General features: G+C 58.9%; 59 protein-coding genes (2 of these 59 only partly in view). 28 read left to right on the forward strand and 31 right to left on the reverse strand.

The genetic code is table 11. From position 1 onward, the window contains the following. Both TU84_RS06970 and TU84_RS06975 read right to left on the reverse strand, forming a co-directional pair. Positions 1-1,534 carry the 5' portion of an FUSC family protein gene (locus tag TU84_RS06970; RefSeq protein WP_048368259.1) on the reverse strand. The gene continues 653 nt to the left of window position 1, outside the view, so only the first 1,534 of its 2,187 coding nucleotides appear in the window; the start codon lies at positions 1,532-1,534; its stop codon lies beyond the left edge, outside the window. A gap of 110 nt (positions 1,535-1,644) precedes the next feature. Beyond that, positions 1,645-3,156 (reverse strand): efflux transporter outer membrane subunit, encoded by a 1,512-nt coding sequence (locus TU84_RS06975; protein ID WP_048368261.1) that lies wholly within the window; start codon positions 3,154-3,156, stop codon positions 1,645-1,647. 218 nt (positions 3,157-3,374) lie between these two features. Between TU84_RS06975 and TU84_RS06980 the strand changes: the two genes are divergently transcribed. Both TU84_RS06980 and TU84_RS06985 read left to right on the forward strand, forming a co-directional pair. Next, positions 3,375-4,307: a LysR family transcriptional regulator gene (locus TU84_RS06980; protein WP_048368263.1), complete on the forward strand. Its 933-nt coding sequence runs from the start codon at positions 3,375-3,377 to the stop codon at positions 4,305-4,307. A 172-nt stretch (positions 4,308-4,479) separates the two neighbouring features. Continuing rightward, on the forward strand, positions 4,480-5,469 hold the full coding sequence (locus tag TU84_RS06985) for a 2-hydroxyacid dehydrogenase (protein ID WP_048368265.1): 990 nt from the start codon (positions 4,480-4,482) through the stop codon (positions 5,467-5,469). A 100-nt stretch (positions 5,470-5,569) separates the two neighbouring features. On the opposite strand, the gene TU84_RS06990 is transcribed toward TU84_RS06985, so the two are convergent. Then, positions 5,570-6,466, reverse strand: a complete 897-nt coding sequence (locus TU84_RS06990; RefSeq protein WP_048368266.1) for a DMT family transporter — start codon at positions 6,464-6,466, stop codon at positions 5,570-5,572. A gap of 134 nt (positions 6,467-6,600) precedes the next feature. Between TU84_RS06990 and TU84_RS06995 the strand changes: the two genes are divergently transcribed. Beyond that, entirely contained in the window at positions 6,601-7,476 is an 876-nt protein-coding gene (locus tag TU84_RS06995) for a helix-turn-helix domain-containing protein (protein ID WP_048368473.1), read from the forward strand. A gap of 102 nt (positions 7,477-7,578) precedes the next feature. On the opposite strand, the gene TU84_RS07000 is transcribed toward TU84_RS06995, so the two are convergent. The 4 genes from TU84_RS07000 to TU84_RS07015 all read right to left on the reverse strand — a co-directional run bounded on the left by TU84_RS07000 (position 7,579) and on the right by TU84_RS07015 (position 12,035). Beyond that, entirely contained in the window at positions 7,579-10,011 is a 2,433-nt protein-coding gene (locus TU84_RS07000; protein WP_048368267.1) for a TonB-dependent siderophore receptor, read from the reverse strand. A 117-nt stretch (positions 10,012-10,128) separates the two neighbouring features. Further along, complete coding sequence (gene relB, locus TU84_RS07005; RefSeq protein ID WP_048368269.1) at positions 10,129-10,335, reverse strand: type II toxin-antitoxin system RelB family antitoxin; 207 nt, start codon at positions 10,333-10,335, stop codon at positions 10,129-10,131. 162 nt (positions 10,336-10,497) lie between these two features. Then, the gene (locus TU84_RS07010) at positions 10,498-11,487 is read right to left on the reverse strand and encodes a FecR family protein (RefSeq protein WP_048368271.1); all 990 of its coding nucleotides are present in this window, start codon (positions 11,485-11,487) and stop codon (positions 10,498-10,500) included. Further along, positions 11,484-12,035, reverse strand: a complete 552-nt coding sequence (locus TU84_RS07015; protein WP_048368273.1) for an RNA polymerase sigma factor — start codon at positions 12,033-12,035, stop codon at positions 11,484-11,486. The genes TU84_RS07010 and TU84_RS07015 overlap by 4 nt, the downstream gene beginning before the upstream one ends. A 184-nt stretch (positions 12,036-12,219) precedes the next feature. Between TU84_RS07015 and TU84_RS07020 the strand changes: the two genes are divergently transcribed. From TU84_RS07020 to TU84_RS07035, 4 genes are all read left to right on the forward strand, one after another. After that, positions 12,220-12,708: a sigma-70 family RNA polymerase sigma factor gene (locus TU84_RS07020; protein ID WP_048368275.1), complete on the forward strand. Its 489-nt coding sequence runs from the start codon at positions 12,220-12,222 to the stop codon at positions 12,706-12,708. Next, on the forward strand, positions 12,705-13,670 hold the full coding sequence (locus TU84_RS07025; protein WP_048368276.1) for a FecR domain-containing protein: 966 nt from the start codon (positions 12,705-12,707) through the stop codon (positions 13,668-13,670). Before TU84_RS07020 ends, TU84_RS07025 begins: the two co-directional genes overlap by 4 nt. Before the next feature lie 159 nt (positions 13,671-13,829). Continuing rightward, positions 13,830-16,160, forward strand: a complete 2,331-nt coding sequence (gene fecA, locus TU84_RS07030; protein WP_048368277.1) for a TonB-dependent Fe(3+) dicitrate receptor FecA — start codon at positions 13,830-13,832, stop codon at positions 16,158-16,160. Positions 16,161-16,360: 200 nt separating this feature from the next. Beyond that, the gene (locus TU84_RS07035) at positions 16,361-16,786 is read left to right on the forward strand and encodes an HPF/RaiA family ribosome-associated protein (RefSeq protein ID WP_048368279.1); all 426 of its coding nucleotides are present in this window, start codon (positions 16,361-16,363) and stop codon (positions 16,784-16,786) included. 79 nt (positions 16,787-16,865) lie between these two features. On the opposite strand, the gene TU84_RS07040 is transcribed toward TU84_RS07035, so the two are convergent. After that, positions 16,866-17,366: a phosphate-starvation-inducible protein PsiE gene (locus TU84_RS07040; RefSeq protein ID WP_019410844.1), complete on the reverse strand. Its 501-nt coding sequence runs from the start codon at positions 17,364-17,366 to the stop codon at positions 16,866-16,868. Between the two features lie 244 nt (positions 17,367-17,610). On the opposite strand from TU84_RS07040, the gene TU84_RS07045 reads away from it, so the two are divergent. The 3 genes from TU84_RS07045 (at position 17,611) to TU84_RS07055 (ending at position 18,932) form a co-directional block, all read left to right on the forward strand. Beyond that, complete coding sequence (locus TU84_RS07045; protein ID WP_048368282.1) at positions 17,611-17,868, forward strand: YebG family protein; 258 nt, start codon at positions 17,611-17,613, stop codon at positions 17,866-17,868. Positions 17,869-17,945: 77 nt separating this feature from the next. After that, positions 17,946-18,521 carry an NAD(P)H-dependent oxidoreductase gene (locus TU84_RS07050; RefSeq protein ID WP_048368284.1) on the forward strand — a complete coding sequence of 192 codons (576 nt, stop codon included), beginning with the start codon at positions 17,946-17,948 and terminating at the stop codon, positions 18,519-18,521. Between the two features lie 36 nt (positions 18,522-18,557). Beyond that, on the forward strand, positions 18,558-18,932 hold the full coding sequence (locus TU84_RS07055) for a MerR family transcriptional regulator (RefSeq protein ID WP_048368286.1): 375 nt from the start codon (positions 18,558-18,560) through the stop codon (positions 18,930-18,932). A 22-nt stretch (positions 18,933-18,954) separates the two neighbouring features. Here the strand turns inward: TU84_RS07055 and TU84_RS07060 are convergent, their stop codons facing one another. From TU84_RS07060 to hmgA, 4 genes are all read right to left on the reverse strand, one after another. Next, on the reverse strand, positions 18,955-19,980 hold the full coding sequence (locus tag TU84_RS07060) for a Leu/Phe/Val dehydrogenase (protein ID WP_048368288.1): 1,026 nt from the start codon (positions 19,978-19,980) through the stop codon (positions 18,955-18,957). A 383-nt stretch (positions 19,981-20,363) separates the two neighbouring features. Continuing rightward, positions 20,364-20,993: a maleylacetoacetate isomerase gene (gene maiA / locus TU84_RS07065; RefSeq protein WP_048368289.1), complete on the reverse strand. Its 630-nt coding sequence runs from the start codon at positions 20,991-20,993 to the stop codon at positions 20,364-20,366. A gap of 10 nt (positions 20,994-21,003) precedes the next feature. Continuing rightward, positions 21,004-22,308, reverse strand: coding sequence for a fumarylacetoacetase (fahA, locus tag TU84_RS07070; protein WP_048368292.1), 1,305 nt, complete (start codon positions 22,306-22,308; stop codon positions 21,004-21,006). 2 nt (positions 22,309-22,310) lie between these two features. Continuing rightward, on the reverse strand, positions 22,311-23,615 hold the full coding sequence (gene hmgA, locus TU84_RS07075; RefSeq protein WP_048368294.1) for a homogentisate 1,2-dioxygenase: 1,305 nt from the start codon (positions 23,613-23,615) through the stop codon (positions 22,311-22,313). Between the two features lie 160 nt (positions 23,616-23,775). Here hmgA and TU84_RS07080 point away from each other — a divergent pair, with 160 nt between their 5' ends. Continuing rightward, the gene (locus tag TU84_RS07080) at positions 23,776-24,570 is read left to right on the forward strand and encodes an IclR family transcriptional regulator (RefSeq protein ID WP_048368296.1); all 795 of its coding nucleotides are present in this window, start codon (positions 23,776-23,778) and stop codon (positions 24,568-24,570) included. Between the two features lie 274 nt (positions 24,571-24,844). Here the strand turns inward: TU84_RS07080 and TU84_RS07085 are convergent, their stop codons facing one another. Both TU84_RS07085 and TU84_RS07090 read right to left on the reverse strand, forming a co-directional pair. Beyond that, positions 24,845-25,531: an LrgB family protein gene (locus TU84_RS07085; RefSeq protein ID WP_048368298.1), complete on the reverse strand. Its 687-nt coding sequence runs from the start codon at positions 25,529-25,531 to the stop codon at positions 24,845-24,847. Further along, a complete protein-coding gene (locus TU84_RS07090; protein WP_048368300.1) occupies positions 25,521-25,907 on the reverse strand; it encodes a CidA/LrgA family protein in 387 nt (128 codons plus the stop codon). Before TU84_RS07090 ends, TU84_RS07085 begins: the two co-directional genes overlap by 11 nt. Positions 25,908-26,005: 98 nt before the next feature. Between TU84_RS07090 and TU84_RS07095 the strand changes: the two genes are divergently transcribed. Beyond that, positions 26,006-26,905 (forward strand): LysR family transcriptional regulator, encoded by a 900-nt coding sequence (locus tag TU84_RS07095; RefSeq protein ID WP_048368302.1) that lies wholly within the window; start codon positions 26,006-26,008, stop codon positions 26,903-26,905. Here the strand turns inward: TU84_RS07095 and TU84_RS07100 are convergent. Then, a complete protein-coding gene (locus TU84_RS07100; RefSeq protein ID WP_048368304.1) occupies positions 26,886-27,341 on the reverse strand; it encodes a flavodoxin in 456 nt (151 codons plus the stop codon). The two genes, TU84_RS07095 and TU84_RS07100, sit on opposite strands and share 20 nt — an antisense overlap. A gap of 134 nt (positions 27,342-27,475) precedes the next feature. Between TU84_RS07100 and TU84_RS07105 the strand changes: the two genes are divergently transcribed. Continuing rightward, positions 27,476-27,952 carry a PAS domain S-box protein gene (locus TU84_RS07105; RefSeq protein ID WP_048368306.1) on the forward strand — a complete coding sequence of 159 codons (477 nt, stop codon included), beginning with the start codon at positions 27,476-27,478 and terminating at the stop codon, positions 27,950-27,952. Here the strand turns inward: TU84_RS07105 and TU84_RS07110 are convergent. Beyond that, on the reverse strand, positions 27,930-28,877 hold the full coding sequence (locus TU84_RS07110; RefSeq protein ID WP_048368307.1) for a MerR family transcriptional regulator: 948 nt from the start codon (positions 28,875-28,877) through the stop codon (positions 27,930-27,932). The genes TU84_RS07105 and TU84_RS07110 overlap by 23 nt on opposite strands. 182 nt (positions 28,878-29,059) lie before the next feature. On the opposite strand from TU84_RS07110, the gene TU84_RS07115 reads away from it, so the two are divergent. From TU84_RS07115 to TU84_RS07140, 6 genes are all read left to right on the forward strand, one after another. Beyond that, positions 29,060-29,629, forward strand: a complete 570-nt coding sequence (locus tag TU84_RS07115; RefSeq protein ID WP_048368308.1) for an antibiotic biosynthesis monooxygenase — start codon at positions 29,060-29,062, stop codon at positions 29,627-29,629. A 95-nt stretch (positions 29,630-29,724) separates the two neighbouring features. Beyond that, the gene (folM, locus tag TU84_RS07120; RefSeq protein WP_048368309.1) at positions 29,725-30,435 is read left to right on the forward strand and encodes a dihydromonapterin reductase; all 711 of its coding nucleotides are present in this window, start codon (positions 29,725-29,727) and stop codon (positions 30,433-30,435) included. 22 nt (positions 30,436-30,457) lie between these two features. After that, positions 30,458-31,021, forward strand: coding sequence for a GTP cyclohydrolase I FolE (gene folE, locus TU84_RS07125; RefSeq protein ID WP_048368311.1), 564 nt, complete (start codon positions 30,458-30,460; stop codon positions 31,019-31,021). Further along, a complete protein-coding gene (gene folX, locus TU84_RS07130; RefSeq protein ID WP_048368312.1) occupies positions 31,021-31,392 on the forward strand; it encodes a dihydroneopterin triphosphate 2'-epimerase in 372 nt (123 codons plus the stop codon). The genes folE and folX overlap by 1 nt, the downstream gene beginning before the upstream one ends. Before the next feature lie 30 nt (positions 31,393-31,422). After that, on the forward strand, positions 31,423-31,716 hold the full coding sequence (locus TU84_RS07135; protein WP_048368313.1) for a DUF1244 domain-containing protein: 294 nt from the start codon (positions 31,423-31,425) through the stop codon (positions 31,714-31,716). Then, on the forward strand, positions 31,713-32,054 hold the full coding sequence (locus tag TU84_RS07140) for a HopJ type III effector protein (RefSeq protein WP_048368314.1): 342 nt from the start codon (positions 31,713-31,715) through the stop codon (positions 32,052-32,054). The genes TU84_RS07135 and TU84_RS07140 overlap by 4 nt, the downstream gene beginning before the upstream one ends. Positions 32,055-32,182: 128 nt before the next feature. Here TU84_RS07140 and trxB read toward each other — a convergent pair whose 3' ends face one another. Next, positions 32,183-33,148: a thioredoxin-disulfide reductase gene (gene trxB / locus TU84_RS07145; protein ID WP_048368315.1), complete on the reverse strand. Its 966-nt coding sequence runs from the start codon at positions 33,146-33,148 to the stop codon at positions 32,183-32,185. Positions 33,149-33,459: 311 nt separating this feature from the next. Between trxB and cysZ the strand changes: the two genes are divergently transcribed. Together cysZ and TU84_RS07155 are read left to right on the forward strand one after the other, a co-directional pair. Continuing rightward, positions 33,460-34,215, forward strand: coding sequence for a sulfate transporter CysZ (gene cysZ, locus TU84_RS07150; RefSeq protein ID WP_048368316.1), 756 nt, complete (start codon positions 33,460-33,462; stop codon positions 34,213-34,215). Positions 34,216-34,366: 151 nt separating this feature from the next. Further along, a complete protein-coding gene (locus TU84_RS07155; RefSeq protein ID WP_048368317.1) occupies positions 34,367-35,536 on the forward strand; it encodes a glycosyltransferase family 4 protein in 1,170 nt (389 codons plus the stop codon). Positions 35,537-35,671: 135 nt separating this feature from the next. Here the strand turns inward: TU84_RS07155 and TU84_RS07160 are convergent, their stop codons facing one another. Next, positions 35,672-36,157, reverse strand: a complete 486-nt coding sequence (locus TU84_RS07160) for an FKBP-type peptidyl-prolyl cis-trans isomerase (RefSeq protein ID WP_048368319.1) — start codon at positions 36,155-36,157, stop codon at positions 35,672-35,674. On the opposite strand from TU84_RS07160, the gene TU84_RS07165 reads away from it, so the two are divergent. Genes TU84_RS07165 through TU84_RS07175 form a run of 3 tightly spaced genes read left to right on the forward strand, consistent with a single transcriptional unit; the run spans position 36,126 to position 39,530 of the window. Beyond that, a complete protein-coding gene (locus TU84_RS07165; protein ID WP_048368474.1) occupies positions 36,126-36,464 on the forward strand; it encodes a DUF3565 domain-containing protein in 339 nt (112 codons plus the stop codon). The genes TU84_RS07160 and TU84_RS07165 overlap by 32 nt on opposite strands. A 60-nt stretch (positions 36,465-36,524) precedes the next feature. Next, complete coding sequence (gene pta, locus TU84_RS07170) at positions 36,525-38,624, forward strand: phosphate acetyltransferase (protein WP_048368321.1); 2,100 nt, start codon at positions 36,525-36,527, stop codon at positions 38,622-38,624. Continuing rightward, entirely contained in the window at positions 38,625-39,530 is a 906-nt protein-coding gene (locus TU84_RS07175; RefSeq protein ID WP_048368323.1) for an acyltransferase, read from the forward strand. A gap of 187 nt (positions 39,531-39,717) precedes the next feature. On the opposite strand, the gene cysN is transcribed toward TU84_RS07175, so the two are convergent. The 3 genes from cysN to TU84_RS07190 form a co-directional block, all read right to left on the reverse strand. Continuing rightward, positions 39,718-41,616 carry a sulfate adenylyltransferase subunit CysN gene (gene cysN, locus TU84_RS07180; RefSeq protein WP_048368325.1) on the reverse strand — a complete coding sequence of 633 codons (1,899 nt, stop codon included), beginning with the start codon at positions 41,614-41,616 and terminating at the stop codon, positions 39,718-39,720. 9 nt (positions 41,617-41,625) lie between these two features. Continuing rightward, a complete protein-coding gene (gene cysD / locus TU84_RS07185) occupies positions 41,626-42,543 on the reverse strand; it encodes a sulfate adenylyltransferase subunit CysD (RefSeq protein WP_048368327.1) in 918 nt (305 codons plus the stop codon). Between the two features lie 157 nt (positions 42,544-42,700). After that, positions 42,701-43,459 carry a Nif3-like dinuclear metal center hexameric protein gene (locus TU84_RS07190; RefSeq protein ID WP_048368329.1) on the reverse strand — a complete coding sequence of 253 codons (759 nt, stop codon included), beginning with the start codon at positions 43,457-43,459 and terminating at the stop codon, positions 42,701-42,703. Between the two features lie 102 nt (positions 43,460-43,561). Between TU84_RS07190 and algW the strand changes: the two genes are divergently transcribed. Continuing rightward, positions 43,562-44,719 carry a Do family serine endopeptidase AlgW gene (gene algW, locus TU84_RS07195; RefSeq protein WP_048368331.1) on the forward strand — a complete coding sequence of 386 codons (1,158 nt, stop codon included), beginning with the start codon at positions 43,562-43,564 and terminating at the stop codon, positions 44,717-44,719. 90 nt (positions 44,720-44,809) lie between these two features. Here the strand turns inward: algW and hisC are convergent, their stop codons facing one another. The 10 genes from hisC to TU84_RS07245 all read right to left on the reverse strand — a co-directional run bounded on the left by hisC (position 44,810) and on the right by TU84_RS07245 (position 52,854). Next, positions 44,810-45,862 (reverse strand): histidinol-phosphate transaminase, encoded by a 1,053-nt coding sequence (gene hisC, locus TU84_RS07200; RefSeq protein WP_048368333.1) that lies wholly within the window; start codon positions 45,860-45,862, stop codon positions 44,810-44,812. A 2-nt stretch (positions 45,863-45,864) separates the two neighbouring features. Further along, a complete protein-coding gene (gene hisD, locus TU84_RS07205) occupies positions 45,865-47,193 on the reverse strand; it encodes a histidinol dehydrogenase (RefSeq protein ID WP_048368335.1) in 1,329 nt (442 codons plus the stop codon). Positions 47,194-47,355: 162 nt separating this feature from the next. Beyond that, positions 47,356-47,991, reverse strand: a complete 636-nt coding sequence (gene hisG, locus TU84_RS07210) for an ATP phosphoribosyltransferase (RefSeq protein WP_048368336.1) — start codon at positions 47,989-47,991, stop codon at positions 47,356-47,358. A 179-nt stretch (positions 47,992-48,170) separates the two neighbouring features. Then, the gene (gene murA / locus TU84_RS07215) at positions 48,171-49,436 is read right to left on the reverse strand and encodes a UDP-N-acetylglucosamine 1-carboxyvinyltransferase (protein WP_048368338.1); all 1,266 of its coding nucleotides are present in this window, start codon (positions 49,434-49,436) and stop codon (positions 48,171-48,173) included. Between the two features lie 23 nt (positions 49,437-49,459). Then, positions 49,460-49,699 (reverse strand): BolA family protein, encoded by a 240-nt coding sequence (locus TU84_RS07220; RefSeq protein ID WP_048368340.1) that lies wholly within the window; start codon positions 49,697-49,699, stop codon positions 49,460-49,462. Positions 49,700-49,813: 114 nt separating this feature from the next. Continuing rightward, positions 49,814-50,119 (reverse strand): STAS domain-containing protein, encoded by a 306-nt coding sequence (locus tag TU84_RS07225; RefSeq protein WP_048368342.1) that lies wholly within the window; start codon positions 50,117-50,119, stop codon positions 49,814-49,816. Continuing rightward, on the reverse strand, positions 50,116-50,769 hold the full coding sequence (locus TU84_RS07230) for an MlaC/ttg2D family ABC transporter substrate-binding protein (RefSeq protein WP_048368343.1): 654 nt from the start codon (positions 50,767-50,769) through the stop codon (positions 50,116-50,118). Before TU84_RS07230 ends, TU84_RS07225 begins: the two co-directional genes overlap by 4 nt. Positions 50,770-50,780: 11 nt before the next feature. Further along, positions 50,781-51,248, reverse strand: coding sequence for an outer membrane lipid asymmetry maintenance protein MlaD (mlaD, locus tag TU84_RS07235; protein WP_048368345.1), 468 nt, complete (start codon positions 51,246-51,248; stop codon positions 50,781-50,783). Beyond that, complete coding sequence (mlaE, locus tag TU84_RS07240) at positions 51,248-52,045, reverse strand: lipid asymmetry maintenance ABC transporter permease subunit MlaE (protein ID WP_048368347.1); 798 nt, start codon at positions 52,043-52,045, stop codon at positions 51,248-51,250. The genes mlaD and mlaE overlap by 1 nt, the downstream gene beginning before the upstream one ends. Then, entirely contained in the window at positions 52,045-52,854 is an 810-nt protein-coding gene (locus TU84_RS07245; RefSeq protein WP_048368349.1) for an ATP-binding cassette domain-containing protein, read from the reverse strand. The genes mlaE and TU84_RS07245 overlap by 1 nt, the downstream gene beginning before the upstream one ends. 292 nt (positions 52,855-53,146) lie before the next feature. Between TU84_RS07245 and TU84_RS07250 the strand changes: the two genes are divergently transcribed. The 3 genes in view from TU84_RS07250 to lptC are tightly spaced (at most 8 nt apart) and all read left to right on the forward strand, a layout consistent with a single transcriptional unit that may run on beyond the window. Then, positions 53,147-54,121, forward strand: coding sequence for a KpsF/GutQ family sugar-phosphate isomerase (locus TU84_RS07250; RefSeq protein WP_048368351.1), 975 nt, complete (start codon positions 53,147-53,149; stop codon positions 54,119-54,121). Further along, positions 54,121-54,645 carry a KdsC family phosphatase gene (locus tag TU84_RS07255; RefSeq protein WP_048368353.1) on the forward strand — a complete coding sequence of 175 codons (525 nt, stop codon included), beginning with the start codon at positions 54,121-54,123 and terminating at the stop codon, positions 54,643-54,645. The genes TU84_RS07250 and TU84_RS07255 overlap by 1 nt, the downstream gene beginning before the upstream one ends. Before the next feature lie 8 nt (positions 54,646-54,653). Next, positions 54,654-54,993, forward strand: partial view of an LPS export ABC transporter periplasmic protein LptC gene (lptC, locus tag TU84_RS07260; protein ID WP_048368356.1) — the 5' portion only. The gene runs 233 nt beyond the window's last position; only the first 340 of its 573 coding nucleotides appear in the window; it begins with the start codon at positions 54,654-54,656; the stop codon falls past the right edge of the window.

Below are 54,993 nucleotides of genomic sequence, written 5' to 3' on the forward strand. Positions count from 1 at the left end.
CCGAACCGGTGCTGAAAAAGATCAGTAAGCCAAGCCCGACGCCCACGTAGTTGGCCCGCGAGGTGAGGAACGAGCCGAACACAATCACCGGGGTCAAGACCAGGCACAGCAGCGGGAAACCGTCGATGTGCGGCAGCACAAAGAACATTTCGACAAAGCCCACTATCGCGCCGATAAAAGTCCCGCAGGCCATTTGAAAGGCCATGCGTTTGGGGTTGGGCGTGGCCGCTGACAAGCCGACCGTGGCGGCGGCAATCAGGGTCATCATCGCCCCGCTCGGCCAGGCCGTCAGCACCCAGTAAGTGCCCAGCACCACCAGGATAAAGGCCGCGCGGATCCCTGAAGCGGCCGCCGACCACCAGTTGGTTTGCGAGATAAAGGGTTGGTCCCAACGCTCACGTTCGTGGGTGTGGTCGGCCAGCGACGCATGGGTCAGCGCGTAGTTGTGTAAATCATCGACAAAACGGAACAGCAGTTCGAAGGCGGTGTTGAAGTCGAGAAACTCGGTGTCGCTGGGCTGGTTTTCCAGAAAGCTCACCCGCAGTGCGCGGACCTGGGCCGGCAAGCGAGTCTTGAACTCGGCCAATTGTTCGGCCAGCACCACGGCGTCTTTGTCGGTCAAGGAACGGCCCGAATAGGCCTCCAGCAACTGCGCGAGCAACTCCATCTCAGGCTCGACCACCGAAATCACCGAGCCCACGCCCCGCGAGCGTAACCGCGCCAGCAGTTGATGCAAGGCGTTGAAGCGCGTGGTCACAGCCATGAACTCACTGTTGAGGCGGCTCAAACGGCCGCTGCGCCGACGCATGTGCGGGTCTTCGAAAACCGTCACGCTGCGCATGCCTTCCAGGCCCACGCTCTCGCCGATAAAGCGCACGTTGCTGGCTTCATAGGCTTCTTGGGTCGACTGGCCGCGCAGGCCTTCGGCGACAAACCCGGCAAACACGCCAAAGCGCTTGTACAGCGCGTCATGCATCGCTGCCCCGGCGGTTTTCGGCAGGATCGCGGCGCTGACCACGGTTGAGCACAAAATGCCCAGCGAGATTTCCAGCACTCGCCATACGGCGGCCATAAACGCCCCGTCCGGGTGCGCCAGGGCCGGCAGGCCCACCATGGCGGCGGTGTAACCGGCCAGGACGAAACCATAGGCGCGGAAGTTACGGCAACGCGCCGCACCGGCCGAGCAGATACCCACCCAAATTGCCAGCGAACCGAGGAACAGCACGGTGTTTTGCGCAAACAAGGCGATCAACGCCACCATCACTGCCGAACCGGTCAGGGTGCCTAGAAACCGGTAAAAGCTTTTGGCGAACACTTGGCCGCTTTGCGGCTGCATCACGATAAACACGGTGATCATCGCGGTGCGCGGTTGTGGCAATTCCAGACGCATGGCCAACCACAGGGTCAGAAATGCGGCAATCAACACTTTGAAAATATGCACCCAGGTCACGCCATCGCTGCGTGCCCAGTCAAAAAAGCCTCGGCGCCATTCCAGCGAATACAGCCAGCGTACCGGGGCGGGCAAGTGGTTCATCTACAGGCTCTCAAAAGTGTGAAACCGGAACTCGTCGCAGGAGCTGCCGAAGGCTGCGATCTTTAAAAGATCGCGAGGCAAGCTCGCTCCTACAGGGTGGGGGCGCTGCGTCATTTATTGAACAAGGCCATAACCGCCCCAGGTTTGTTCGGCGCATAACGGTCGTCTTTGGGGACGTCGCTGCCTGCTTCCAGGCCCCCGCCCAATGCCGTCACCAATTCTGCGTGAGCACTCAAGCGCGCCGCCTCGACTTGCTGCTGGACTTCTTGCTGATGGAACAGCAGGGTCTGCGCGTTGAGCACATTGAGGTAGTCGGTGAGGCCGCGCTGGTAGGCGATCATGGCGATGTCATAGGTTTTCTGCGCCGCTGCCACCGACTCGGCCGCGAACACTTGCTGCTTGTCCATGGACTCGCGTTTGATCAACTGGTCAGAGATGCCTTTGAGCGCGTTGACCAGGGTCTGGTTGTACCGGGCCACCGCCAGGTCATAACCGCCCGATGCCGCGCCCAACTCTGAGCGCAAGCGGCCGCCATCAAAGATCGGCAAGGAGATCGCCGGGCCGACGTTGTAGCTCATTTTCTGCGCCGTCAAAAAACCCAGCGCGGTGCCGCCTGTGGCCATAAAACCAAGGCTGCCGACCAAGTCCACGTTCGGGTAGAAATTGGCGTGGGCAACGTCGATGCCCCGGGCTTGCGCGGCCACTTCCCAACGGCTGGCAACCACGTCCGGGCGCTGGCCGAGCAATTGCGCAGGTAACGTCGATGGCAGTTTGAGCACTGTGTTCAACGCCAGGGTCGGGCGTTTGAGGCGTGCGCCCTCGCCCGGGCCTTTACCGGCCAGCGCGGCCAGTTGGTTACGCGTCAGGGCGATTTCTTCTTCCAGTGCGTCGATCTGGCGATGGGTTTCGGGCAGCGGCGCTTCAGCTTGACTGACTTCAAAATGGGTGCCGATGCCGCCGTCCAGGCGTCGCTGCGCCAGGTCGCGGATCTGCTCTTGCTGGTGCAGGGTCGATTCAACAATGTCGAGTTGCGCGTAGTGCAGCGACAACTGGATGTAGGTGCGGATCACATTGTTCTGCAACTCCAGTTGCGCCTGGCGCGCCTCGGCCACGCTCATGTGGGCCATGTCCACCGCTTGCTCGGTGGTATTGCTCTCACGGCCCCACAAATCCAGCGCATAACTGAAGCCTAACTGGGCGTTGTTGTCCCACGTATTGGCACTGTCCAGACCACCGGGACCATAGAACTGGTCCGACGGCCAGCCATGTCGTTTGAGCGCCGCTGTGCCATTGACTTGCAGGGACTCGGCAGACTCGGCCACACCGGCCATGGCTTTGGCCTGCCGCACACGGGCGGCGGCGATTGCCATGGTCGGGCTACCCTGTACAGCCAGGCTGATCCAACTGTCCAATTGCGGGTCGCCATAAGCGCGCCACCATTGGGCTGTGGGCCAGTTTGCGTCTTGCGCGGCGCTTTTAATCGCCTCGTCAGTGGCCAGGGTATTGGCATTGAGCATTTCGCCCTTGGGGGCAATGCCGCCGAAACCGATACAGCCATTTAATGCCAACGATAAAGCCAGAACACTGAGGGCTTTAAGCTCTCTGCTGATGCGACGCTGCACTGCTGCAAATTCCTGACATGAGGGGAGGTTTTTCGAGATAGATAAGTCTATGGCTTGGCAGGGGCAACGATAAGCTGGCATAACTGTGATTCTTTATTACCGTTCACAGAATAATCCGTAAGTCGCATGAGATCCGCTCAGTAAATCCTGAAACTTCATGTCACAATTTGTCGCTGTCTCCTTTGTTGCTGTCCCCTATACCGCCCTGAGAGCACTTCATGGACACTTTGCAAAACATGCGCGCCTTCAGTTGTGTGGCCGAAGCCGGTAGCTTTACCGCCGCGGCCGCCATGCTGGACACCACCACCGCTAACGTCTCGCGCGCGGTCTCCAACCTTGAGGCTCACCTGCAAACCCGCTTGCTCAACCGCACCACCCGGCGCATTGCCCTGACCGAAGCCGGCAAGCGCTATTTGCTGCGTTGCGAGCAAATCCTGGCGTATGTTGAAGAAGCTGAAGCCGAGGCCAGCGATGCGCACTCGCGCCCGGCCGGGCAACTGAAAGTGCACACCATGACCGGCATTGGCCATCACTTCGTGATCGACGCCATTGCCCGCTATCGCAAGACTCACCCGGACGTCACCTTCGACCTGACCTTGGCCAACCGTGTGCCGGATTTGCTCAACGAGGGCTACGACATTTCGATCGTGCTGGCCACCGAACTGCCGGACTCGGGTTTTGTGTCCCAGCGTTTGGGCATTACCTACAGCATCGTCTGCGCCTCTCCCGACTACGTGAAAGCCAACGGCAAAGCGCTCAAACCCAGCGACTTGCTCAACCACGCCTGCCTGCGCCTGGTCAGCCCGGTGATTGCCCTGGACAAGTGGGTGTTCGAAGGCCCCGAAGGCCAGGAAATGGTGTTGATCAATTCGTCGCCGTTTTTGGTCAACTCGGCCGATGCCATGCGTAACGCGATCATCAGCGGCATGGGCGTGGGCGTTTTGCCGCTGTACTCCGCCATCGAAGGCCTGCGCAACGGCACACTGGTGAGGATATTGCCGCAGTACCGTTCGCAAGAGCTCAACCTGTACGCCATCTACCCGTCGCGCCAATACCTGGATGCGAAGATCAAAACCTGGGTCGAGTTCCTGCGCGGCACGCTGCCCGAAATACTGACCGCGCATCAGGTAGAGCTGGCTACGTACAGTTAAGGCGAACGGTGGGAGCCGGCTTGCTCGCGATGCAAGCAATGCGGTCTTTCTGGATACGCTCAGCGCCCCTATCGCGAGCAAGCCCGCTCCCACAAAAGCTAATCAGGGCTGCACAATTTCAGCGGGAATGTTAGCGTGCTTACATTCCCGACAGCCGACGAGCCTTGTACCGATGAGTCTTTCTAATACCAAGAAAACCGTACTTGCCTTCAGCCGCGTCACGCCAGCAATGGTCGAGCGCCTGCGAGAGGATTTCAACGTCATCGTGCCTGACCCCAAGCTGGGCGATATCAATGCTCAGTTTGAGGAAGCCCTGCCCCACGCCCATGGCTTGATCGGCGTTGGCCGCAAGTTGGGTCGCAAGCAGCTGGAAAACGCCAAGAACCTTGAAGTGGTGTCCAGCGTGTCGGTGGGTTACGACAATTACGACGTCGATTACTTCAACGAACGCGGGCTGATGCTCACCAACACCCCGGACGTGCTGACCGAAAGCACCGCCGACCTGGGTTTTACCTTGATCATGAGCGCCGCGCGCCGTGTGGCAGAGCTGGACGCCTGGACCAAGGCTGGTGAATGGAAAGCCAGCGTAGGGCCAGCCTTGTTCGGCACCGATGTGCACGGCAAAACGCTGGGTATCGTCGGCATGGGCAATATCGGTGCCGCCGTTGCCCGTCGTGGCCGCCTGGGTTTCGGCATGCCGATTATGTACAGCGGCAACAGCCGCAAGACGGAACTTGAGCAAGAATTGGGCGCACAGTTCCGCACGCTGGATCAGTTGCTGGCCGAGGCCGACTTCGTCTGCCTGGTGGTGCCACTGAGCGAGAAAACCAAGCACTTGATCAGCGAGCGCGAACTGAACCTGATGAAGAAAAGCGCGATTCTGGTGAACATCTCCCGTGGCCCGGTGGTGGACGAAGCGGCGCTGGTTCAAGCCCTGCAAAACAACACTATCCGCGGTGCAGGGTTGGACGTGTACGAGAAAGAGCCGCTGGCCGAATCACCGTTGTTTGCCCTGAAAAACGCCGTGACCTTGCCGCACATCGGCTCGGCCACAGAAGAAACCCGCGAAGCCATGGCCAACCGTGCGCTGGCCAACCTGCGCAGCGCCTTGCTCGGCGAACGCCCGCAGGATCTGGTCAATCCGCAGGTATTCAAAGGCTAACCCTGTATCCCCCAATCAGTCCCCTCTCCCTCCGGGAGAGGGGACTGATTGGGGCTTTTGATCTTCAAAGGCAAAAGCCCGCGCCTGAAATTTAACGTTATCAGGCCAGTTTGGCTGTCATCGGCACGGGCTTGGGTTTGCGAAACACCAGCACATTGCCCAGCATCACCAGAACCAGCCCGGCCAGCGCGGGGGCTGTCCACTGGTAGCCTTCGACAAACGCCGACACGTTTAGCGCCACCAGCGGGAACAGCACCGTGCAATACGCCGCTCGCTCCGGGCCCATGCGCCCGACCAGGGTCAGGTACGCGGTAAAGCCAATCACCGAACCCGGAATCACCAGGTACAACAGCGAGCCGATGTAGCGCGTGTTCCACTCCATGTCGAACGGGATGCCGTTAAACGCGCAGTACACCGCCAGCATGCTCGCGCCATACAACATGCCCCACGCATTGGTGGTCAGCGGCTTGAGCCCGGCTTTTTGTTGCAGGCTGGAGAGCATGTTGCCTGCCGAAAAACACATCGTGCCGATCAGCGCCAGGCCCAACCCCAGCAAGGTTTGTGGTGTCGCGGTGTGCCCGCTTAATTCAGGCCAGAACAGCAGCGCCAGACCGAGCAAACCCAATGCTCCGCCGGCAATGACGTTACGGGCGATTTTCTGTTTGAAGAAGACCCGCGCATTCAAGGCGTTCCACAGGGTAGCCGTGGAGAACACCACCGCAATCAACCCCGTCGGCACCCACTGGCTGGCGGTCAAAAAGCACATGAAGTTCACGCAAAACAGGCACAAGCCCTGAGCCAGGCAGATCAAGTGCCCGCGCTTGTTCATCATTTGCAGCTTGCGACTGAGCAACAACACGGCAAACAACACCAGCGCCGCCAGCCCAAAGCGATAAACGATCGACACCGGAATGGCGACAACGCCCAATTGCAGTTTGAGGGCGATCCATGTGGTGCCCCAGATCAAAACCGTTAACACATACAAAAACAGATTCATGGCGCACTCCCGTCAATGGCTTGCAGTGTGTGGCCCTGCGTTGTGCGGCACTTGCAGATTCTTGCGCTTTTATTTACCCGGGGCTGGCAGGCGGCCTGTGACGGAGTAGGATGCAAGGCGTTGGAGAATTGACCATGCACACACTGCACACCCTGCACGTTTTTCAAGCCATGGGCAGCTCGCCCAATGCCCGGCTGGAGCACAGCGCCGAACTGGGTGACGGCATGGCTGCGGCGTTGTGGAGCAACCATCACGACGCGCGCAGCTACGAGGCGCCGACGCATCACACCTTGTCGTGCTATATCTCGGGCGGCACGGGCACCTTTCGTCGGGAAAAACCGGGCAGCAAAGGCTCGCCGGGCAAGCTCTGTGTGCTGCCCGCCGAACATCAATCGTCGTGGATCATCAATGGCGAAATTCGCCTGGCGCACGTGTATGTCAGCCAGGAGCAATTCGCCCTGGGTTGCATCACCCTGCTCGACCGCGAACCGCGCAGCCTGCAACTGCGCGAAATCACCTTTCAAGAAGACGAGCAGCAAAGCCTGCGCTTTCATCAGTTGATCAACCTGAACTGGAGCGAGCCGGGCGAACGCCTGCTGACCAGCAGCCTGGCCAGCACCCTGCTCGACCATGCGTTGCTCAATCAGGTGGGGATGCGCGACGGGCTGCAACTCAAAGGCGGGCTGGCCGCCCATCAGCGTCGCCACTTGGTTGAGAGCATTGAGCATTCATTGGCCGAGCCGCTCAGCATCGGGCAACTGGCGGCGCAATGCGCGCTGTCGCCCTACCACTTTGCGCGCATGTTCCGTGAAAGCTTCGGTGTGCCGCCGCATCAATACGTGCTAGCCCGACGCATGGCCCGCGCGCGTGAGTTACTGCGCAACAGCTCGCTGGCGCTGGGCGACATCGCACTGGCCTGCGGCTTTGCCAGCGCCAGCCATTTCACCAACCGGTTCAAGCAAAGCATGGGCGCCACACCGGGGGAGTACCGGGCGGCTTTCATCCCATAACCTGTGGGAGCGGGCTTGCTCGCGATTGGGTCTCTGCCCGGACATCCGCGTCGTCTGCATCGCGAGCAAGCCCGCTCCCACCCAAGGCCATAACCTGCGGGCTTAAAACTCCAGGGTGCTGGACAGGGTGAACTGGCGCGAATCTCCGATCGAGACGAAGGTACGGCTGGCCGCCGAGGTGTAGTAAGTGCGGTCAAACAGGTTTTTGACGTTGAACTGGAATTTGACCTTTTGCCCTTCAATGCGGGTGTCGTAGGTGGCGAACGCATCGGCCACGGTGTACGACGGCAGGTCGAAGTCGTTCAGCGCATCGCCCGCCCGTTCGCCCACATAACGGGCACCCGCGCCGACCCGCAACTTGTCACCGCCAATGATGCTGCCGAAGTCATACACTGCCGACACCGAGCCGCTGTTTTTGGCCACGTTCTGCAAGCGCATGCCTTGGTAGGTGTTGTCTTTGGTCACTTCAGCATCGGTGTAGGCGTAGCTGCCAATCAGGCTCCAGTTGTCACTTAACTGGCCGGTGACGTCCAGTTCCAGGCCGCGTGAGCGAACCTGGCCCGCCGTCGAGTAAACAGTGTCTGCGCCCACGGTTGTCGACACCAGTACGTTGCGTTTTTTAATGTCGTACAACGCCACCGTGCCGGTAATGCGTCCCGGAATGTCCAGCTTGGCGCCCAGTTCCCACGACTTGGACTGCTCAGGGGCAATGGCCGAATCGAGTACCACGCCGCCATCCAGCGGGGCGATGCTGGAGTTGGGCTTGAACGATTCGGTGTAGCTGCCGTAGAACGACAACTCATCGGTGTAGCGGTACACCAGCCCTGCACGCGGAATCCATTTAACCCCGTTGGTATCCGTACTGGCTTTGAACGGGATGGCTTTACCCGCCAATTGGTCGTACTTCTGGAAACGCGCACCCGCCACCAGAATCCATTGATCGGTGAGGTGAATGGAGTCTTGGGCAAATAACGAATCGCTGCGCAACAGGTCGGTCTGATTGCTGTCCTTGGCGCTGACCGTGGTGCCCGCCACTTCATTGCCGTACACCGGATTGAGGTAGTTGAAGGTGGACTTGCTGTTTTGGCGGATCAATTCAGCACGGTAGATTTTGCGGTATTCGTCATCCAGGCCAAACACCAGGTCATGCTGCATACCCGCCGCCTGAACCTTGCCTTGCAGGCTGACTGTAGAAAAGCGGTCGGTGGTGAGGGCGCCCTTGGTGCCGTCCATGCTGCGAGTCAGGGTACCGTCCGAGTTGACCTTGGTCACACGCACTTGGCTGGCGTCGTAGGTTTCGCGGTTCCAGCTGTAGCCGAAGTGGGCTTTCCAGTCGTCGTTGAGGTCATGATCGACTTCAAAGCGGTACAGGTCCGAACGTCCTTCCATGTTGTTGAAAGGCTCATCCAGACGGCGCGTGGCCGGGATGTCCAGCGGATGGTTAGTCGCAGGGTTGATCGCCGTGCCACGGTCAAATGGCGAGAGGAATTCGCGGTGTTCGTAGGCCATTAACACTTGAGTGTTGTCGCCGTACCAAGCCAGCGACGGCGCCACGAGGGTTTCGCGGTGCACGCCAAAGTTGCGCCAGTAATCTTCGTCTTCGTGGTCGACGATCATCCGGTAAGCCAGCCCCGAATCACCCAAAGGCCCCGTGCTGTCCAGGCTGCCACCGCTGCCGTTTTTACCCGAGCCATAGCTCGAGCCGCGCACGGTCACGGCGTTGTACTGCTCCAGCAACGGTTTTTTGCTGACCACGTTGACCACTCCGCCCGGGTCTTGAATGCCGTAGAGCAACGAAGCCGGGCCTTTGAGCACCTCGACCCGCTCAGCGGTGGCATTCAGCGCCCGCCCCTGCACGATAGGCATGCCGTCGCGCATGATCGAGCCGTCGCGGTTGTCACCAAAACCGCGCTTCATCACCGAGTCCTGGGTGCTACCCAGCGTATTGCCCTGGGTGATGCCGCTGATATTGTTCAGCGCGTCATCGAGGTTGCGCGGCGCCTGATCGCGAATCACCTGCGCGGGCACCACGTTGATGGTTTGCGGGGTTTCCATGGACGAACCCGTGCCGCGCATCACCGATGACGTGGCGGGAGGCTGATAGGTGGTGTCGTTTTGCATCTGCGAGGTAATGCTGGTCGCCCCCAGATTCAGCGCATCCCCGGTCGGCTGCGGCTCAAGGGCGTAGGTGGTGGCGTCAATACGGCGGACGTTGAAGCCCGAATGCGCCAGCAATTGCTGCAAAGCCTGATCTGCACTCAGGCGACCTTTAATGGCCGGTGCTTGCAGGCCGAATGGCGCCTCATCGGTGTAAACCACACTGAGGCCGGTCAAGCGGCTGAAATCGTTTAATGCCTGGGGCAACGCCTTAGCCGGCAGATTGAAATCAAACAGCGCCACGGGTTGCTGCTGCGCAACGTCTTGCGCCAACGCCACGCTCAACGGGCTGAGTGCCAGACCTGCCATCACCAACGCAGACGCGCCCATCCACTGCTTTACCGAACCGCCTGCCGCCGACCTTGCCCTGGACTTCATGCTCATGACCTGTGTATGACTTGTTACGGAATACGAATTTTTCGCATTTTCAAGCACTACACGGATGGGCTCAGGGTTTACCTCACCTGTTGTTGAAAAATAATTTTAAATCTCCTCTCAATCCGCACTGTGCGTGTTGCACTTCAATTCAATAAGCGCCCGCATATCGGCCATTACTTGATCGTGCGGGACTCCGGGGCCTGGATCATCCAGCGCGGCTTGTACCTTGGCGTGAAACCAACGGTCATAACTGGCCGCCTGCTCTTGGGTTTCGAACGTTTTAGCAGCGGACTCTGCAACACAGTGCGTATGTTTGGCGCTCATGGGGGAGCCCTCCGCGTGAATGTTCGTGAGTCTAATCCGTACCTGATTCACTGTCGTTGCCGGGCCGATGAAGGGGGTGAACCAGATGTACTCAGGCTAGGCTTGAGAATCGGCTTTCACAAGCAAGGCACGCCGCTTTGGCTTGAGAGAAAAGTCCGGTAATCAGCGCAGAACAATCACCTTCCCAAACAGGTTGTGCTGTTCAAACCCGAGCACGCCTTGCAGGGAATTAATCACTGTTTGCGGGTCCTGGCTGGGGAAGCTGCCGCTGATACGCCGTTCACCCAACTGCGCATTCAGCAGCACAATCTGCCCGGGGTAATAACGCTTGAGGTCGGCCACGACATCGGCCAGCGGGGTTTTGTAGTACGTCAGCCAGCCCGTGCGCCAGCCCAGTTGTGCAAGGCTGTCGACGCGGTGCACGGTGTCTGCCGTGCCTGCGGCGTAGGCCACTTGTTGATCAGCGGTAAGAATCTGCTGCGGCGCCTGTTTGTCAGCCTTGACCCCGACCCGCCCGGACAACACCGTGACCTGCGCGCCGCCAGGCTGTAAACGAACCTCAAACTCGGTGCCCAACACCCGCGCTTCGCCGCCGTCGGCATCCACCACAAATGGCTGGCCGGTGTGGGTGACGTGAAAAAACGCCACGCCCCGGCGCAATTCGACATGTCGCTCGTTGCCACTGAAGTTCACAGCAATGGCGCTGTCGGCGCCCAGCGTCACTTCGGATTGATCGGCCAGGGTCAAGGTTCGCACTTGCCCCGGCGCACTGACGTAATCGGCCCCCAGATCATTTAGCCAGCGCATGGGTTGCCAACCGGCGAACACCCCGACCATCAGCAACAGGCAGGCTGCTACGGCGAGGCCGCTGGACCAGCGTGCCAGGCGATGACGGCGGCTGACGTTCATCTGCGACAGGTAGCGCTGCATCACCAGCGCTTCTTCATTGGCCAAGGTGCTGCCCGCCACTTCGCTCAGTTCCCACACCACTTGCGCCTGCGCGTAGGCCTCGGCATGGGCCGGGTCTGCTTGCAGCCAGCGGCTGAAGGTGGCCTGGTCGCCGCTTTCGGGCTGGTCATGCAGCACGCTCAGCCATTGCAGCGCGGTGCGCTCCTGCTCGGGTGTCACCTGGATCTTCGAATGTTGAGTCACGATGCTGTCCCTGGCGGCTCTCGCAAGCTGGCCTTGCAGGCCTCTAGGGCGCGCATCATATGTTTTTCGACGGCACTTTGGGACACGCCTGTGACCTTGGCGATCTCGGCATAGGTGCGGCCATGGATGCGATTGAGCAAAAAGATGTGCCGGGTGCGCTCCGGCAGGCTGCGCAAGGCCGCCTCGACCTGGCGCAAATCATTGCCCGCCTCCAGCGCCGCCTGCGGCTCACAGCCTTGGGCGTCAGGCTCGGTCTGCCAATGCTGGTTGAGCCGGTCGCGGCTGCCTTCGCTGCGCAGATGGTCGATAGCGATGTTGCCCGCGCAACGCAGCAAATAAGTGCCCAGTTCCTCAACCTGAACCAAGGGCCGACGCCAGAACCGCAAAAACAAATCCTGAACCAGATCGGCGGCCGTGGCCCGGCAGCCCACGCGGCGGCTGACCAGCGCTTCCATTTGTGGGCGCTGGGATAAAAACACCTGCAGAAAATGCGCACGTCCATGGCGCGATTCACTGCCAGGTCCATCCTTGAGTTCGGGAGGGTTCATGGGCGTCGAGGCGGGAAGTCAAAAAGAAGGCGGATATTAATGATAAATATTCTCATATGCAAAAGCAGATGACGGGCTGTGCTGAATCCTTTGATCAAGGGTGATTGCTCAATCCAATCCCTCGCTACTACAATGCGAACAATTCTTGTTCTCTAAAGCGTCTTCTGCGCAGCTGGAGTGGTCGTTGCCCCCGTCAAACACCGTCGAGGTTCTCTATCAGGACCACCACAGCTGGCTCACCGCCTGGCTGCGGCGCAAGCTGGGTTGCCCGCAAGGCGCTGCCGATCTGGCGCAAGACACCTTTATGCGGCTGCTGACCGCCCGCGAAACACCGACCATTGCCGAACCCCGGGCTTTTTTGACCGTGGTTGCCAAGCGCGTGCTGTTTAACCACTATCGTCGCCAGGAGCTGGAGCGCGCCTATTTGCAGGCGCTGGCAGAGCTGCCCGAGACGCTGGTGCCGTCTGAAGAAGACAAAGCCATCATCCTGCAAACCCTCGCCGAGCTGGATCAATTGCTCGACGGCCTGCCCTCGCCGGTCAAGCGTGCCTTTTTGCTGGCACAGGTCGATGGCCTGAGCTATGCCGAGATCGGCGCGCAACTGGGCATTTCGATTGCCACGGTTAAACGCCACCTGAACAAAGCCGCCCTGCGCTGCTACTTCGCCCTGTGAACGGCGCCTTTAATCATCCGCCAGACATCACCCCGGGGGTCGCCGAGCAAGCGGTGAGCTGGCTGGTGGAAATGCAGGGCGGCGCGCTTAGCCCCCGGCGCCAGCAAGCCTGGGAGCATTGGCTACAGGCCCACAGCGAACACCAACGCGCCTGGGAGCATATTCAGCGGGTCAACCAACGCTTGCGCGGGCTGTCCTCGCCCCTAGCCCACGCCGCGTTGAACGCGCCGAAAAGCAGCAGCCGTCGCCACGCCCTCAAGCTGTTGCTGTTGTTGGGCGCGGGCTCGGCACTGACCTACGGCCTGCGCGACCAATTGCCGATCACCCCGCTGCTGGCGGATTACAGCAGCCCGGTCGGCCAGCGTCGCAAAGTGCAGTTACAAGACGGCAGCCTGATCCAGCTCAACACCGCCAGCTCGGTGGATGTGAACTTCAACGCCCAGCAGCGCGTGATTCGTCTGCTGGAGGGCGAGATGCAGCTGATTACCGCTAAAGATCCCCGGCCTTTGCAGGTGCTCACCGCCGATGGCCTGTTGCAGCCGCAGGCCGCGCGCCTGAACCTGCGCCAATTCAATAACCGCACCGAACTGGCCGTGTTTGATGGCCGGGTCGCGCTGTCACCGGCCGATCACACCGGCGGCCCGTTGTGGGTAAACGCCCATCAGCAAGTGAGCTTTAACCGCTTGGCCTGGAGCACTCCGCAGGCGCTGGACGCTGGCAGCGGCGCCTGGACTGACGGCATGCTGGTGGCCGCACACATGCGCCTGCAAGACTTTCTGGCCGAACTGGGCCGCTACCGCCGCGGCCAACTCAATTGCGACCCTAAAGTCGCTGAGCTGCTGATCTCCGGCACTTACCCGATAGACGAGAGCGAGCGGATCCTTAGCCTGCTGGAAATCAGCCTGCCGGTGCGGGTCAGACGCTTTACGCGGTACTGGGTGACAGTCGAGGCACGTGCGTAACCCCCTGTAGGAGCGAGCTTGCCTCGCGATCTTTTGATCTTTTAAAAGATCGCGAGGCAAGCGATGTGTGCTTATTTCAAAAAACGTGAGCTGTTTTTAAATCTGGCGTGACAGAGAAGGTAAGCCACTTCGGTTATCCCTTCTTCTCAGGACTTTTTCATGCCCGCTCAGCCGTTCCGTCTTACGTCCCTGGCCAGTGTGTTACTGGGTGCCAGCCTCAGCTTCAACGCCGTTGCCGAGGCTGACGCCAAGCACTATCACATCGCACCCTCCTCTCTGGAAAACGCGCTGAATCAGTTTGGACGTGAAGCCGGGGTGCTGATTTCGTTCAGTTCGGCCGCCGCCAGTGGCCTGCAAAGCCACGGCCTGGAAGGTAACTTCAACCCGGAGCAAGGCTTGCAAACGTTGCTCGAAGGCACCGGCCTGCAAGCCCGTTCAGAAGGTGAAGGGGCCTTTAGCCTACAACCGGCACCCGCTGCTGACGCCCCGCACAGTATCGAATTGGGCGCTTCCAGCGTGGTCGGTGACTGGCTGGGCGATGCCGAGCAAATCAATGTGTTCGAGCATCCGGGCGCCCGTGACGTGATCCGCCGCGAAGAGTTCGAACGCCAGGGCGCCACATCTGCCCGCGAGGTGCTCAACCGCATCCCCGGCGTCAACGCCCCGGAAAACAACGGCACCGGCAGCCATGACATGGCCCTCAACTTCGGCATACGCGGCCTCAACCCGCGTCTGGCTACGCGCTCGACGGTGTTGATGGACGGCATTCCGGTGCCGTTTGCGCCGTACGGTCAGCCTCAGTTGTCTTTTGCCCCGGTAAGCATGGGCAACATGGACGCGGTGGATGTGGTGCGCGGCGGCGGTGCCGTGCGTTATGGCCCACAAAACGTGGGCGGCATCGTCAACTTTGTGACCCGCGCGATTCCCGTGGAGCCGACGGTCAAAGTGGGCGTTCAGACCGAAACCAGCCCGTCGTCCACCCAGGACGGCTTCAAGAAAACCGCCAACCTGCTGGCAGGCGGCACGGCCGACAATGGCCTGGGCGGCGCCGTGCTCTACTCCGGAACCCGTGGCAGCGACTGGCGCGAACACAGCGACACGCGCATCGATGACCTGATTCTCAAGGGCAACTACCAACTCGACGAAGCCAACAGCTTCAACGCCATGGCTCAGTACTACGACGGCGAGGCGCAAATGCCGGGCGGCCTGAGCACCGCGGCTTACAAGGCTGACCCGTATCAATCGACCCGCCCGAACGACAAGTTCTGGGGCCGTCGCACGCTGGTTAATTTTGGTTATCGCTACCAGGAAGACCGCCGCGAATTCACGGTGAACAGCTTCTTCACCAAAACCCTGCGCAGCGGGTATCTGGATCAAGGCACCTTCCTCTCGCTGTCACCCCGCGAGTACTGGGTGCGCGGGGTTGAAACGCGCCTGGCCCAAGGCTTTGACCTGGGCAGCAGCGTGCACGAAGTGGGCGTGGGCTATCGCTACATCAACGAAGCCGGGCACGAGTTGCGCTACCGCACGCCTATCGCTGACAACCAACTACCGACCACCAGCAGCCGCAACGACCGCGACACCCGCGGAGCCACCGAAGCGCACGCCTTTTTCATCGACGACAAAATCGATATCGGCAAGTGGACATTCACGCCCGGCATTCGCTACGAAATGATCGAACAGCAGCAAACCAATCTGCTGACCCACGTGAAATATAAAGGCGATTACAACACGCCGCTGCCTGCACTCAACGTGATGTACCACGTCACCGACAGCTGGAATATTTACGCCAACACCGAAGGTTCATTCGGCAGTGTGCAGTACAGCCAGATGCCGAACCGGGTCACTGGCGGCGAAGTAAAACCTGAAAAAGCCCGCACCTGGGAACTGGGCACACGCTACGACAATGGCAACCTGCGCGCGGAGATCGGCGCATTTCTGATCAACTTCAACAATCAATACGACAGCAACCAGACCACCGACACCGTGATCGCCCGGGGTAAAACCCGCCATCAAGGCATCGAAGCCAGCGTCAACTATGCGCTCGAAGGCTTGAGCCCTGAATTGGCCGGTTTCGACGTGTATGCCACCTACGCCTATGTTGACGCGACCATCCGCGAAGATGGGCCGAACAAAGGCAATCGCGTGCCGTTCTCCTCGAAAAACAAAGGCAGCCTTGGCGTTGCTTACACCCAAGGCCCGTGGAAGGCCAATCTGGACAGCACCTTCCAGAGCAACCAGTTCGCTGACAACGCCAACACCCGCACTGAAAGCGCTGACGGCAGCACCGGCCTGATCCCCGGCTACATGCTGTTCAACACCCGCGTTGGCTACGATTTCGGCCATCAACTGTCTGACCTGAACGTTGCCGTCGGGGTTAAAAACATCTTCAACCACGAGTACTACACACGCTCATTTGACGACAACAACAAGGGCAAATACGTGGGCGAACCTCGCACCGTGTACGTCCAGACCTCTGTTGCATTTTGATATAAATCGGCCATGGCCCGCCCATGCGGGCCTTTGCCCCTGTCAAAGACTGACGCGGATCAGGGCCAATGATTGTTCCTGAAAATAGTGCTTGAAATATTTGCTCATCGGCTCAAACACTGTAGGTGAGCGCTGACGATGAACCTTTGAGTCGCGAGGCCGTCACAACTCACACGAGCACGCTAGATAAGGGAAGCATTATGCAAACTGAAGTCTTTTCCGATAAAAACATCGCTGTTGACGCACGCACCCAGAATTGGGTGACAGCTACAGTTGAAGTTACGCTCGAGCGTTACTTGTTAGACCTGACTCGAGTCATCGTGCATGTCACCGATGAGAATGGCGGCAAGTCCGGTCCAAAAGACAAACGCTGCAAAATGGAGGCTCGTCCAAAAGGTCACCAACCGATTCTGGTATCCCACGACGCTAATGAACTGACACTCGCCGTTGAAGGCGCTGCGACCAAACTGCAGCACGCTCTGGAGCATTTGTTCGGCAAGCTAAAGAGTAAACCCACTGCAAAACTGCCCGTTGAGGGGTTCGGAGAGAAAGAGCACAAAACCAGTGCTGACGCTTTGCTCGAAGAAGAATTCCTGGAAAAAGAACAGGCCGCACTCAACAGCTGATTCAGCGCCAAGGGCGCACTAAAAAAGGGCGGGCTTACTTCGGTAAGCCCGCCCTTTTTTGTGGTGCAAAAACGCCAGATTACAATTCGCCCTTCTCCACCTCCGGGTGCTCGCCAGAACCGGCGCCGGTCTTGCGATGCGGGTTTTCGATCTTCACTGACGGGAACTGCGAGGACGCATAGCGCACCACCAGAATCGCAAACGCCAGCAGCAGAATCGCCCCGGTCAGGTACACCACGCCCATGTCTGGCGGGTTGTGGTGCGAGACGTTGGAAATCAGCAGACGGGTCAGCGCCGTGATCGCCACGTAAATCAGGAAGCGCACGGGCATGTGGTTGGTCTTGAAATAAATCCCGACCATCGCCCCCAGTTCCAGGTAGATAAACAGCAGCAGAATGTCGTCGATGCTGATGTTGCCCTTCTCCACCATCTGCAGAAATTCCATCACCGCCGCCCAGGCAGTGACTGCACCAATGGCGAACAAGGCCAGGTAGTGGAAGGTTTCAACGAACAAATTGCCCATCGATTCGGCCAGCTCATGGACCCGGCGACGTAGCTTCTCAGCTTTGTTTACTCTCACGATGCAGCTCCTTGAGTCGATTAAAACGGATCATCCGCGATGAACGTGACGCTTTCTGCATGCAGAAAAAAGGCCAGTCACCGCCAGTGAGATGATGGCCAGCCGCGATTAGACACGTCCTCTGCCATTTGCAGCTAGAGTCAAAAAGTCGCTAGTCAAAGGGCGGTGATTGGCTTATGCTTTTTGCTGTATAAAAACACAGTATTCGTAAGACAACTTATCGTGAAGGCATATGAGGTGGTAAATGGCCGTCGAAGTGGTATACCGCAGCAGCCGAGATCTGGAGCGTTTGTTCATGGATAAAGCCGAAGCTGACCGTCATGACAAAATGCTCGAGCTGGCCGAGCTGCTGGCTGAAGTGTTGCAAAAGGCTGTGCCGTCGCTGAACGAGCAGCAAGTTGAAGAAGCCGGCATCTACATGGCGAAGAACCGCGATGTGTTCGCCAAGGCCTTCAAGAGCCAGCCCGACGCGCTGTCCGAGCTGCTGGTCGAGAGCGAGTAATCAGTCGCGCCCTCGCTTGACTCTCCCCTTTGGGGCAACGTTTACCTTGAAAGGCCTTCTTTCAGGTGAGTGTAGCGATGAGCAAGCGTGTACTGATCATTCTGGGGCATCCCTCGACCGACAGTTTCTGTGGCGCGATAGCAAATAATTATTTCGAGGCAGCAACGCACGCTGGTCACGAGGTGCGCATAGTACAACTGGGTGCTCTGAACTTTGACCCGGTGCTGCACGAAGGTTACAACCAGATCCAGACACTGGAACAAGACCTGCTCGATGCCCAGGCAGACATCATGTGGGCCGAACATCTGGTGTTTGTGTTTCCACTGTGGTGGGGCGGCGTTCCGGCTTTGCTCAAAGGCTTTATCGACCGCACCTTCCTGCCAGGCTTTGCCTTCAAGTACCGCCAGGGCAAAGTCTTCCCTGACAAATTGCTCAAAGGCCGCACCGCCCACCTGCTGGTCGCCATGGACACTGCACCGTGGTATTACAAATGGGTTTACTGGATGCCGGGGCTTCATCAAATGCGCAAGCACACTTTGGCGTTTTGCGGCATAAAACCGCTGACCACTTTGATGTTCGGCCCAGTGTTAACCTCGACCACAACTCAACGGCAAAGGTGGCTGCAACAGGCCATGACGCTTGCCCGTCGCTAATGCTCCGTCGGCCGACGCCTCTTTTAAGGACCTTTCATGTACATCGGCAAAGCGGCCCAATTGTCAGGCACGACCATAAAAAGCATTCGTCACTACGAAGCCATCGGCTTGTTGCCCTCCCCTCAACGTCAGGGCAAATACCGCATCTACTCCCAACACAGTGTTGAGTGGCTGAAGTTCATCAAGTGTGCACAGCAGTTGGGTTTCAAGCTTAAGGAAATGCTCACGATTGTCGAGAACCACCCAGGGCAACCCTTGCCGTGGGAGGTGGTCAGCAACGCCATCGAGGTAAAGAAAAATGCTGTGGCGAGGCAGATCGAAGCATTGCAACAGGTGCAGGCGCAGTTGGTTGAATTTGAAACCCGTTTCAAGGATGCCTCACAACCTGTGAATCCTGGCTGCGATCCTTAACCTGCAGAAAACCGGCCCGCTTTTAGTCCTGCCCATACAGCAGCTTCTGCGCCAATTCGTCCGAAACCCGGGCCGGTGAACGTTTTTCGGCCTGGGCGTGGGCGTAGATGCCGGTCAGACGTTTGCTGATTTGCAGCAAATGCTGATTGATGGTTTCTGGCTGCGCCCCTTGGTGGGTCAACGCCATGTAGATCAGCCCGCCCGAATTGATGACGTAATCGGGTGCATACAAAATGCCCCGACGCTCCAACTGGTCGGCCACTTGCAAGTTGGTCAGCTGATTGTTGGCGCATCCGGCCACAGCAGAGCAACGCAATTGGGCGACGCTGTGCCAGTTCAACACGCCACCCAAGCCGCACGGCGCCAGAATGTCACACGGCGTGCTGAGCAAGGCTTCGCAGGCCACCGGGTGGGCGCCCAACTGCTCCATGGCCAAGCGTACTTTGCCGGGGTCGGTGTCGCACACCAGCAGCTCGGCGCCAGCCGCGTGCAGTTGCTCGGCCAGGGCATAGCCGACTTTGCCCAAGCCTTGAATGGCAACGCGCAAGCCTTCGAGATTGTCACTGCCCAGCCGCGATGAGGCGGTGCTGCGGATGCCGGCAAACACGCCCATGGCCGTGTGCGCCGAAGGATCACCGGCGGCGGTGGTACTGGTGACGTGGCGAGTGTATTGGGCGATGCAGTCCATATCGGCAGTGGAGGTGCCGCTGTCGATGGCGGTGATGTAGCGGCCGTCGAGTTGCTCCACGCAGCGACCAAATGCTTCAAACAGCGCTGAACGGCTTTCAACATGAGGCGCGCGCATGATGACCGCTTTTGCCCCACCGACTGCCAGCCCGGCCAGCGCTGCTTTATAGCTCATGTCCTGGGCCAGACGGACCGCATCGCTGACGGCACTTTCGTCGTTGGGGTACGCCAGATAACGGCACCCACCCAACGCTGGCCCCAAGCGACTGCTGTGAATGGCAATCACGGCTTTAAGCCCTGTAACGGGATCAATACTGAGGTGCAGCGACTCCACATGAGCGCTTTGCATGAGAGCAAACATTAACCAGCCCTCGATCGGTGACAGGTAAACGCCAGTATAGGCCGTCGCAAAAAAGGCGTTGAAGTGAGCAGGAATAAGGTTCGAGGATTTGCGCTGGTTGCAGGTATATGGAGAACGTCCGGAACTGCCGCTCCGTGTTCGACGCGGCGCTGTCGCGCAGCAAACAGGACAGCGAATATCTTCAGCATCCCCCAATCGGTTCCCTCTCCTTCGGGAGAGGGCTAGGGTGAGGGGGTGCTCTTGATTTGAGTACATATCCATTGCTGCGGCAATGGCCTCTTAGATCAAAAGCCGATCAAGATCAAAAGATCGCGAGGCAAGCTCGCTCCTACAGGGATGTGGTTAACCGCCATCTGCGATCTTTTGATTGTGAAAGTTACCCGTTAAACGGGCGTATCCGGTTGCCGTGCCGGGTGCGCCTGGATAAAGGCCGGGTGCTGTTCGGCCAATGCCGCCACCCTCGCAATGCGTGGATAAGCCGTCAGCAACACGTTGAACCGTTGTGCCGCGTACACCTGCGGGATCAGGTACACGTCTGCCAGGCCCGGCTCCGGGCCAAAGCAATAGCCGCTGTCACCGATCATGTGTTCGATGGCCGCCAAACCCTGGCTGATCCAATGCTCGATCCACTGGCTTACCTGCTCTTCGTTCTGCCCCTGTTGGCGCAGTTGGTTGAGCACGCTGACGTTGTGCAGCGGGTGGATATCGCAGGCCACCAAAGCTGCAACGGCACGTTCGTGAGCGCGGGTGATCAGGTCTTCGGACAGTAATGGCCGCACCGGGTAGCGTTCTTCGAGGTATTCGATGATCGCCGGTGACTGGATCAATACGCTGCCGTCATCGGTGCGCAAGGCCGGTACGCGGCCCTGCGGGTTGATCGCCTGGTAAATGGGCTGGCGATGCTCGCCTTTGAGCAGGTTGATCGGCACGGCCTGGTAATCCAGGCCTTTGAGCGCCAAAGCGATGCGCACCCGGTACGACGAGGTCGAACGGTAGTAAGCAAAGAGTTCCATGGCTCGCTCCTCAGCGTGCAGCGACAACCTTGCCGCGGCATTCGCCGAAACCGATTGAGGCAAAACCTTCACGCTTGCAACGGGCGCGGAAGATGATTTCGTCGCCGTCCTCAAGGAATTTGCGCACTTCACCCGACGCCAGTTCAACCGGATGTTTACCGCCTTCGGTAATTTCCAGCAGGCTGCCCAGTTGCGAATGATCAGGGCCTGACAAGGTGCCCGAACCGAACAAGTCACCCGACTGCAATTGGCAACCGTTGACGCTGTGGTGGGCCACCAACTGCGCGGCGGTCCAGTACATGTTCAGGCTGTTGCTCAAGCCCAAACGCTGCGCAGGCAGGTTTTGCTCGCGCATCGATGCGGTCAACAGCAGCACTTCCAGTTCGATATCCAATGCACCATGGGCCTGATCGTGGGCATCCAGCAGATACGGCAGCGGCTGCGGATCACCTTGCGGGCGCGCAGGTTGTGCACGACGGAACGGTTCCAGGGCTTCGGCGGTCACCACCCATGGCGAGATGCTGGTGATAAAGCTTTTGGACAGGAACGGCCCCAGCGGCTGGTATTCCCACGCCTGAATGTCACGCGCCGACCAGTCGTTGAGCAGGCAGAAACCGGCAATGTGTTCGCTCGCCTCGCCGATCGCGATGGCATCGCCCATGTCGTTGCCCTGGCCGATCCAGATGCCCAACTCCAGTTCATAGTCCAGACGGGCGCAGGGGCCAAACACCGGTTCGGTCTGCCCGGCGGGCAAGGTTTGGCCTTTAGGACGGCGCACGTCGACGCCCGACGGGCGAATGGTCGAGGCACGGCCGTGGTAGCCGATTGGTACGTACTTGTAGTTGGGCAGTAACGGATTGTCGGGGCGGAACAGTTTGCCGACGTTTTTCGCGTGTTCAATGCCCACGTAGAAGTCGGTGTAATCACCGATTTTGGCGGGCAGGTGCAGTTCGCAATCAGCCGCCAGCGGTAGCAGTTTGGCGCCCTGGGCTTCGATCTTGCCGCGCAGGGTGCTGCCTTCGCCCAGCAGTTCCAACAACCGTTCACGCAAGGCCACGCGAGCGCTTTTGCCCAAGGCAAAGTAGGCGTTCAAGGCGCCGCCCAACGAGGCTTCTACGGCGACTTTGGCAGGCCCCTCGAACAAACCGGCAGCCAGTGCGGCTTCCAGGTCGAAGATGTGCTCGCCGATCGCAACGCCACTGCGCGGAGCTGAACCTTGAACGCTAAACACGCCCAGCGGCAGGTTTTGTAACGGGAAATCGCTGTGACCATTGGCGGAGGCGATCCAACTACGGGTTAAAGTGGACTGGGTCATGGTTATCTCCGGTTCGGGGTAAAGGTCGAGGGCAACGAAGCCCAGCAAGCGTCGTAATGGGGTTGCAGTTGCGGGCACTCGAGGGCGAATTGGCTCGGACGCAGCACCTGGCTGGTCTCAAACATAAAGGCCATGGTGTTGTCGATTTTGCTCGGTTGCAGATCGGCCGCAATGGCTTTGCTGCAGGTTTCGGCATCCGGGCCGTGGGCGCTCATGCAACTGTGCAGCGAAGCACCGCCGGGCAAGAAGCCTTCGGCCTTGGCGTCATAGCTGCCCTGGATCAGGCCCATGAATTCGTTCATCAAGTTGCGGTGGAACCACGGCGGCCGGAAGGTGTTTTCTGCCACCATCCAGCGCGGCGGGAAGATCACGAAGTCGAGGTTGGCCAAACCCGGCACGCTGGTCGGCGAGGTCAGCACGGTAAAGATCGACGGATCGGGATGATCGAAGCTGACGGTGCCGATGGTGTTGAAACGGCGCAGGTCATATTTGTACGGCACATTGTTGCCATGCCACGCGACCACGTTCAGCGGCGAGTGATCCAGCTCGCAAGCCCACAGTTCGCCGAGAAACTTTTGCACCAGGGTGACCGGCTGCTGCGAGTCTTCGTAGTGCGCGGTCGGGCTCAGGAAGTCACGCGGGTTGGCCAGGCCATTGCTGCCAATCGGCCCCAGATCGGGCAGGCGCAGCGGCGCGCCGTGGTTTTCTGCGATGTAGCCGCGGGCTTGTGCGTCGAGCAGTTCAACGCGGAACTTGAGCCCGCGCGGGATCACGGCAATTTCCAGAGGCTCCAGGTCCAGACGCCCCAACTCAGTGGCAATGCGCAAACGGCCCTGCTCCGGCACCAGCAGCAACTCGCCATCAGCATTGAAAAACACACGCTGCATCGAGGTGTTGGCGCGGTAGCTGTAGATGCTGATCCCGGCAGGTTTGTCCGGGCCAGCGTTGGCGACCATGCCGACCAGACCGTCGATAAAATCGGTGGGCTCGGCAGGAATCGGCAGCGGGTTCCAGCGCAGGCGGTTAGGCGTCACCGGCCCCAACGGGCCACCGGCCAATTGGCGCTCAAGCTTGGTAAAGGCCGGGTGATTGGCGGACGGCTTGATCCGGTACATCCAGGTGCGCCGCGACTCGCTGCGAGCCATGGTGAAGGCCGTGCCAGAGAGCAATTCGGCGTACAGGCCATAGGGGACTTTTTGCGGAGAGTTCTGCCCGACGGGCAACGCGCCCGGCAATGCTTCACTGCTGAATTCGTTGCCAAACCCGGATTGATACGCGAGGTCAGACAAAGACGAGTCGAGGTTCATGGAGCCTCCAGAGTGGAGAAAACAGTGGACTCACTCAACGCTGAACCGCGTGTGTGTCACTGCGTTATTTTTATCGTAATCGAATTACGCATAACGTAATTTGATTGGCAGTAAGCGTCAAGCTATAAAGACGCCCATTCATCCCGAGACCCGCGCCCCCATGCAAAAGCCTCCAAGCACCGCTGACAGCACCGGCAAACAGAAAGTGCGCTCTGCTGAAGTCGGCACTGACATCCTCAAGGCCTTGGCCGAGCTGCCGCCATCGACCTCGTTATCGCGTCTGGCCGAGCACGTGCAGATGCCGGCGAGCAAGGTCCATCGTTACTTACAGGCGCTGATTGCCAGCGGGTTTGCCGAGCAAAATACCGCCACCAACCATTACGCCCTGGGCCGCGAAGCATTGCGCGTGGGGTTGGCCGCGCTCAACAGCATGGATGTGCTCAAAGTCGCCGCCCTGCCGATGGCAGAGCTGCGTGATGACTTGAACGAAACCTGTTTTCTGGCCGTGTGGGGCAATCAGGGTGCGACCGTGGTGCACATCGAAGCCGCCGTTCGTGCGGTCACGGTGGTGACCAAGCTGGGTTCGGTGCTGCCGCTGCTCAGTTCATCCACCGGGCTGGTGTTCAACGCCTTTTTGCCTGACCGCGAAACCGCCGAATTGCGCGCGCTGGAACTTGCCACCGACCATGTGCACCCGCTGCAACCTGCCCAGGCTTATACCGCGATCAGCGAGCAGATCCGCACCCGTGGTCTGCATTTTGTGCACGGCCTGTTGATGCCTGGCGTCGATGCGCTGTCGGCGCCGGTGTTTGAAGCGACTGGCAAAGTGGCGGGCGTGCTGACCGTGGTTGGCCCCACGTCACTGTTCCATGCCGATGAACATGGTCCGGCCGCGCAGCGCTTGCTGGCGGCGGCCCACGCCGTCAGTTGGCTCATGGGCTACCAGCCCGGTTGATCACCGAACACTGAGGCCAATCAGATGCAGGCCTGCAAACTGTTGCCTAATTTGTAACAGAGCTTGTCGTAAACCGGCCTTACTCCCAGGCCGGCGAGCCCTTATTCTTGTCGCACTTACCGGGCACACCCGCCCGCCAGAGCATTGAGTCACAGTGATTCTGCTCTCACTGTTTACCCTGACGTTGATTTGCTGCTCCTTGATGAACGTCTTCTTTGGCCGCTGTTTTACAGCGGCCTTTTTTATGCCCGAGATTTAAGCCCTGATGCGGGATTTAAATCATCAGCATCAACAAGGGCGCGGCCAGCAGGTTGAGGATCCCGGTGAGGACCATGACCAAACCGGCCACCGAGCCTTCTTCGCTGCCCACTTCACGGGCACGGCTAACGCCCGCACCGTGAGCACCGACCGCAAACAGTGCACCGCGCGCCAGGCTGCTGCGCAACGGCAACCATTTGAGCAGGATGCCGCCCATCATGGCGCCAAACACGCCCGTGAACATCACGAACACGGCGGTGAGTTCCGGCACGCCGCCCAGGCTTTGCGCAACGGGCATGGCGAACGGCGTGGTAATGGAGCGCGGCACCAGCGACAAGGTCAGTGATGTGTCGAGTGCCAGCACTTTGGCCAGCCAGTACGAGCTGCCAATCGAGGCGACACTGCCCGCCATCATGCCGAGCAACAACGCCAGCCAATGCCGCGCCAGCAGCTTGCGTTGCTGCCAAATCGGTACGGCGAACGCGACGGTCACCGGGCCGAGCACCAGCATCAGCCAATGGGTATCACGGGAATATTCGGCGTAGGCGGTGTGTAGCGGCGCGGCCACTGCCAGCAACAAAGCAGGCACCAGAATCAGCGGCGACAGCAGATAGCGCCCGGTGCGCCGGTACAACCAGCGGCTCAGGCCATAAGTGCCCAGCGTGAGTACCAGCCAGAACATCGGCATCAGTTCAGCCCTCATGGCGCAGCTTCCAGCGGCACACGGCTTCTACGGTAAAGGCCGTGACAATCATCACCAACAGGGTGCTCACACCAATCACCAACAAAATGCGCCAGCCCTCATCACGCACCAAAGCACCGTGATCGAGCAGGCTCATCAAGGCGGGAATAAAGAACAACAGCATTTCGGCCATCAGCACACCGGCGCCCAGCTGCAAGGTGGCGGGCTTGACCCAGCCCAGGGCGAAGGCTAGCAGTAACAGGATCATGCCCATCACGCCGCCGGGGATCGGCACCTGCAACCACGCGGCGATCTGGCAGCCGACAAAATAGATGGCCAGCAATACGGCGATTTCACCGATCAGCCGACCCATACGTTTTACATCGAAGCGTTTCATAGTGGTTCCAGTGCAGACAGGCCTTCAGTTTAAAGATGCACCTTCCATACCTAAAACGAATTGTTAGACTGGCCTGCATTCCAGTCTGGAATCACATCATGGAATTCAAACAACTGCGCACCTTCGTTGAGGTGGTACGCCACGGCGGCTTTACCCAGGCCGCCCAACACCTGCACATCAGCCAATCGGCGGTGAGCAAACAAGTCGCACAACTGGAGCACAGCCTCAGCACGACGCTGTTTGACCGGTTCGGTTCGCACGTGCGCCTCACTGCAGCCGGACAGGTGGTGCTGCAACGCGCCGAAGGCATGCTGCGGTTGCACAATGAGTTATTGAGTGAGCTTGATGACTTGAGCCACCTGGAACGCGGCGAGTTGAAACTGGGTTTGCCGCTGCTAGGCGGTAATGCGCTGTTTGCCAACCTGTTTGCCGAGTACCGGCGTCGCTACCCGAATATTCAGGTGCAACTGCTCGAAGGTGGCAGTTTGAATATTGAACAGGCGGTGTTGAGCGGCGAACTGGAGTTGGGCGGCAGCCTGACGCCCAAAAACAATCAGGCGTTTTCCTGGCAGCCCTTTTGCGACGAGCCGCTGGACGCCTTGCTGCCGGCCAATCATCCGCTGGCAGAAGGCGGCAGCGTGCGCCTGGAGCAACTGGCCGAGACGCCGTTTTTGCTCTATCAACGCAGCTTTGTGCTTAACGATCGTGTAGTCCAGGCCTGCCAGCAAATGGGCTTTACCCCCAAGGAAGGCGGGCGCAGCGGCCAGTCAGACTTTTTGGTGGCGCTGGTGGCGGCCGGCCAAGGCGTGGTCTTGTTGCCCAGCGTGGTCGCACGCGAACTGGTGCGCCCCGACGTCATACGTTTAAAGCTGATTGCCCCCGACACCCTACGCTGGGACATCGCCTTTATCTGGCGCGAAGGCGCGTACTTGTCACGCGCAGCTCAAGCCTGGCTGGAGCTGCTGCGTGAGCGGTCGATTACTGGGTCAGTGCTTTGATGAAGTCTTCTACCCACGGCTCGGAGTCGCCTTCAGGGTTAACGGTTTCGCTGGCATCCAGGCGCAGCATCGGCTGGACTTCACGCAGGCCCAGCTCGGCAAACAGTTCAGTGAGCAGTTGGCCACCGCCGCAGTAGGTGTCGCCGTAGCTGGAGTCGCCCAACGCGATCACGGCACCCGGCAGACCGCGCCAGGCGGCGGGCAGCAGGTCACGGATCTCGCTGTACAACGGGGTCAGGTTATCAGGCAGCTCGCCCATGCCGGTGGTTGAGGTCACCGCCAAAAAAGCGTCCGGAGCAAAGGCCTGAATTTCGGCCAGCGTGGCGCGCGGGTTAAACAGCACCTCAAAACCGGCATCGGTCAGCAGTTGTTTGGCGTTGCGGGCGACTTCTTCTGCGGTGCCGTACACCGAGCCTGAAAGGATGGCGACTTTCATCAATCTGATCCTGTAACTGACTAAAAGGCAGGGATACTAACAGGTGACGCCATGCTTTCGGTGATAGCACGTAGACAGCTTGTCGCGATGTCCTAAAATGGCTCGAACTTAACTGACTTTTGGAGTGCTGCACCATGATCAACGCCCGTTTACTGCAGCGCATGGTGGACGCGTCCCAGGACGGTATTGTGGTGGCCGAGCAGGAAGGTGAAGACAACATCCTTATCTACGTCAATAAAGCGTTTGAGGCACTGACGGGCTACAGCAGCGACGACATCCTGTATCAGGACTGCCGCTTTTTACAGTCAGGCGACCGTGACCAGATTGGTTTGCACTTGATCCGCGAGGCCATCGCCAGCGGAGAGCCGACACGACAGGTGCTGCGTAATTACCGCAAAGATGGTTCGCACTTCTGGAACGAACTGTCGATCACACCGGTGTTCAACGACGCTGATCAGTTGACCTATTTTATTGGGGTGCAAAAGGATGTCACCCAACAGGTAAAAGCTCAGCAAAAAGCCGCTCAACTGGAGATCGAGTTGGCGGCAGTAAAAGCTGAACTGGAGGCGCTCAAAGCGGCCAACGGTGTTAGCGCGCCGCCGCTTGCTTAAGCTCAGCGTCCAGGCGCTGGTTCATCAAAGCGGTCTCGCTGCCCAGACAGGCAATCGATGAGCCAGCCAGCGCGTCTTGTGCCACATTGGCGGCCTCACCGGCCAGCGCCACTGAACAGTCCAGCGATTGCGCAAGGCGGATCAAGCGGCGCTGATGGGCTGCGCCCACTACCTGACGGGCGAACAGCACGACCGCACGAGGCTGAACCTGCTCACAAATCAGCGACAGCTCATCCAGCGGCTGGCCAACGGCCAATACCCTGATCAGCCGGTCATTGCGACTCAACAGCAAACCGGTCACCAGCAGTTCCAGCTCTGTGCACAACTCGGGCAGTCCCACCAGCAACACGCAATTGTGGGCGTCCATGGGTTGCAGGTGCAGGCGCTGCTGAACGCGGCCGCGCAAAAAGCGATCAAGCAGCAACCATTCGCTGGTGCGCCCAAACTCATCTTGCGCCTTGAGCAGTTGCTCCCAGAGCGGCATCAAGATGCTTTTGAACACGACTTCCAGCGGGTAACTGGAGAAAATCTGCCCGTACAGGCGATCCAGTTCAGCTTCGTTAAAGGCGCTGAGCGCAGCTTGAACACGCGCTTGCCACTGTTGGTATTCGTCAGCCAAAGCCTCTTTCGGCACGCTGACAGAGGCGGTCGGGCGTGCCAGCAATTCGGCCACTTTGCTGACCGCAACGCCGCGCTCAAGCCAGCCCATAACCTGACGCACTGCCTCAATATCGCTCATTGTGTACAAGCGATGCCCTGTTTCGGTGCGTGTCGGCTGGATCAAACCATAGCGCCGCTCCCACGCACGCAAGGTCACCGGGTTAATGCCGGTGAGCCGGGCGACTTCTCTGATCGGGTACAGGCCCGGCAGTTCTGGCTGACCTGCCGCGAGCGCAACGGGCTCAAGTTCAGTGATCACGGGCATGGTTAAGGCCTGTTACAAGAGTGAATGGAGGGATTCTACGCTTCATCTCCCTCGCTGTGGCGATCCCGTTGACTGCGTTCGGGAACAATCCTTGCTTGTTTTTTCCAGACACAGCCCACCACCCCGGCGCTGTGTTTTGTGATTGCCCTACCCGGGCAGCATCAGCCTCATGGAGATACACAATGTCTACCTCCCCTGTCACCTTGATGGTCGCGCGCCGTGTCGCGAAAGGCCGTTACCAGGAACTGATCGCCTGGCTGCACGAAGGCGAACAGTTAGCCACCGACTTTCCCGGTTACTTGGGTTCAGGCGTGCTGGCACCGCCCCCGAGCGACGATGAATTCCAGATCATTTTCCGCTTTGCCGACGAAGCCACCCTGCACGCGTGGGAACACTCCGTGTCGCGCAAGGCCTGGTTGCAGCGCGGCAGCCACCTGTTTGCCAACCCTTCAGAACATCGCGTCAGCGGCATCGATGGCTGGTTTGGCGCCGCCGGGCAGCGCCCACCTCGCTGGAAACAGGCCGTGGCCATCTGGTTGGCGTTCTTTCCGGTGTCGTTGTTGTTCAACTTTGCGCTAGGCCCATTGCTGGGCGAGTTGAGTTTGTTGCCACGGGTGTTTGTCAGCACCTTGGCACTGACGCCGCTAATGGTTTATCTGTTTATTCCGCTTTCGACCCATTTGCTCGCAGGCTGGCTGCACAGCACGCCCAACAAGCCCTTGCGCACAAACTCCCTCGCGCAACGCAGTTAACCGATCGCCCCGGGCTTGGCAGTCAGGTCGCGGACGCTGGTATAGTTTTGCCATTGCGCCGCGACTGTTTCCGGCTATTTCGCATCGAGCCCGTCATGCCCACGTCTTCTGCCCCGATCCTGATCACTGGTGCTGGCCAGCGCATTGGTTTGAACTGCGCCCGGCAACTGATGGCTGACGGTTATCCCGTCATCATCAGCTATCGCAGCGAAAAGCCCGGCGTGCAGGCGTTACGCGAGCTGGGCGCGACCACGTTGTATGCCGACTTTTCCAGTGAAGGCGGCATTCTCGACTTTATTGAGCGGCTTAAAGCCCACACCGACACGTTGCGGGCTATCGTCCATAACGCCTCAGCGTGGCTGGCAGAGACGCCTGGCACTGAAACCAGCGCTTTTACCCAGATGTTCAGCGTGCACATGCTCGCCCCGTATCTGATTAACCTGCATTGCAGCGAATTGTTGTTGCGCTCAAGCCCGGCCGACATCGTGCATATCAGCGATGACGTGACCCGCAAAGGCAGTAGCAAGCACATAGCCTATTGCGCCACCAAAGCCGGGCTCGACAGCCTCACGCTGTCATTCGCGGCTAAACTGGCGCCCCATATCAAAGTAAACGGCATCGCTCCGGCCTTGCTGATGTTCAACCCAGACGACGACGCGGCGTACCGCACCAACGCCCTGGCCAAGTCAGCCCTGGGCATTGAGCCCGGCGCCGGGGTGATTTACCAAAGCCTGCGCTACCTGCTGGATAACCCGTACGTGACCGGCACCACCTTGACCGTCAACGGCGGACGACACGTTAAGTAAGACGTCCGCGAGGAAGTATTTCATGAGCACATCATTGCCTGAGCATTACCGCGAGATCCTGGTCGGCCTCGGTGAAAACCCTGAGCGTGAAGGCCTGCTCGACACCCCGAAACGCGCCGCCAAGGCCATGCAGTATCTGTGTCACGGCTATGGCCAGAGCGTGGAAGACATCGTCAACGGCGCCCTGTTTGCCTCAGACAGCGATGAAATGGTGATCGTCGCTGACATCGAGCTTTACTCGTTGTGCGAGCACCACCTGCTGCCGTTCATTGGCAAGGCCCACGTGGCCTACATTCCGACCGGCAAAGTATTGGGGCTGTCGAAAGTCGCCCGCATCGTCGACATGTTTGCCCGTCGCCTGCAGATCCAGGAGAACCTCACCCGCGAAATCGCCGACGCCATTCAGAGCATTACCCAGGCGGCGGGCGTTGCCGTGGTGATTGAAGCCAAGCACATGTGCATGATGATGCGCGGTGTAGAAAAACAAAATTCGACCATGAACACCTCGGTCATGCTTGGCGCGTTTCGCGAGTCGAGCAGCACCCGCATGGAGTTCCTGCAATTGATTGGACGGAGCAAGTCGTAATGCCACAACTTCAGCCAGGAACGGCCCGCATCCGTGTCAAAGACCTGCGTCTGCGCACCTTTATCGGGATTAATGAAGACGAGATCCTCAATAAGCAGGATGTGTTGATCAACCTCACCATCCTGTATGCCGCGCAAGAAGCGGTACGGGATAACGACATCGATCACGCCCTGAATTACCGGACCATCACCAAGGCGGTGATTCAGCACGTCGAAGAGAACCGCTTCGCCCTGCTTGAGCGCCTGACCCAGGAACTGCTCGACCTGGTGATGAGCAACACCGCCGTGCAGTACGCCGAAGTCGAGGTCGACAAGCCCCACGCCCTGCGCTTTGCTGAATCGGTGTCGATTACGCTAGCGGCTTGCCGCTAAGCTACAGCCCACTGAACCCAGGTAAATTTTATGACGCCCCAAGAACAACTTGAACTTGAAGCTGCCGCCTTTCGCCGCCTTGTCGCGCATCTGGACAGCCGCAAAGACGTACAAAATATTGACCTGATGAACCTCTCGGGTTTTTGCCGTAACTGCCTGTCCAAGTGGTACAAGGCCGCGGCAGATGAGCGTCAGATCGAGGTCAGCCTCGATGACGCCCGTGAAGTGGTCTACGGCATGCCGTACGCCGAATGGAAAAACCTTTACCAGAAAGAAGCCAGCGCCGAACAAGTAGCGGCGTTCGCCAAAGGAAAACACGAATGACTGATTTGAACACCCTGCGCGCCAGCCTCAACAGCGGCGAACACGTATTTGCCGACACGCTTGCGTTTGTCGCCGCGCAGTACGATTACCAGCCGCAGGCTTTCAACAACGGCGGCGTCGAGAACGCGGCCGGGCAAAACGAAGGCTCGTGCAAGACCTTGGGCCTGGCCCTGCTCGAAGGGTTCAGCGATCAAGAAGCGCTGCTGGCGTTCGGCGAGCATTACCGCTCGGTACTGGCGACGCCAGAAGGCACCGACCACGGCAACATCCGCGCGCTGATCAGCCACGGCCTGGCCGGGGTTACATTCCAGACCCAGCCGCTGACGCGCAAGGCTTAAAAAGCCTTGTAGGAGCGAGCTTGCCTCGCGATCTTTTAAAAAATCAAAAGATCGCGATGCAAGCTCGCTCCTACAGGTTCTTTGCCCACAAAAAAACCGGCCGAAGCCGGTTTTTTAGGCGCTACGGATTACTTGAACTCAGCGTTTTGCAAGCCGTCCAGGTAACGCTCGGTGTCCAGTGCTGCCATGCAGCCGGCACCGGCCGAGGTGATGGCTTGACGGTAAACGTGGTCAGCCACGTCGCCTGCCGCAAACACGCCTTCGATGCTGGTCGCAGTGGCGTTGCCTTCACGGCCGCCCTTGACCACCATGTAGCCGTCTTTGAGTTCCAGCTGGCCTTCGAACAGCGAGGTGTTCGGGGTGTGGCCGATGGCGATGAACACGCCGTCTACTTTGATTTCGTCAAAGCTGCCGTCGTTGTTTTTCAGGCGGGCACCGGTCACGCCCATGTTGTCACCCAGCACTTCGTCCAGGGTGGCGTTCAATTTGAACTCGATCTTGCCTTCAGCTACGCGGGCGTTCAGCTTGTCGATCAGGATTTTCTCGGCGCGGAAGGTTTCGCGGCGGTGAACCAGGGTCACTTTGCTCGCGATGTTGGCCAGGTACAGGGCTTCTTCAACTGCCGTGTTACCGCCACCCACGACTGCCACCGGCTTGTTGCGGTAGAAGAAACCATCGCAGGTTGCACAGGCCGACACGCCCTTGCCCATAAAGGCTTCTTCAGACGGCAGGCCCAGATAACGGGCGCTGGCGCCGGTAGCGATGATCAGCGCATCGCAGGTGTAAGTGCCGCTGTCGCCGGTCAGGCTGAACGGTTTGTTTTTCAGATCAACGGCGTTGATGTGATCAAACACGATCTCGGTTTCAAAACGCTCGGCGTGTTCACGCATGCGCTCCATGAGGACCGGGCCGGTCAGGCCGTGTACATCGCCCGGCCAGTTGTCGACTTCGGTAGTGGTGGTCAGTTGACCGCCCGCCTGCATGCCCGTGATCAGCAGTGGTTTGAGGTTAGCCCGGGCAGCGTAAACAGCGGCGCTGTAACCGGCAGGGCCAGAACCCAGAATAATCACACGCGAATGACGTACTTCAGACATGACTCACTCCTATGGCCGCCCGTGAAGAAATAAGGGCGGAACGCCGCTTTACCGGCTGGAATAAAAAGAAACCGCTCACCTGCTCAGGCCAGGTCTGTCACCCGCAGGTCCTGAAAAATGTAGGTGCAGCGTATATAGGCCGCTGAGAGTAAGGAAATACGCATTAACAATCCAGCTCATAGCAGGTCTCTATGTGCTCAAATTCATCATTGGACGTCTTTGTTACAGTTATTGTCGAATCCGCCTCCAGGCTTTCGCCTCGCGCGCAAAGCCGTTAAGGTCGGCCGATTTTCCATTGCCCGGAGCCCACTATGCCCGCCCCTGTTCTATCTGGCCCGCAGTACCTGCGTGAAGGCCTGAAGCTGGTCCTGAGCCCAGGCCTGCGTTTATTTGTGCTGTTGCCGCTGCTGATCAACCTGGTGCTGTTTGTCGGGCTGATTTACTTCGCCGGGCATCAGTTCAGCCTGTGGGTCGACACATTGATGCCGACGCTGCCCAACTGGCTGAGTTTTCTCAACTACGTGTTATGGCCGCTGTTTGTGGTGTTGCTCATTCTGATGGTGTTTTTCACCTTCACCATGTTCGCCAACATCATCGCCGCGCCTTTTAACGGGTTTCTCTCGGAGAAAGTCGAAGCCGTGGTGCGCGGGGTCGATAACTCGCCGCCGTTCAGTTGGGGCGAACTGATCGCCATGGTGCCCCGCACACTGGCCCGTGAAATGCGCAAGCTGGGCTACTTTCTGCCCCGCGCGATTGCCTTGCTGATTTTGTCGTTTGTGCCCGTGATCAACCTGATTGCAGCACCGTTATGGCTGATTTTCGGGGTCTGGATGATGGCCATCCAGTACATCGACTACCCGGCCGACAACCACAAACTGGGCTGGAACGAGATGCTCGCCTGGCTGCGCCAGAAACGCTGGCAGAGCCTGAGCTTTGGCGGGGTGGTGTATCTGGTGCTGCTGGTACCCGTGGTCAACCTGCTGATGATGCCTGCCGCCGTGGCCGGGGCAACGCTGTTTTGGGTACGTGAGCGGGGCGAAGAAGCCCTGGCCGTGAAAAAGCCATGAAGGGATAAAAAACACGGCTCTCAGCGCTGCATTAAAAACGCTGAGAGCCTTATTGCACCTAAGCTGTCTCCACGCTGTCTACGGTTCAGTCGCCATAAATTCATCATTTGGCTGACACGTAGCCGACACAGATCACGTTGAGACTGGTGCCATGACAACTGCCCTGCATATTTCCCTGATCACCGAAACGTTTCCACCAGAAATAAACGGCGTGGCCAACACCCTTGGGCGTTTGTTTGATGGCCTGCGCGCTCGCGATCACCATGTGGAGCTGGTTCGCCCTCGCCAGACCTGCGATGGCAATCAACGCAGTAACGATCAGGTGATGCTGTGCCGGGGCTGGTCTATCCCCGGTTATCCGGGACTACAGTGGGGCATGGCCTCCACCCGGCGCTTGATGAAGCGCTGGCAAGTACAACGCCCGGACGTGGTGTATATCGCCACCGAAGGCCCGCTGGGATTGTGTGCACTGCGCGTGGCACGCCGACTGGGTATTGCAGTGGTCAGCGGCTTTCATACCAACTTCCAGCATTACTCCAGCATTTACGGCCTCGGGGTATTTACCCGGCTGCTGACCCAATATTTGCGCTGGTTCCATAACCGCTCGGCGTTGACTCTGGTGCCCAGCGCCAGCCAGCGGCTCGAACTGCAGCGTCGGCACTTTGATCGCCTGGAGCTGCTGGAGCGCGGGGTCGACAGCCGACTGTTCAGCCCGGCGAAACGCCAAAGCGCCTTGCGCCAGAGTTGGGGATTGGGCGAAGACGATATTGCCCTGCTGCATGTCGGTCGCCTGGCACCCGAGAAGAATCTGGGTGCACTCAAGCACTGCCTGGAAGCCTTGCAGGAGCGCTTCCCGCGGCGCCGCTTCAAGCTGATCATCGTCGGTGACGGGCCCAAACGGGCCGCACTGGAAGCCTCGCTGCCGGATGCGTTTTTTTGTGGCGCTCAATCCGGTGAAGACCTGGCCCGCCACTATGCCTGTGGCGACGTGTTTTTGTTCCCGAGCCTGACCGAAACGTTCGGCAATGTGGTGCTAGAAGCCTTGGCTTCGGGGCTGGGCGTTGTGGCTTATGACGCCGCCGCGGCGGGCCAGCATATTCGTCATGGCTACAACGGCGTGCTGGCCATGCCAGGGGATGAATATGCCTGGATCGATGCTGCCGCCTGGCTCCTTGAAGAGCCGGAAACCCTGCGCACCGTGCGTCTCAATGCGCGCCACCATGCCTGTCGCCAGGGCTGGCCGCAAATTATCGAACAGTTCGAAAACCAGTTGCAGCGCGCCTGCCAAAGCCAGACAGGTCCGTTGCCGCTATCTGAATAAACCCGCCCTGACCTGTGCCGCGCGATCGTGAATCAACAATCATGCAGAGCGCTGATGACATAACTTAGAGGCGCAAAAAAAGGCGCCAACAGGCGCCTTTCTTTACTCGCTCACAGGTGAGCGAAGTAGCCGGTATCAGTGCTGATGACCGCCTTCACCGTGCACGTGGCCGTGAGCAACTTCTTCTTCGCTCGCGTCACGTACAGCAACAACCTTTACCTTGAAGTTCAGGCGCTGACCCGCCAACGGGTGGTTGCCATCAACGGTTACGTCGTCGCCGTCCAGATCACGGATGGTCACGATTTGCATTTGGCCGTCCGGCGCGGAAGCGTGGAACTGCATGCCGACTTCCAGTTGGTCAACGCCTTCGAACATGCTGCTGCTCAGGGTGCTGACCAGTTCAGCGGAGTATTCGCCGTAAGCGTCTTCTGGCTCAACGGAAACGTCCAGCTCATCACCGACGTTTTTGCCTTCAAGGGCTTTTTCCAGACCTGGAATGATGTTGCCCGCGCCTTGCAGGTAAACCAGCGGAGCGCCGCCAGCAGAACTGTCAATGACATCACCAGCGTCGTTGGTCAGGGTATATTCGATGGAGACTGCCTTGTTGGCGGCGATCGTCATGGGGCGAGACCTTTTGCAAAATAATAATGAGTTCGCAAGTTTAACCAAGCATTCGCACGAAAGCGAACACAACCAAGACCAACGGATAACTTTGAAAACCTCAACAATCATTGGCTGGCGCCAAGATGAAGAGCAGCACTGGGTTGCTGTGCTCTCCTGTGGCCATACCCAGCATCAGCGCCATCAACCGCCCTGGCAGTCACGGCCCTGGGTGCTGGACCCTGAGCAGCGGGCAAAAAAAATAGGCCAGCCCTTTCGTTGTGGCTGGTGTGCTCAGGAGGCTGATAGCGTTAACCTTGGCAATTGATTCCAGCACATGGCTCGTTTATCGAGTGTTGCTCTTGCACTGCTACGTCAGGAAGCTCGCATGCAAACTTTCTTTATCGCCCCCACTGATTTTGGTGTGGGCCTGACCTCAATCAGCCTCGGCCTGGTTCGCACCCTGGAGCGTGCAGGCTTGAAAGTCGGCTTTTTCAAGCCCATTGCCCAGCCGCATCCCGGCGACACCGGGCCTGAACGCTCGACCGAACTGGTGGCGCGTACCCATGGCCTCAAGCCGCCACAGCCCCTGGGCCTGGCCCACGTTGAGCGCATGCTCGGTGACGGCCAGCTTGATGAGTTGCTCGAAGAGATCATCAGCCTTTATCAACAAGCCGCCGTTGGCAAAGACGTGTTGATCGTTGAAGGCATGGTGCCCACTCGCACCGCCAGTTACGCGGCGCGGGTCAATTTGCACCTGGCCAAGAGCCTGGATGCCGAAGTGATTCTGGTGTCAGCCCCGGAAAACGAAGTTTTGACCGAGCTCTCTGGCCGGGTCGAGCTGCAAGCGCAGCTGTTCGGCGGGCCGAAAGATCCGAAAGTGCTCGGCGTGATCCTTAATAAGGTGAAAACCGACGAAAGCATGGAAGTGTTTTCAGCGCGCCTCAAAGAGCACTCACCGTTACTGCGGACCGGCGACTTCAAGCTATTGGGCTGCATTCCGTACCAGCCCGAACTCAATGCCCCGCGCACCCGTGACGTGGCCGAGCTGCTCGGCGCGCAGGTGCTGAATGCGGGCGATTATGAAACCCGGCGCATGTCCAAGATCATCCTCTGCGCCCGCACCGTGCTGAACACGCTGCAACTGCTCAAACCCGGAGTGTTGGTGGTAACCCCCGGTGACCGCGATGACATCATCCTGGCCGTCAGCCTGGCTGCCATGAACGGCGTACCGCTGGCAGGTCTGCTGTTGACCAGCGACACCAAGCCTGACCCACGCCTGATGGAGCTGTGCCGTGGGGCCTTGCAAGCCGGGCTGCCCGTGCTGTCGGTGAGCACCGGCTCGTACGACACCGCCAACCAGCTCAATCAGCTCAACAAAGAAATCCCGATCGATGACCGCGAACGCGCAGAAATCATCACTGATTTTGTCGCCAGCCACCTCGACGCGCACTGGCTGCATCAGCGTTGCGGTACGCCACGGGAGATGCGCCTCACGCCTGCAGTGTTCCGCTATCAATTGATCCAGCGCGCCCAGCACGCCAACAAGCGGATCGTCTTGCCCGAAGGCAGCGAGCCCTTGACCGTGCAGGCCGCCGCCATTTGTCAGGCCCGCGGTATCGCCCGTTGCGTGCTGTTGGCCAAGCCTGAAGAAGTTCACGCCGTGGCCAAGGCCCATGGGTTTGAACTGCCGCCGGGGCTGGAAATTCTCGACCCGGATGTGATTCGTGGCCGTTATGTCGAACCGATGGTGGCCCTGCGTAAAACCAAAAGCATCAATGCGCCGATGGCCGAGCAGCAACTGGAAGACCCGGTGGTGATCGGCACCATGATGCTCGCGCTGGACGAGGTCGACGGGCTGGTTTCCGGGGTCATCCACTCCACTGCCAACACCATCCGCCCTGCCCTGCAACTGATCAAGACGGCGCCGGGCTGCACCTTGGTGTCGTCGGTGTTCTTCATGTTGTTCCCGGAACAGGTGCTGGTATATGGCGACTGCGTGATGAACCCGCACCCCTCAGCCACTGAACTGGCAGAAATTGCCCTGCAAAGTGCTGACTCGGCCGCAGCGTTCGGCATCACCCCGCGCGTGGCCATGATCAGCTACTCCAGCGGCGACTCGGCCAGCGGCGAAGAGGTCGAAAAAGTCCGTGAAGCGACCCTCCTCGCCCATGAAGCCCAGCGCGCACTGCTCATCGACGGCCCGTTGCAGTACGACGCTGCGGCCAACGAAACAGTGGCCCGCCAACTGGCGCCCAACAGCCAGGTGGCCGGCCGTGCGACGGTATTTGTCTTCCCCGACCTGAACACCGGCAACACCACCCACAAGGCCGTGCAGCGCAGCGCTGATTGCGTGAGTTTGGGCCCGATGCTGCAAGGCCTGCGCAAACCGGTGAACGACCTGCCCCGTGGTGCGCAAGTGGACGACATCGTGTACACCATCGCCCTGACGGCGATTCAAGCCGCCAACCGACCTATGGATGTGTAAATGCTGGATTTTCTGCCTGCGCCGTTACGCGGCGTCATTGCTTCATTGTTCTTGGCGATCAACACCATCGTGTGTTGCACGCCGTTGTTTGTGGTTGCGATCTTTAAGCTGTGCCTGCCGTTCAAGCCCGCGCAACGGGTGACCGACGAGTTGATGCGGCACATTCACCAAGCCTGGGTCGGCAACAACAAACGCTGGATGGACCTGCTGAGCAAAACCCGCTGGCACATCAAGGGCCTCGACGGGCTGGACTATGAGCACTCGTACCTGGTGACCAGCAACCACCAGAGCTGGGTCGACATCATGGTGCTGCAATACGTGCTCAACAAACGTATCCGCCCGTTGAAGTTCTTCCTCAAGCAAGAGCTGATCTGGGTGCCGGTGATCGGGCTGGCGTGGTGGGCGTTGGGTTTCCCGTTCATGAAACGCTACTCCAAGGCGTACTTGGCCAAACACCCGGAAAAGAAAGGCGCCGACCTGGCGACCACCCGCAGAACCTGCGCCAAGTTCAAAAACCAGCCGGTGGGCATTTTCAACTTCGTCGAAGGCACACGCTTCACCGAAGGCAAACACGCTGAACAGCAATCGCCGTTCCGCTACCTGCTCAAACCTAAAGCCGGCGGCATTGCCTTTGTGCTGGATGCGATGGGCGAACAGTTAAAGTCCATCGTCAACGTGACGATTCATTACCCTGGCGGACGTCCGGGGTATTGGGACTTGCTGTGCGGAAACGTGCGGGACGTGGTGGTGGTATTTGAAGAGCTGGAAATCCCGGCGGAGTTCATCGGCAAAAACTACGACCAGGACCCGGCCTACAAATTGGCGTTTCAGAGCTGGATCAACCAGCTGTGGGAAGACAAGGACCGGTTGTTGGGCGAGCTGCATCGGCAATATCCGGCACAGTGAAGAAGATCAAAAGCCCCTCACCCTAACCCTCTCCCAAAGGGAGAGGGGACTAAAAGCAGAAGCAGGCCTGCGCAACACCACAAATCAGCTCCCTCTCCCTCGGGAGAGGGCTGGGGTGAGGGGAAAATACAGCGCCCAATAAAAAGCCCGCCACCGATCTCGCGGTGACGGGCTTTTTAATCGCGGCTTAGATTGCGCCGCGTTGACGCAACAGGTCGAGCACCCGCTTGACGCCTTCTTCGACGGTCAGCGCTTGAGTGTCGACCACAAGGTCGGCATTCAAAGGCACGTCGTACGGGAAGGATTCGCCCGGGATGTTGTCGCCACCCGCTGCATACAGGCCCTGCGGGTCACGCTCGGCGCAGACTGCAGGCGATGCCTGTACATACACCGTGATCAAACGATCATCACCGATCAGGGCTTTGGCCTGTTCACGGCCTTCAGCATCCGGCGCGACGAAAGCCGCCAGGGTCAGCAAGCCCGCTTCGTTGAATTGACGCGCCACGTGGGCAGCACGACGCCAGTTCTCGGTACGGCCCGCACGGTCCTGTGGCAGACCTTTGTTCAGGTCATGACGCAGGTTTTGACCGTCCAGCACAAACACCGCACGGCCCATGTCGAACAACTTGCGCTCAACTGCGTAAGCCAGGGTGCTTTTACCGGCACCCGACAAACCGCTGAACAACACGGTCGCCGGTTGTTGGCCGAAGCGCTGGGCGCGCTCCTGGGTGGTGACGTGTGCAAGCTCACCGTGATGCGTCGCGCTGCCGTGGCTGACCGGCGAGGCGATGATCATGCCCGCGCCCACGGTGCCGTTGGTCAAACGGTCAATGATGATGAACGAACCGGTGGTGCGGTTGCTTTCATAACCGTCCAGGGCAATCGGTGCGTCGAGGCTGATCTTGACCTTGCCGATCTCGTTCAACTGCAACGCGCTGGCCGGGCCTTCTTCGAGGGTGTTCACATCGACTTTGTTGACGATGCTGGCAATCGAACCCGGTACATAGCTGGTCGCACGCTTGATGTCGTACTTCTTGCCCGGCAGCATCGGCTCTTCGGCCATCCACACCAGCATGGCTTCGAAGTTATCAGTCACCTGCGGCACGTTGTCGGCATGCACCAACAAGTCGCCACGGGAGATGTCGATCTCGTCTTCCATGGTCAGCGTGATCGCCTGGCCTGGCCCGGCATGCTCCAGTTCACCTTCAAAGGTGACAATGGATTTCACACGGCTGCTCTTACCTGACGGCAGCACCACGATCTCGTCGCCCTTGTGCACGACGCCGCTGGCCAGCGTACCGGCGAAACCCCGGAAGTTCAGGTTTGGGCGGTTCACGTATTGCACCGGGAAGCGCAGGTCGGTGAGGTTGCGGTCGGCCGCGATTTCCACGGTTTCGAGGATTTCCATCAGCGACTGGCCGGTGTACCACGGCGAGCGCTCGGACTTGTTCACCACGTTGTCGCCCTTGAGGGCAGACATCGGCACGAAGTGCAGGCTCGAAGGCTTCATTTTCAAGCCTTCAGCGAACTTGAGGTAATCGGCCTTGATCGACTCGAATACGCCTTCGTCAAAGTTCTTGAGGTCCATCTTGTTGATGGCCACGACGATGTGCTTGATGCCCAGCAACGAGGCAATAAAGCTGTGACGACGGGTTTGGGTCTGCACGCCGTAACGGGCATCCACCAGAATGATTGCCAGGTCACAGGTGGACGCACCGGTGGCCATGTTGCGGGTGTACTGCTCGTGGCCCGGGGTATCGGCAATGATGAACTTGCGCTTGGCCGTGGAGAAGTAGCGGTACGCCACGTCAATGGTGATGCCCTGCTCGCGCTCGGCTTGCAGGCCGTCGACCAGCAGTGCCAGGTCGATATCATCGCCGGTGGTGCCGCTTTTTTTCGAATCGCGGGTAATGGCTTCCAGATGATCTTCGTAGATCATCTTGGAGTCGTGCAGCAGGCGCCCGATCAGGGTGCTCTTACCGTCATCGACGTTGCCGCAGGTCAGAAAGCGCAACATCTCTTTGCGCTCGTGCTGGCCCAGGTAGGCGAGGATGTCCTCGCTGATCAAATCAGATACGTGCGACATGACAACCCCTTAGAAATAACCTTGACGTTTTTTATCTTCCATCGAGCCTGCGCCATCGTGATCGATGACTCGGCCCTGGCGCTCGGAAGTTCGCGTCAGGAGCATTTCCTGGATGATGTCGGTCAGGGTTTCTGCCTCGGACTCTACCGCGCCAGTCAGCGGGTAGCAGCCCAGAGTACGGAAGCGGACCTTTTTCTTGACGATGCGCGCCTTGTCTTCGTCAGACAGGTGCTCAAGGATGCGATCGTCGTCGATCATGATCAGTGTGCCGTTCTTCTCGATGACTTCACGCTCAGCCGCGAAGTACAGCGGCACGATCGGGATGCCTTCAAGGTAGATGTATTGCCAGATGTCGAGTTCGGTCCAGTTGGACAACGGGAACACGCGAATCGACTCGCCTTTGTTGACGTTGCCGTTATAGACGTTCCACAACTCGGGGCGCTGGTTTTTTGGGTCCCAGCGGTGTTTGCTGTCACGGAACGAGTACACGCGCTCTTTGGCACGGGACTTTTCTTCGTCGCGACGGGCACCACCGAAGGCAGCATCAAAACCGTGTTTGTCCAGCGCCTGTTTGAGGCCCTCGGTTTTCATGATGTCGGTGTGCTTGGCGCTGCCGTGGGTGAAGGGGTTGATCCCTTGCGCCACGCCGTCCGGGTTTACGTGAGTGATGAGGTCCAGACCCAGCTCGGCAACCATCTTGTCGCGAAAGCTGTACATCTCCTGGAATTTCCACTGGGTATCGACATGCATCACCGGAAACGGCAGCTTGCCAGGGAAAAATGCCTTGCGGGCAAGGTGCAGCATTACGGCGGAATCTTTACCAATGGAGTACAGCATCACCGGGTTATCGAACTCGGCGGCCACCTCGCGAATGATATGGATGCTCTCCGCCTCCAACTGTTTCAGGTGCGTCAGTTTGTCGACCATGGCTACTCACGAAAGCTATCTTATTAACGGCCTGCGGGCCGTGTTCGAGGGTCGAATGCTAGCACAGCGCCTACTTCTATTGAGGGCGCCAAGTAGACCTAAACGATCTAAGAATAGATCGCCAGGTTTGGCCGTTCCGACATGCCGGGGCTATGGGTTAAATCGGGTTGGGGCAGTCGATGAACAGGTGTTCGAGGGCAAAGCGTCGCGCCAGGTAATCGCCCAGCGCCTGTACGCCGTAACGTTCGGTGGCGTGGTGGCCGGCAGCGATGAAGCTGATGTCGTTTTCCCGCGCGCTGTGGAAGGTTTGCTCGGACGCTTCGCCGCTCAAGTACAGGTCAACGCCCGCCAGCACGGCCTGGTCGATAAACCCTTGGCCGCCGCCGGTGCACCAGCCTACGCGGCGAATCATGTCGCTGCCTTCAATGAGTAACGGTTCACGCCCCAACGCTTCCTGGACACGGCGGGCAAAGTCGCGAGCAGTCATCGGTTCAGCCAATGACCCCACCAGGCCCACGACTTTGTTGTTGGCCGGGTCCAGCGGGCCTTCAACGGTGATGTCCAGTTGCCGCGCCAATTGCACGTTATTGCCAACCTCAGGATGCAGGTCGAGTGGCAAGTGATAGGCCAGCAAGCTGATGTCATGCTTGAACAAGGTTTTAAGACGGCGCTGCTTCATACCGGTGACGCACGGGTCTTCGCCCTTCCAGAAGTAGCCGTGATGCACCAGGATCAGGTCGGCCTCAGCCTCGACAGCGGCATCCAGCAACGCCTGGCTGGCAGTGACCCCGCTCACAATTCGCACTACTTGCGGGCGGCCTTCGACTTGCAGGCCGTTGGGGCAGTAATCGCTGATTGCAGCGCTGTTCAGGTAACGATTTGATTCTTCTACCAGCGTGCTCAGGGCGACAGCCATAAAAGACTCCTAAATATAGCGTTCAGAGGCGCTCAGGCACTCGTATAATGGCCGCCATTATGGGCCGTCATGGTGGCTCTGCAACCTTCAGGATTAAGTTCAATGTTCAAGGCTTTGCGTTTTTTTGGCTGGCCATTGCTGGCCGGCGTGCTTATCGCTTTGCTGATTATTCAACGCTATCCAGAGTGGGTTGGCCTGCCGACGCTGGACGTTAATCTGCAACAAGCCCCACGCACCAGTTATGTGCAGCAAGGCCCTGTGACCTATGCCGACGCCGTGACCCGCGCCGCCCCGGCAGTCGCCAACCTGTACACCACCAAAGTGGTGAACAAAAACGCCAGCCCGCTGTTTGAAGACCCGCAGTTCCGACGTTTTTTCGGCAACAACGCGCCCAAACAAAAGCGTATGGAATCGAGCCTCGGTTCGGGCGTGATCATGAGCCCGGAAGGCTATTTGCTGACCAACAACCACGTGGTGGCAGGTGCTGACCAGATTGTCGTGGCGCTCAAGGACGGTCGCGAAACCCTGGCCCGCATGATCGGCAGTGACCCGGAAACTGACCTGGCAGTGCTCAAGATTGACCTGAAAAACCTGCCCTCGATCACCATTGGTCGCTCTGACGCCTTGCGCATCGGTGACATCGCGCTCGCCATTGGCAACCCGTTTGGCGTGGGTCAAACCACCACCATGGGCATCATCAGCGCCACCGGGCGTAACCAGTTGGGCTTGAACAACTACGAAGACTTTATCCAGACCGATGCCGCGATCAACCCTGGCAACTCGGGCGGCGCTCTGGTGGATGCCAACGGCAACCTGACCGGCATCAACACTGCGATCTTCTCCGAGTCGGGGGGCTCGCAAGGTATTGGCTTTGCGATCCCGATCAATCTGGCGATGGAAGTCATGAAGTCGATAATCGAGCACGGCCAGGTGATCCGTGGCTGGCTGGGGATTGAGGTTCAGTCACTGACGCCGGACCTGGCCGAGTCGTTTGGCATGAATGGACGCCCGGGGATTGTCGTCGCGGGGATCTTCCGTGATGGCCCGGCGCAAAAAGCCGGTATGCAACTGGGTGATGTGATCCTGAGCATTGACGGCGAACCGGCTAACGATGGTCGTCGTTCGATGAACCAGGTGGCTCGCATCAAGCCTTCAGACAAGGTGGCGATTCTGGTCTTGCGCAATGGCAAAGAGCTCAAGCTCACCGCCGAAGTGGGCCTGCGGCCACAGCAAGAACAACCGGCACATACCGAGAAGTAAACACCCCTCTGTAGGAGCGAGCTTGCCTCGCGATCTTTTGATCTTTAAATGATCGCGAGGCAAGCTCGCTCCTACAGGTCGTGGGACGCTTTAAATATCAGCCAACCCTTCAATCAGCGCCGCGTTCTGCTCAGGCGTGCCAATGGTAATGCGCAGGAACTGGGCGATACGCAGTTGCTTGAAGTGGCGCACGATCACGCCCTGCTCGCGCAATTTGGCCGCCAGTGCTGCCGCATCGTGTTCCGGGTGGCGGGCAAAAATAAAGTTTGCCGCCGACGGCAACACTTCAAAACCCAACGCCTTCAACTGACCGACCACGTGCTCGCGGCTATCGATGACCGCCTGGCAGGTCTGTGCGAAGTAATCACGGTCGGCAAAAGCCGCCGCCGCGCCGACGATGGCGATGCGGTCCAGCGGGTAGGAGTTGAAGCTGTTTTTAATCCGCTCCAGGGCCTCGATCAGGTCAGGATGGCCCACCGCTAGGCCCACCCGCAAACCGGCCAGCGAGCGCGATTTGGACAGAGTTTGCGTCACCAGCAGGTTCGGGTAGCGGTCCACCAGGCTGATGGCGGTTTCACCACCAAAGTCGATGTAGGCTTCGTCCACCACAACCACTGAATCCGGGCTGGCCTTGAGCATCTGCTCAATGGCGTCCAGCGCCAGCAAGCAGCCCGTGGGCGCGTTGGGGTTCGGGAAGATGATGCCGCCGTTGGGCTTGGCATAGTCCGCAGGCTGGATCTGGAACTGCTCATCCAGCGGCACCGCGTCGAACTCGATGCCATACAGACCGCAATACACCGGGTAGAAGCTGTAGCTGATGTCCGGGAACAACAGCGGTTTGTCGTGCTGCAACAGGCCATTGAAGATGTGCGCCAGCACTTCATCAGAACCGTTGCCGAGAAACACCTGGTTGGTTTGTACGCCGTAATACTCGGCCACCACCTGCTTGAGCAGGTCACTGTTGGGGTCCGGGTACAGACGCAGGTTGTCGTTAACTTCGGCCTGCATCGCAGCCAGCGCTTTGGGCGATGGCCCGTAAGGGTTCTCGTTGGTGTTGAGTTTGACCAGCTTGGTCAGTTTTGGCTGCTCACCCGGTACGTAGGGCACCAGCTCTTTAACGAACGAACTCCAGAATTTGCTCATGCTTATTGCCCCTGTTCGGTGTCGGCGATGATCCGGTATTCAGCACTGCGGGCGTGGCCGGTCAACGACTCGCCACGGGCCAGAATCGACGCGGTTTTGCCCAGTTCAGAAGCGCCCTGCTCCGAGCAAAAAATGATCGATGAACGCTTTTGGAAGTCGTACACACCCAGCGGCGACGAGAATCGTGCGGTGCCCGACGTCGGCAATACGTGGTTCGGGCCTGCGCAGTAATCGCCCAGGGCTTCGGAGGTGTGACGGCCCATGAAGATCGCCCCGGCGTGACGGATCTGTGGCAGCCAGGCTTGCGGGTCTGCCACCGACAGCTCCAGGTGTTCCGGGGCAATGCGGTTGGCAACGTCCATGGCTTGCTGCATGTCATTCACCAGAATCAACGCGCCACGGCCATTGATCGAGGTGTTGATGATGTCGGCACGCTCCATGGTCGGCAGCAGTTTGGCGATGCTGGCGGCCACCTTGTCGAGGAACTCGGCATCCGGGCTGACCAGAATCGCTTGCGCGTCTTCGTCGTGCTCGGCCTGGGAGAACAGGTCCATGGCGATCCAGTCCGGGTCGGTCAGGCCGTCGCAAACAACGAGGATTTCCGAAGGCCCGGCGATCATGTCGATCCCCACCTGGCCAAACACGTGGCGCTTTGCGGTGGCCACGTAGATGTTGCCCGGCCCGACCACCTTGTCGACTTGCGGCACGCTTTCAGTGCCATAGGCCAACGCTGCAACGGCTTGGGCACCACCGATGGTGAACACCCGGTCAACCCCGGCAATGCAGGCAGCAGCGAGTACCAGCTCGTTGATTTCGCCACGCGGCGTTGGCACGACCATAACCACTTCGCCAACGCCTGCCACTTTGGCCGGGATCGCGTTCATCAACACAGAAGACGGATACGACGCTTTGCCGCCCGGCACGTACAGACCGGCGCGGTCCAGTGGCGTGACCTTCTGCCCCAGCACGGTGCCGTCGGCTTCGGTGTAGCTCCAGGAGTCTTGCTTTTGTTTTTCGTGGTAGCTGCGCACACGCTGTGCGGCTTTTTCCAGTGCTTCACGCTGCGCGGCGGTGATGCGGGTCAAGGCCAGTTCCAGGCGCTCACGCGGCAGGATCAGGTCGGCCATGGCGTTAACGCTCAAGCCGTCAAAACGCTGGGTGAACTCAACCAGCGCCGCATCGCCACGCTCACGCACGGCTTTGATGATGTCGAGCACACGCTGGTTGACCGAGTCGTCAGACACACTTTCCCAGCTCAGCAGATGATCCAGATGCTGCGCGAAGTCCGGGTCAGCAGCGTTGAGTCGGCGAATTGCAGTGGGAGCGGTCATAGCGAGGGCCTCGGTAATGGGCGTTTGCTTGGAATTAAGGGGTGCAAGTATCAGGCACGGCAAGACTACCAAGCCATCCGCGTGGGTACCTGAAATTTCTGGCTATTACACGGATGGATGGGCGCGACGTAAAGATGCTGGATCCAGGGTCGCGCAGGTGTGTCAGCCGCGGTGTCGAGACTCGACTGCTTTGCGCAGGGTATCGATCAGGGCTTGAATGCGGGCGTGCTGCATTTTCATCGACGCTTTGTTAACCACCAGACGGGAGCTGATGGCAGCGATGAAATCTTGTGGCTCAAGGCCGTTGGCACGCAAGGTATTGCCGGTATCGACGACGTCGATGATTTTGTCGGCCAGACCAATCAGCGGAGCCAGTTCCATCGAGCCGTAGAGCTTGATGATGTCGACCTGACGGCCCTGCTCGGCGTAGTAACGCTTGGCGATATTGACGAATTTGGTGGCAACGCGCAGGCGGCCTTTAGGTTCGACGGCGCCGACAGCACCGGCAGTCATCAGCTTGCATTGGGCAATCTGAAGGTCCAGCGGCTCATAAAGGCCCTGGCCGCCGTATTCCATCAGCACGTCTTTACCGGCGACACCGAGGTCGGCTGCACCATGCTCGACATACGTCGGCACATCGGTGGCACGGACGATAAGCAGACGGACGTCCGGCTGGGAGGTCGGGATGATCAGCTTGCGGCTTTTGTCCGGATTCTCTGTCGGCACAATGCCTGCTTCAGCCAGAAGCGGCAGGGTGTCGTCAAGGATACGGCCCTTGGACAGTGCAATGGTCAACATGGGAAACGTAAGTCCTTATCAGGGTACTTATGCCCGGCGCAATCGGCGCCGGACATGCATCGAGCCTGATATCAGGCTCGACTTGAACGATTCAAGGCCAGGTAAGGTAACGCGTGCGAGCGCTTACGTCACCTGGCGGCTGGACACGATCCCTGTGCCCATGATGCCAAACCCCAAAACTAGCCCGGAACGCGGCGGATTTTGGCACCCAGCATTTGCAGTTTTTCTTCGATGCACTCGTAGCCACGGTCTATGTGGTAGATGCGGTCGATCAGGGTGTCGCCCTCAGCAACCAGTGCCGAAATAACCAGGCTGGCCGAAGCACGCAGGTCGGTGGCCATGACGGGCGCGCCTTTGAGCGTTTCAGTGCCGGTGACGATGGCAGTGTTGCCTTCTACCTGGATCTTGGCGCCCATGCGGTGCAGTTCGTAAACGTGCATGAAGCGGTTTTCGAAGATGGTCTCGATCACTGCGCCAGTACCTTCGGCAATGGCGTTGAGCGAGATGAACTGCGCTTGCATGTCCGTCGGGAACGCCGGGTACGGAGCCGTACGCACGTTGACCGCCTTCGGGCGTTTGCCGTGCATGTTCAGCTCGATCCAGTCTTCGCCGGTGGTGATCTCGGCGCCCGCTTCCTTGAGTTTCTCAAGGACGGCTTCGAGGATGGTCGGATCGGTGTCTTTGACCTTCACGCGACCGCCAGTCACGGCGGCAGCCACCAGGTAAGTACCGGTTTCGATACGGTCCGGCATCACGCGGTAAGTTGCCGGGTGCAGCTCTTTAACGCCATCAATGGTGATGGTGTCAGTGCCAGCACCGCTTACCTTCGCGCCCATGGCGTTCAGGAAGTTGGCCAGGTCAACCACTTCAGGCTCGCGCGCAGAGTTCTGCAATACGCTGCGGCCATTGGCCAGAGCAGCGGCCATCATGATGTTTTCTGTGCCGGTTACGCTGACGGTATCAAAGAAGAAGTTGGCACCACGCAAGCCGCCTTCTGGCGCCTTGGCCTTGATGTAGCCACCTTCGACGTCAATCACTGCGCCCATGGCTTCGAGGCCACGGATGTGCAGGTCAACTGGACGCGAGCCGATGGCGCAACCGCCAGGCAGCGCAACTTCTGCTTCACCGAAGCGTGCAACCATCGGGCCCAGCACCAGGATCGACGCACGCATGGTTTTCACCAACTCGTACGGTGCGACCAGGGTCTTGATGGTGTTCGGGTTGATTTCGACGCTGAGCTTCTCGTCGATCACCGGCTCAATGCCCATGCGACCGAACAGCTCGATCATGGTGGTGATGTCATGCAAATGCGGCAAGTTGCCGACCGTGACCGGGCCATTGCACAGCAAGGTCGCTGCCAGAATCGGCAAAGCAGAGTTCTTCGCACCGGAAATACGGATTTCGCCATCAAGACGGGCACCGCCGGTAATAATCAATTTATCCATAACAATCTCGACGCCAAGGGGGCTCAGGTGCGCTCGGCCCAGGCCGCGCGGCTGAAGAATTTCATAGTCACCGCATGGATGCTGCCATCAGCAATCCACGGGTTCAAATGGGTATAGATGCTTTGTTGACGTTTGACCGGGCTCAAGGCCGCCAGCTCGTCACTAATCACGTTCAGCTGAAAGTTGCAGCCTTCGCCCTCAACTTCTACCTGAATTTCAGGCAGCTTCTCTTCAAGAAAGCTCTTAACTTCTACGGCCTGCATGCTCAACCTCAATCGGCGCCTAACGCGCGCGGGTCGGCCATCATACAAAAAAGCCCCGCGCCTGCGAACCCCGTATAACAGGACTCTGACGGGGGGCTTTCTTATAAGTGGCTATTAATGATGTGCCAGCAACTCGGTCAGACCCGAAACTTTGGCGATTTCACGCATGTCTTCGGGCAAACCGGTAATGGTCATTGGCTTGTTCAGGGCTTGTGCGTCACGGAGATAGCACAGCAGCAGGGACAAGCCCACGCTGCTGGATTTGGTGACCGCTGAGCAATCCACCACCAGGGCTTTGGCCAAGGCCTTTTTGATCAGGGCCTGGCCTTCCTTGCGCAAGCGCGGGCCGGTCTGATAGTCGAGCACGCCACTCAGGCGCAGCTCGCTTTCGCCAGCCAGGATAATGGCGGCGTCACTCATTGGCTCAGCTTCTCGTCGGTTTTTTCCTTGGCCTTGGCGACTTCGCCGGCCCAGTTATCAATGGTCTTGTCCAGATCATTGCCGTTACGCTGCATGGCATCAGCGAACTGATCACGGAACAACTTGCCGATGTTGATGCCGTTGATGATGACGTTACGTACTTTCCACTCGCCATTTATTTTAGTCAGTGTGTAGGAGACAGGGTAAATCGCGCCATTATCCCCTTTAACACTCATGTCGATACTGGCGCGATCACTTGCTCCGTAATTGCCCTTGTCAGGGGCAACAGTGATGCCTTTGTTCTTGAACTCAAGCAAAGCATTACCGTAGAACTGGAACAGGCTGCGCTTGAAGTTGTCCTGGAAGCGCTGCACCTGCGCAGGCGTGGCATTGCGCGAATACTTGACGGTCATGATGCTTTTGGAAACACCTTCAACGTCTACCACCGGCCCAACAATACTGTTCAGGGCGTCATAAAACTCGGCCGGACTGGCTTTGTATTTTTCTTTGTTGGCGTCCAGATCTGCCAACAGTCGAGTAGTCGTGTCCTGCACGATATCGTGAGGAGACTGACCCGGCGCAGCACTCGCCATCATCGGCAAAGCCGCCGCCAACATTACCAGCAGGCCACGGCGCAAGAGAGAAATCATCTTAAGGCTCCTTATTTGGCTTCTTTGCTAACGGTGTTCATGAGGAACTTGCCGATCAGGTCTTCGAGGACCAGCGACGATTGCGTGTCGTGAATGGTGCCGCCATCCTTGAGCACAACGTCATCCCCGCCCACGCTGATACCGATGTACTTCTCGCCCAACAGCCCGGCTGTGAGGATAGACGCCGTCGAGTCCGTCGGCAGGTTATTCACATCCTTTTCCACTTGCAGGGTGACGCGTGCCGTGAAGTTGTCACGATCCAGATCAATTGCCGTGACCTTGCCGATGGTGACGCCTGCCATGGTGACTTTGGCGCGCACCGTGAGACCTGCGATGTTGTCAAAGTAGGCATAGAGTTTGTAGGTGTCCGTGCTGGCAGTCGGCGACAGCCCACTGACTCGCAGGGCAAGTAACAGTAAAGCCAGGATGCCAGCCAGCAGGAACAGGCCGACACCGATTTCCATGGTGCGGTTTTGCATCAGAAATCTCCAAACATCAAGGCAGTCAAAATGAAGTCCAACCCGAGGACTGCCAGAGAGGCATACACCACGGTTTTGGTAGTGGCACGGCTGATCCCCTCTGATGTGGGCTCGCAGTCATAACCTTGAAACACAGCAATCCAGGTCACTACAAAAGCAAACACAATGCTTTTGATGATCCCGTTAATCACGTCACCACTGAAGGTCACACTGTTCTGCATGTTGGCCCAGTAGGAACCGTCGTAGACACCCAGCCAGTCGACTGCCACCCACGAACCGCCCCAGATCCCGACCACACTGAAAATCATCGCCAGCACCGGCAGGGAAATGAACCCGGCCCACAAACGTGGCGCAATGATGTATTTGAGCGGGTCAACACCGATCATTTCCAGGCTGGACAACTGTTCGGTTGATTTCATGTTGCCGATTTCGGCGGTCAGCGCCGACCCGGCACGCCCGGCGAACAGCAAGGCAGTCACCACCGGCCCCAACTCACGCAACAGGGTCAAGGCAACCATTTGCCCTACCGCCTGCTCGGAACCGTAGCTGGACAAAATACTGAAGCCCTGCAGCGCCAGCACCATGCCGATAAAAATACCGGACACCACGATGATGACCAGCGACATGACGCCCACAGAGTGCAGTTGTTTGAGCAACAGCCCAAACCCGCCGCCAATGCCGCCACGCCCCAGCAATGCATGGAACAGGAAGATGGTCGAACGGCCCAGCACCGAGACCATGTCGATCCCGGCTCTGCCGAATAACCCGATTCGGTCAATCATTGATTTTTTGGGCATTAACGCTTCCCCAGAAGATCGGTTCGGTAGTCCGACGCCGGAAAATGGAACGGGACCGGGCCGTCCGGATCGCCGTTCATGAATTGACGAATGCGCGGGTTATCCGCATTCATCAGCTCTTCTGGCGTGCCCTGCCCCAGCACCTGGCCATCGCCAACGACATAGAGATAGTCAGAAATACTCGCCGTCTCTGCCAGGTCGTGGGACACCACGATGCTGGTGATGCCCAACGCGTCGTTGAGCAGACGGATCAGCCGCACCAGAACCCCCATGGCAATCGGGTCCTGGCCAACAAAAGGTTCGTCATACATCAGGATCTGCGGATCCATGGCAATCGCCCGCGCCAGGGCTACTCGACGCTTCATGCCGCCCGACAGCTCATCGGGCATCAGATCGATGGCCCCGCGCAGCCCCACAGCCTGCAATTTAAGCAGCACGATGTCGCGGATCATGTCTTCTGGCAGCTGGGTGTGAACCCGCAGCGGGAACGCTACGTTTTCGAACACGTCCAGGTCGGTGAACAACGCGCCACTCTGGAACAACACGCCCATGTGCTTGCGCGCATCGAACAGGTCGCTGCGTGACAGGGTCGGCAGATTCTGGCCATTGACCCACACTTCGCCGCTGCTGGGACGCAATTGCATGCCCATCAAACGTAACAGGGTAGTCTTGCCGCAGCCGGACGGGCCCATGATTCCCGTGACCTTGCCACGCGGAATTCGAATATCGACATTATTGAAGATGCTGCGCGAACCGCGCTTGAAGGACACTCCCTTCAGCTCGACCGCGTAGGCGTTATCGGCGCTCATCTAAACTCCTTGCGATGCAGCTTCTGCCTCTCACCCGGGCACCATGCTTCTTATTAAGAAGCTCGCGCTCCTGAGCGGGCCGAACTGGCGGCGAACTATAGCACTGCTGATACAGACCGCCCAAGACCGAAGGAGTGCCCTCACAGGTTCCAGACAGCTAATAAATGCCAAATTAGCCGCAGTCCTGACACTGACTTGTAACCTGGTGCAACAAAGCATCACGATCAAGCGTGAGGGAATTGCGCATAACCGCTATAATCGTCGCCTTTTCTCAGGCTACCCGACTTCAAACATGAGCCAATCCAGCGACCTGATTCAATCTGCCCACCGTACTATCCGTCTTGAACTGGAAGCCGTCGAAGGCTTGCTGGCTCATATCGACGCTGATTTTGTACGCGCTTGCGAGATGATTCTGGCAAGTAAAGGCCGGGTTGTCGTGGTCGGCATGGGCAAATCCGGGCATGTCGGCAATAAAATTGCCGCCACCCTGGCCAGCACCGGCACCACGGCTTTTTTTGTTCATCCCGCAGAAGCCAGCCATGGCGACATGGGCATGATCACCAGCGATGACATCATTCTGGCCTTGTCGAACTCCGGCACAACGGCCGAAATCGTGACCCTGCTGCCACTGATCAAACGCCTGGGCATCAAGCTGATCAGCGTGACCGGCAATCCGAACTCGACGCTGGCCAAAGCCGCCGAGGTGAACCTTAACGTTCATGTTGCCCACGAAGCCTGCCCACTGAACCTGGCGCCGACCTCCTCGACCACCGCAGCCCTGGTCATGGGCGACGCCCTGGCCGTGGCGTTGCTCGAAGCCCGCGGCTTTACCGCAGAAGACTTCGCCTTCTCGCACCCCGGTGGTGCCCTGGGCCGCCGCTTGCTGCTGAAAGTCGACAACGTGATGCACTCCGGCGATGAACTGCCAAACGTGGTCCGTGGCACCCTGCTTAAAGACGCCTTGATGGAAATGACCCGCAAAGGCCTTGGCATGACCGTTATCGTTGAAGAAGACGGGCGACTGGCCGGGATCTTCACTGACGGCGACTTACGCCGCACCCTGGACCGCGAAATCGACATTCGCAATGCAACCATCGACTCGGTCATGACGCCGCACGGCAAAACGGCCAAGGCCGACATGCTGGCCGCCGAAGCTCTGAAAATCATGGAAGACCACAAGATCAGCGCGCTGGTGGTGGTCGACAAGGATGACCGCCCGGTGGGCGCCTTGAACATGCACGACTTGCTGCGCGCAGGAGTAATGTAATGACCAGCGATCTGCTTGAGCGTGGCAAACACATCAAACTTGCTGTCTTTGACGTCGATGGCGTACTGACCGACGGTCGCCTGTACTTCCTCGAAGACGGCAGCGAATTCAAGACCTTCAATACCCTGGACGGCCAAGGCATCAAGATGTTGATGGCCGGCGGTGTGCAGACCGCAATCATCAGTGGTCGCAAGACCCCGGTCGTTGAACGGCGCGCACAAAACCTGGGCATCCCGCACCTCTATCAAGGGCGTGAAGATAAATTGGTGGTATTGGACGAGCTTCTCGGCCAACTCGACCTAAGCTATGAACAGGTTGCCTATTTGGGCGACGACCTGCCCGACCTGCCCGTCATACGCCGGGTCGGCCTGGGCATGGCGGTGGCCAACGCTGCCGGTTTTGTTCGCGAGCACGCCCACGGCACTACCCAGGCACGCGGTGGCGAAGGTGCCGCCCGCGAATTTTGCGAACTGATCTTGCGCGCTCAAGGGCGCCTTGATGCAGCCCTCGCCGCCTACTTATAGAGCGTTTTATGCAGAGTAAAAAGATTCGCAACATTCTGTTATTCGCAGTCATTGCCGCGCTGTTTGCGGCCGTTGGCTACTGGAATATCAGCCCGGAGCGTTTTCTCGACAAGCCTGTTGCGCCTGTCGATGACACCGCTATCGACTATTACGCAATCAATGCTCACAGCCTGCAGTTCTTGCCCGACGGCAAACTGCAATATGAGCTGACATCAGACAAGGTCGAACATTTGCAGGCTTCTGAAGTCACATTAATGACCAAGCCAGACATGCAAATTTTCCGCGGCACGCCCTTCCCGTGGCACGTTCAGAGCGAGCGCGGCGAAGTTAACCCGGACGGTACCCAGG

Source organism: Pseudomonas helleri (genome assembly GCF_001043025.1).
Taxonomy (GTDB): Bacteria; Pseudomonadota; Gammaproteobacteria; order Pseudomonadales; family Pseudomonadaceae; genus Aquipseudomonas; species Aquipseudomonas helleri.

Excerpts from the sequence above, each read along its gene's own strand:
- TU84_RS07045 (WP_048368282.1), top strand. The coding sequence starts at position 17,611 with ATGGCCGTCGAAGTGGTATACCGCAGCAGCCGAGATCTGGAGCGTTTG.
- TU84_RS07035 (WP_048368279.1), top strand. The coding sequence starts at position 16,361 with ATGCAAACTGAAGTCTTTTCCGATAAAAACATCGCTGTTGACGCACGC.
- relB (WP_048368269.1), bottom strand. The coding sequence starts at position 10,335 with ATGAGCGCCAAACATACGCACTGTGTTGCAGAGTCCGCTGCTAAAACG.
- TU84_RS07095 (WP_048368302.1), top strand. The coding sequence starts at position 26,006 with ATGGAATTCAAACAACTGCGCACCTTCGTTGAGGTGGTACGCCACGGC.
- folM (WP_048368309.1), top strand. The coding sequence starts at position 29,725 with ATGCCCACGTCTTCTGCCCCGATCCTGATCACTGGTGCTGGCCAGCGC.
- murA (WP_048368338.1), bottom strand. The coding sequence starts at position 49,436 with ATGGATAAATTGATTATTACCGGCGGTGCCCGTCTTGATGGCGAAATC.
- maiA (WP_048368289.1), bottom strand. The coding sequence starts at position 20,993 with ATGGAACTCTTTGCTTACTACCGTTCGACCTCGTCGTACCGGGTGCGC.
- TU84_RS07100 (WP_048368304.1), bottom strand. The coding sequence starts at position 27,341 with ATGAAAGTCGCCATCCTTTCAGGCTCGGTGTACGGCACCGCAGAAGAA.
- hisD (WP_048368335.1), bottom strand. The coding sequence starts at position 47,193 with ATGACCGCTCCCACTGCAATTCGCCGACTCAACGCTGCTGACCCGGAC.
- mlaE (WP_048368347.1), bottom strand. The coding sequence starts at position 52,045 with ATGCCCAAAAAATCAATGATTGACCGAATCGGGTTATTCGGCAGAGCC.
- pta (WP_048368321.1), top strand. The coding sequence starts at position 36,525 with ATGCAAACTTTCTTTATCGCCCCCACTGATTTTGGTGTGGGCCTGACC.
- TU84_RS07080 (WP_048368296.1), top strand. The coding sequence starts at position 23,776 with ATGCAAAAGCCTCCAAGCACCGCTGACAGCACCGGCAAACAGAAAGTG.
- TU84_RS07105 (WP_048368306.1), top strand. The coding sequence starts at position 27,476 with ATGATCAACGCCCGTTTACTGCAGCGCATGGTGGACGCGTCCCAGGAC.
- cysZ (WP_048368316.1), top strand. The coding sequence starts at position 33,460 with ATGCCCGCCCCTGTTCTATCTGGCCCGCAGTACCTGCGTGAAGGCCTG.
- hisG (WP_048368336.1), bottom strand. The coding sequence starts at position 47,991 with ATGTTGACCATTGCACTGTCCAAGGGCCGTATCCTTGACGACACCCTG.
- TU84_RS07190 (WP_048368329.1), bottom strand. The coding sequence starts at position 43,459 with ATGGCTGTCGCCCTGAGCACGCTGGTAGAAGAATCAAATCGTTACCTG.
- TU84_RS07140 (WP_048368314.1), top strand. The coding sequence starts at position 31,713 with ATGACTGATTTGAACACCCTGCGCGCCAGCCTCAACAGCGGCGAACAC.
- TU84_RS07160 (WP_048368319.1), bottom strand. The coding sequence starts at position 36,157 with ATGACGATCGCCGCCAACAAGGCAGTCTCCATCGAATATACCCTGACC.
- TU84_RS07060 (WP_048368288.1), bottom strand. The coding sequence starts at position 19,980 with ATGTTTGCTCTCATGCAAAGCGCTCATGTGGAGTCGCTGCACCTCAGT.
- TU84_RS07055 (WP_048368286.1), top strand. The coding sequence starts at position 18,558 with ATGTACATCGGCAAAGCGGCCCAATTGTCAGGCACGACCATAAAAAGC.
- cysN (WP_048368325.1), bottom strand. The coding sequence starts at position 41,616 with ATGTCGCACGTATCTGATTTGATCAGCGAGGACATCCTCGCCTACCTG.
- TU84_RS07000 (WP_048368267.1), bottom strand. The coding sequence starts at position 10,011 with ATGAAGTCCAGGGCAAGGTCGGCGGCAGGCGGTTCGGTAAAGCAGTGG.
- TU84_RS07175 (WP_048368323.1), top strand. The coding sequence starts at position 38,625 with ATGCTGGATTTTCTGCCTGCGCCGTTACGCGGCGTCATTGCTTCATTG.
- hmgA (WP_048368294.1), bottom strand. The coding sequence starts at position 23,615 with ATGAACCTCGACTCGTCTTTGTCTGACCTCGCGTATCAATCCGGGTTT.
- TU84_RS06985 (WP_048368265.1), top strand. The coding sequence starts at position 4,480 with ATGAGTCTTTCTAATACCAAGAAAACCGTACTTGCCTTCAGCCGCGTC.
- hisC (WP_048368333.1), bottom strand. The coding sequence starts at position 45,862 with ATGAGCAAATTCTGGAGTTCGTTCGTTAAAGAGCTGGTGCCCTACGTA.
- folE (WP_048368311.1), top strand. The coding sequence starts at position 30,458 with ATGAGCACATCATTGCCTGAGCATTACCGCGAGATCCTGGTCGGCCTC.
- TU84_RS07255 (WP_048368353.1), top strand. The coding sequence starts at position 54,121 with ATGACCAGCGATCTGCTTGAGCGTGGCAAACACATCAAACTTGCTGTC.
- TU84_RS07015 (WP_048368273.1), bottom strand. The coding sequence starts at position 12,035 with ATGAACCCTCCCGAACTCAAGGATGGACCTGGCAGTGAATCGCGCCAT.
- TU84_RS07245 (WP_048368349.1), bottom strand. The coding sequence starts at position 52,854 with ATGAGCGCCGATAACGCCTACGCGGTCGAGCTGAAGGGAGTGTCCTTC.
- TU84_RS07165 (WP_048368474.1), top strand. The coding sequence starts at position 36,126 with ATGGAGACTGCCTTGTTGGCGGCGATCGTCATGGGGCGAGACCTTTTG.
- TU84_RS07085 (WP_048368298.1), bottom strand. The coding sequence starts at position 25,531 with ATGAGGGCTGAACTGATGCCGATGTTCTGGCTGGTACTCACGCTGGGC.
- algW (WP_048368331.1), top strand. The coding sequence starts at position 43,562 with ATGTTCAAGGCTTTGCGTTTTTTTGGCTGGCCATTGCTGGCCGGCGTG.
- TU84_RS07115 (WP_048368308.1), top strand. The coding sequence starts at position 29,060 with ATGTCTACCTCCCCTGTCACCTTGATGGTCGCGCGCCGTGTCGCGAAA.
- TU84_RS06990 (WP_048368266.1), bottom strand. The coding sequence starts at position 6,466 with ATGAATCTGTTTTTGTATGTGTTAACGGTTTTGATCTGGGGCACCACA.
- TU84_RS07230 (WP_048368343.1), bottom strand. The coding sequence starts at position 50,769 with ATGATTTCTCTCTTGCGCCGTGGCCTGCTGGTAATGTTGGCGGCGGCT.
- TU84_RS07220 (WP_048368340.1), bottom strand. The coding sequence starts at position 49,699 with ATGCAGGCCGTAGAAGTTAAGAGCTTTCTTGAAGAGAAGCTGCCTGAA.
- trxB (WP_048368315.1), bottom strand. The coding sequence starts at position 33,148 with ATGTCTGAAGTACGTCATTCGCGTGTGATTATTCTGGGTTCTGGCCCT.
- TU84_RS07090 (WP_048368300.1), bottom strand. The coding sequence starts at position 25,907 with ATGAAACGCTTCGATGTAAAACGTATGGGTCGGCTGATCGGTGAAATC.
- TU84_RS07135 (WP_048368313.1), top strand. The coding sequence starts at position 31,423 with ATGACGCCCCAAGAACAACTTGAACTTGAAGCTGCCGCCTTTCGCCGC.
- TU84_RS07225 (WP_048368342.1), bottom strand. The coding sequence starts at position 50,119 with ATGAGTGACGCCGCCATTATCCTGGCTGGCGAAAGCGAGCTGCGCCTG.
- TU84_RS07050 (WP_048368284.1), top strand. The coding sequence starts at position 17,946 with ATGAGCAAGCGTGTACTGATCATTCTGGGGCATCCCTCGACCGACAGT.
- TU84_RS07155 (WP_048368317.1), top strand. The coding sequence starts at position 34,367 with ATGACAACTGCCCTGCATATTTCCCTGATCACCGAAACGTTTCCACCA.
- fecA (WP_048368277.1), top strand. The coding sequence starts at position 13,830 with ATGCCCGCTCAGCCGTTCCGTCTTACGTCCCTGGCCAGTGTGTTACTG.
- folX (WP_048368312.1), top strand. The coding sequence starts at position 31,021 with ATGCCACAACTTCAGCCAGGAACGGCCCGCATCCGTGTCAAAGACCTG.
- cysD (WP_048368327.1), bottom strand. The coding sequence starts at position 42,543 with ATGGTCGACAAACTGACGCACCTGAAACAGTTGGAGGCGGAGAGCATC.
- TU84_RS06980 (WP_048368263.1), top strand. The coding sequence starts at position 3,375 with ATGGACACTTTGCAAAACATGCGCGCCTTCAGTTGTGTGGCCGAAGCC.
- TU84_RS06995 (WP_048368473.1), top strand. The coding sequence starts at position 6,601 with ATGCACACACTGCACACCCTGCACGTTTTTCAAGCCATGGGCAGCTCG.
- TU84_RS07250 (WP_048368351.1), top strand. The coding sequence starts at position 53,147 with ATGAGCCAATCCAGCGACCTGATTCAATCTGCCCACCGTACTATCCGT.
- TU84_RS07110 (WP_048368307.1), bottom strand. The coding sequence starts at position 28,877 with ATGCCCGTGATCACTGAACTTGAGCCCGTTGCGCTCGCGGCAGGTCAG.
- mlaD (WP_048368345.1), bottom strand. The coding sequence starts at position 51,248 with ATGCAAAACCGCACCATGGAAATCGGTGTCGGCCTGTTCCTGCTGGCT.
- fahA (WP_048368292.1), bottom strand. The coding sequence starts at position 22,308 with ATGACCCAGTCCACTTTAACCCGTAGTTGGATCGCCTCCGCCAATGGT.